Raw genomic sequence first — 52,709 nt, 5'->3', positions numbered from 1 at the left:
AATCAAGGGTATCAATTATTTTCTCGATCCTGGATTTTGGTTGCATTTTCATTGCATCTTCAAAGGAGAAAATGCATCTCTGTCGAATATTCATAAGTGACTTCGCCTCCTTCGGATGATTTGTTTGGTCACTTATTTATTCGACAAAATGGGGGGTGAAGTCCTTTTTCTGTATGAATAAAATCCTAATATTTTCGGGCTTACCTAATATGCAAAAGTCTCAATTAATAAAACTTAAAGAAATTAAGGAGAAATAAAAAATGACCCCAACTACAACATTGCATCAGTCAGGTCAAATCGGACCCATACAGACCAAAAACCGTATTGTTATGCCTGCTATGGGAACCGGCCTGGGATCAATAAACGGAGAAGTCACCCCCCAGATGATTCATTATTATGAGGAAAGAGCCGCGGGTGGTGTCGGGATGATTATTGTGGAATTAGCTTGCGTGGACAGTCCGGGGGGCAAAGCCAATCTGACCCAGTTGGGCATAGATCATCCTCGTTATATCTTTGGGCTAAATGAGTTGACCGAAGCCATCCATGCCCACGATTGCCGGGCTATGATACAGTTGCATCATGCCGGCCGCCAGACTTCCGAACCGGTGACCGAAGGAATACAACCGGTGGCTCCCTCGGCCCAGGCATGTAAATTAATGCGGGTTATGCCGCGGGAACTTAGCCGGGAAGAGATTGTCGAGCTTAAAAATAAATTTGTAAGTGCTGCTTTTTATGCTTACAAAGCCGGTTTTGACGGAGTTGAATTACATGCCGCGCATGGTTACCTGCTCAGTCAGTTTCTGTCGCCATATACCAACCAGCGCAGTGACGAATACGGGGGCAATACCGCCAACCGGGCCAGGCTATTGTTGGAGATTATCAGCACCATTAAGCAAAAAATACCCCAATTGGCCCTGAGTGTACGCCTGAATATCGTTGATTTTGTACCGGGCGGTTTGGAACAGGCAGAGGGACTGGAAATAGCCGCTTTAGTTGAGAAAGCCGGGGCTGACCTGATCAATGTTTCCAATGGAATCTATGAATCAGGACAGACCAATATAGAACCGGTTTCATTCCAGGAAGGCTGGAGAATCCATCTGGCTGAAGCCGTCAAGGCCCGTGTTAAGATACCTGTTCTGGCAGGGGGGGTTATTCGTCATCCTGATTTTGCCAATCAATTGCTAGCAAGCGGCAAAACTGATTTTGTTTGGGTGGGACGGGGAATGTTGGCTGATCCGCACTGGGCCGTTAAGTCATTGCGTGGACAGGCTGATAAAATTAGACCCTGCATTTCTTGTAACCACTGCATCGCCCGAAGTTTTGCCGGGGTTCATATCCGCTGTGCAGTAAATCCTTTCGCAGCTCGCGAATGGCGTCTGCGCGATTTTAATCGTTTGGATGGCCTACGGGTAGTGGTGGTAGGCGGCGGACCAGCCGGTATGCAGGCGGCTATATCATTGGCTCGGGCCGGAGCCAGCGTTGATTTAATGGAACGCAGCTCAAAACTAGGCGGATTATTAAATGTCGCCAGTCAGCCACCCCATAAAGAGAGGTTGGCTGAACTGGTCAATTATTTGATCCGGGAAGTTGAACTATCGGGAGTAAAGGTGCATCTTAACACAACGTTTACCCCGGAAATGCTGACAGACTTTAAGGCAGACGCTCTAGTTATTGCCAGCGGCGCCAAGCCGGTAATGCCGAAAATAAACGGTTTGCCTTCAAATATATCTTCCCTGGAAGATATTTTGTCGGGACAGGTAAAAATCAATGGAGAAAAAGTAGTTATAATCGGCGGTGGCAGCAGTGGTTGCGAGTTGGGAGAATACCTGGCCGACCAGGAGAATAATGTCACTATCGTTGAACAGAGCCCGCAGTTGGCTGTCGGTCTGGAAAACATAAACCGCCTGGATCTGCTGGGACGCATTAAAAAGAAAGGAGTAAAAGTTAAAACGGCCTGCAACGTTGAAGAAATCTTAAAAGATGGTGTAGTGGTATACAGTCTCAAAGAAGAAAAGCAAGAAGTCCTGACCGCCGACCGGATAGTAATTTCGTGCGGATACAGGGCGGATCATGAACTCTATGGGGCCGTTCAGGATAAGGTGAAAACTGTTTTTCTAATCGGTGATGCCTATGCTGCCCGCGGCGTTCAGGAATCCCTGGAGGAGGCCGCGCTGGTAGCCTACCGTTTAAGAAAGTCCCGGGAACAATTCCCCGGTCTGGAAATCAACTAAAAAAAGCTGAAGGAGGCTCTATATGGCTATTAAAGTGATAACTGATAGTACATCCTATATAGACCCTGAAACCCAAAATGAATTGGGAATTGACTTAATACCGCTCAGTGTCAATTTCCCCGATGAATCCTTTTTGGAAACAGAAGTAGATTATGATTATTTCTATAAAAAGATTGAGAAAACCGGTATTATACCTACCTCCTCCCAACCCTCGTTAGGGGTAATAATGGAAAAGTTTCGGGAAATAGTGTCCCGCGGCGATGAGGTGCTGGCCATTTTCATATCTTCAACCATGAGCGGAACTTTTGCCACTGCGATGCAAGCCAAGGAAAAGATTTTGCAGGAATTTCCCAAGGCCAGAATTGAAGTCATGGATTCCTATACTAATTGCATGGCATTAGGTATGCAGGTTGTAGCGGCAGCGCGGGAAGCAAAAGTCGGTGCCAGCTTAAACAAGGCTTTACAAGCGGCTCAATTCGTCCGGGATAGGGTGAGGTTCTATTTTGTGCCGGAAACCCTTGAATATTTAAAAAAGGGAGGCCGGATAGGGACTGCTTCAGCTTTATTGGGAACGATATTAAAAATAAGACCTATATTAACGGTGGATATGAAAACCGGCATGACTCATCTACTGGAAAAGACCCGGGGAACGACAACCGCAATAAACCGGATGCTGGAAATGATGGAAGCGGATCGTAATAAATATGGCTTAAAGGAAATACTGATTCATCATATCAATGCTCCTGAAAAGGCCCAGAATCTAAAAAAATTACTAATGGAACGCTATGGTTTGCCGGTTGACATTTGTTCCATCGGACCGGTAATTGGCCTGCATACCGGCCTGGGTACCGTTGGCTTCGTCTATTATACAGAAAACTAACGCCACAAAAAAAACCAAGACACAAGGGTACGGTTCTTTCGTGTCTGGCTTAAACAAACTCAAGAACAGCCATAAGTTTTCTTCTGGCTGGTAAAACAGATTAGTCTTAAAAAAATGACAAAGAAACGCCGCAACCTTATATTAAAATGGCTGCGGCGTTTCTTGCTGGTGTCTTTTAAAAGCGGATGAAATATCTTCGTAAAATGTTTAGCATCATGAATTCTTTTTAATATAATCGTATATAAACCGGTATGATTCAAAATACGAAAAACGTCAATCCAGGGTTAATTTTCCAAACCCGCCGAAATCTCTGGCCATCTCTGCATAAATCGGCTTTCCTACCAGATAAGTATATATCTCATCCGCTTTCTTAACCGGATCTACATCTTTAAAATGTTTTGGGTAGAGGATCTTGCCAATATAGTAAGTATCGGCTAATGCCGTATCAATGTTGCTGGTATAGAAATTAAAAGGCATTTGCCCATAGACTTCTCCATTTTTAATAGCCGTTAAACTCTTATATACTACCGGGTTCTTCTTAAAATCTTGCTGAACCAAATCATATCCAGCTTCATCAATAAATATCTTGTCCGGATTCCATTGGATCAGCTTTTCTAGATCAATATTGACAGAGCCAGTTTTGCCGGTCTCATCCACTACATTTTTAGCCCGTAGTAGCACAAACGGCGGATATTTGGCCTGGGTGCTTTGAATTCCGTGACTGCCTTTCATCCCCATAGCCCCTACATAGACGGTGGGTTTTTCTTCCTCAGCAACATCTTTGACTCGGTCGCGTAGATCTTGCTGGCAATTCTTTATATAGTCTATGACTTCCTGGGCCCGCTTCTCTTCTCCCATTACCTGACCGATAATTGCAAGGGAATCAAAAATAGTATTATCAAATGTACCCAAACTGCCGTAGCTCAATACGATTACCGGTATCCCGGTCTTGGATTGAAGGGAATCGGCCGCGGCCTTATCTAATGAACTATCACAGAAAATAACACCGGGCTTTACCTCTACTAATTTTTCGGCATCGGGACTGGAATTAGGCCCGCCGGTACCAATAACAGGCAGGTTTTTAAGATCCGGATTGGCCAATGCGTAGGGTCTGCCGGTAGGATTGTTTTTTTCAAAATTCTCAACCCCAACAATCTTTTCAATTCCGTTAACGTAACAATACAGCCTTAAAGAACCAGGGCCTATGGCTACAGCCTGGTTAACCGGAGTAGGTATTACTACCTGTCTCCCCGCCATATCGGTTACGGTTACCGTTTTAGATTCAGGGGCTTGAGTTTTATTTGGGCTACAACCGGCCAGGCAAAAAACAAATATCAATAATAGGCTTAAGAAGCCAGCTGCCGTTTTTTTATTCATATTTAACCCTCCTCTTTTTATCTAGTATTTGTTATAGTGGCAATACCACCGGTACATTCCCGAAATGCTCGACACAAACGGGAATTGAGTAAACGCTTTCCACATTCCTGGCCGTAATAACCTCCATACCCCCAGCCGTAAAAATCTCCCCTTGCTTAAGGAAGAGGAATTTATCAGCAAAACGGATGGCCAGGTTAATATCGTGCATGGTAATAACAGCAGCAATCTGTTTGCTTTGTACCACGTCTTTGATAATTCTTAATACCTCGTATTGGTTTTTCAAATCCAGATTACTGGTGGGTTCATCCAGCAAGAGGACATCGGCCTCCTGGGCCAGTGCTCGGGCAATAATTACCTTTTGCAATTCTCCGCCACTAAGTTCATCCAAAAATCTTAAAGAGAAATCTGTAAGATCCATTAGTGCCAAAACCTGATTGACAACTTCCAGATCACGGCTGGAGATATCCCATTTAATATACGGCTTCCTGCCCAATAATACAGTATCAAATACTGTATACCTGGGATTTCCTTGCCTTTGGGAAACATATCCTATACGTTTGGCCAGCTCAGGACGGCTAAGTTTGAAAACTTCCTCTTTTTCCACCAGCACTACACCGTGTTGGGGTTTTAATATACGGTTTATACATTTTAGCAGGGTGGTTTTGCCTACCCCATTCGTACCTAAAATGGCCAAACATTCACCTTTTTGTACTTCAAAACTGATATTTTGGATTACAGGACGGCTGGGATACTTAAATGCAAGTCCCTGAATGTCTAAAATCATTTTTTTTGATACCCCCTTGCCAACAGATAAAGGAAAAGCGGAGCACCCATAAAGGCAGTAATAGCACCTACCGGGAGCACTACAGGCGCCATAATCGTTCGAGCCAGGGTGTCAGAGATCAGCAGCAGGAGTGATCCGGCCAAAACCGATGCCGGAATCAAATAGCGATGGTCACCGCCGATAATCCTGCGCATCATGTGCGGCCCCACCAGCCCAATAAAACCTATGATGCCCAGGAAGGATACGAGTACAGCCGTAATCAAAGAAGCAATAAACATTCCTCCCAGACGTATTCTGTCCACGTTGACTCCTAATCCCAGGGCTGATTCTTCACCGCTATCTAAGGCATTGTAATCCCAACGCCGCATTAGGAAGTAGGCAATAGACAGACTGACTACTACCGTCATAATTATTACTTCATTCCAGGAGGCCCTGCCTAAATCGCCGAAAGTCCAAAAAACAACTGCAGCTACTTGGACATCCGGGGCAAAATACTGCACAATGGTGGTGCCTGCTCCGAACAAGGAACCGAGAGCCACCCCGGCCAGTACCATGGCTTCGGGAGTAATACCCCTAAATTTAGCTAGTAAAAGTATAACTAAGGTAGCGATCATGGCCCAGGCAAAGGCAGAAGTAGTAACCAAATAAGGATTGTTTATCAGGACGGCATCGGCGATAGAGTTTTGTACCTTGCCTGCGCCTAGGGTTACAATGGCCAGGGCAGCTCCAAAGGCTGCCGCTTGGGATATTCCCAGGGTGAAAGGTGATGCCAGGGGATTCCGCAGGGTGTTTTGCATCACACAGCCTGCTACAGATAAGCCGGCCCCTGCCAGGAGACCCGCTAAGATTCGGGGCAGGCGAATATTTAAGATAACGGCTTTTGCAGCCGGATCTCCTTGTCCCAGCAGAGTGGAAACGACTTTTCCCATGGTTAATCCCGAAGACCCGGTCGAAATTGCGTAAACCCCCATAATCAGCGTAGTCCCAAATAGTAACAGTATAATGAGTTTCTTTTTTGCCGTATAACCAGCATAATCGTTTACCATGGCACTTCCTTTCTTAATGCGACCGTTTGAGTAAGTATATTTGCTGGTACTCTCAGATACGTGCAGGATAATAATCACTACAGGGGATGCAAACCGGTTTACCGTCCCGCATACGTGCGCGCGGTTCCATTACTTGTTCACCACATACGCTGCATGTAAGCGAGGGAAAAATCCTGGCCTGGCTTGGAAAATCCAGGTCAACAGCTTCGATTGTAAACAGTTCCTCTTCAGTCAAGGTTAAAATTCTCCTGGTTTCTTCAGCCATCAGTTTTTGGAAGGCGTTAAGTTCCTGCTCGCTGGCAGTACCGTTAAAAACCCGGGTTCTCAAGGGGCCAAACTCATCATCCAGGATATGGTCAAGGGATTTGGCAGCAATGCGAACTGCCCGTCCTGTATCCCGACGGCCAATAGTAAAGACGTTTTTTCCATAATCACGGAAAAAAATGTTTCCTTTGCCCATTGAGCACCCTAAAAGTACCTGCAAAGAATCCAAGGCGCAGTTGTCAGTCTCAACAATAGCAATTAATTCCTCATCCGGTGCCCGCGATGAATTGAGCCGCTCAAGTGCTATTTGGCCGGCGCGAAAACCAATAGCCAGGCCGACACAGGAATGTCCATGAAAATCAACTGCCTTTTCCCAGTCATTTTTAACGCTCATTATCATACCTCCCTGAATATAATGTTGAATAATCGTTGTGCCTGCACAAAAAAACATGACCATAAGCCTTCTGCAAGCACAGAAAAGACCTTCATGGTCATGTAAATTTTGCAACCAAATTAATTACGCATGCTGACTTCTACCAGCGATTATTATAGTTATTCTATACTAATTCTACAAAATCCTGCCATAGCACAAGAACACAAGGGGACGGCAGACTGTACGAAAAGTCCACTTCGCTGTAATGTTATACCCATTATTGAATATATGCATCTAAATAAGCTATCTACCGGGTGAGCTGCATATATATACGGTCTATAAACATTTTTCACACAGCCTGACGGCTCTTTTGTGTCTAGTTTTGATTTTTGTATCTTTCTTCATAGAACTACCCTGACCCATCCAAAAGCTAACGGCACTGCTTGAACGGGAATTGCTGGTAAAGATTAAACATAGTAGAACCATCTCCGGCCAAAAAACCGTCCCCTTGGTAGTTGTGTACTTGAAATATGAGTATGATTGATGAAAAAAATGCTTTATGTTACTCATAATTAACAAAATGTTAACATTTATGTTACCAACTAATATACTATAATAGATAATTATATTTGAATAATGTATTTTTCTAAGCATATTTTTCTCTCTGTATTGAAGTTTAGGCTGAATTTTCGTATTATTATAGATGAGTTACGATTTTTCGACAAAATTCGAGTAAGGCTTAGAAATCTAGGAAAGACTGTCTATTAAGACGTTTTTAATTTTATAGGATAAAAGAAAGGGGCGAAAACAGTGGATTTGGCTGTTAAACTTACTCCGGCTACAGAAAAGCAGAGAGCTTTGATATCCAAAGTGGAAAAAGAAGCCGGCACCGATATTAAGCTTTGTTATCAGTGCGGTAAATGTACGGCGGGATGCCCGGCCGCTTTTGCCATGGACTACCCCCCCCGACAGATCATCCGTATGCTGCAGCTTGATATGGTGGATCAAGCCCTCAGCTCTGAAAGCATCTGGATTTGTGCTTCCTGTGAAACCTGTTCGGCCAGATGTCCCCGTGGGGTTGATATTGCCTCCTTAATGGATGCCATGCGCAGAGAGGCACTGCAGCAAGGGAAAACTGATAAACGTGTAGTTGCTTTTAACAAGGCTTTTTTATCTAACGTTAAGAATTTTGGCAGGACTTATGAGGCCGGTTTGCTGCTGAGATATAATTTAACCACCGGTCAGTTGTTTAAAGATATGGAATTGGGTTTTCCTATGATGAAACGCGGAAAAGTAGGGGTATTTCCCGAGACTATAAAAGGCCGCAGCGAAGTTAAAAAGATCTTCGAACGAGCAGAAAAATTGGGGGGTGTAGAGTAATGAAATTTGCTTATTACCCGGGTTGTTCTGCAGATGGCAGCGCGGTAGAATACGGCATGTCGATGGAAAGAACCGCTAAAATCCTGGGCTTTGAAATGCAGGAACTTCAGGACTGGAACTGCTGTGGGGCTACATCCGCTCATAATACTGACAAGCTGCTTTCCCTGGCGCTGCCTGCCCGCAACCTGGCAATTGCTGAAAAAACCGGCTTGAACAATATGCTGGCCCCCTGTGCTGCCTGTTACAGCCGCCACCGCATTGCGGAACACGTGGTAAAGCATGACCCGGAAATGAAAAAGAAGCTTGAACAGGTCTTGGATATGGAACTGGAGGGAACCAGCGAGACCGTTTCCATCCTGGATGTTTTAGCCAATATGATAGGTACTGAAGCCATTAAGGCCAAGGTGACCAATCCCCTGACGGGGATGAAGGCGGCCAGTTATTATGGATGTCTTTTGGTTAGGCCGGTAGAGCACACCGGTTTTGATGACCCTGAGGATCCTCAAAGTATGGATCAGGTAATGCAAGCCCTAGGGGCTGAGACGGTTGACTGGTCCCATAAAACTGAATGCTGTGGTGCGGCTATGGTAACATCACGGCCGGATGTAGGCAATCAAATGCTATATAAGGTATTAAAAGATGCCAAAGACTCTGGGGCTGAGTGCATTGTAACCGCTTGTCCACTTTGTATGTTAAATTTGGATATGCGCCAGGCGGGTGTCGAAAAAAAGTTTAAGGAAAAAATTGCCCTCCCGGTTTATTACGTTACTGAGTTGCTGGCCATTGCCTGCGGCGATGCTCCTTCCATGGTAGGGATCGAAAAACACTTTGTAGAGGCCGGACGATATCTTGATACCGTAAAAGTGCGGGCGGCTGAAGCTAAAGCGGCTGCTGAGAAAGCCGCTCAGGAAGCTGCAGCCAAGGCCAAGGAAAAAACGGCGAAGTCTGGTGACACGGCGAAAAGCGCGCCTACGCCAGAAGCCGAACAGAAAAAGATAGATGCTTTTATAACTGCTTTTGGCAAAAATCCGGATAAAATGGCCGCTCGGTTGATTGAAGATCCGGCTCGGGCTGAAACCTTGACGGTAGTCCTGGATGACAAAAAAATTGCCAAATTAGCACAATTGATGGCTTCCGATATGGAAAAAGCCAAAAAGGCAGCAGATGCCTTTGTTACTGCAGAACTGAATAAGCGGGGCAATGCTTAGATACTAAGCAATAGATAGTATTTTAGCTGAGGCATTACTTCCACCAAGAAGGGAGACGGGAGAGATGAAGAAACGAGTAGGCGTATTTGTCTGCGAATGTGGAACCAACATCGCTGCTACCGTTGATACCCAACAGGTAGCTGAATACGCGAAAACCTTACCGGGCGTTGTTTATGCCACCAATTATAAATATATGTGTTCTGATCCTGGTCAGGAACTGATCCGTACTGCCATAAAGGAACAAAACCTGGAGCAGGTAGTGGTTGCTTCCTGTTCGCCGCGTATGCATGAGAAAACCTTCCGCAATGCAGTAGAAGGCGGCGGTATAAACGGTTATATGTTTGAGATGGTTAATATCCGGGAACAAAATTCCTGGGTGCATCATGATCGTCAGGAAGCTACTAAGAAGGCGGAAGATCTGGTCAGGATGGGTGTAGCTAAAGTCCTGCGCAACCAACCGCTTAAAATTTCCACCATTCCGGTTACGAAAAGGGCTATGGTTATTGGCGGGGGAATCGCCGGCATGCAGGCTGCACTTGATATTGCTGAAGCCGGTCACCGGGTTATTCTAGTGGAGAAGGAAGCCAGCATTGGCGGCAAGATGACCCAGCTGGACAAGACCTTCCCCACCATGGACTGCGCCGCCTGAATAGGCACCCCCAAGATGGTTGCTGTGGCGCAGCATCCTAACATTGAACTGATTACCCTAGCGGAAGTCGTTAAAGTTACTGGTTATATAGGCAATTTTAATGTAACCATAAAAAAGAAAGCTAAATATGTGGACTGGGATCTTTGTAATGGCTGCGGAACCTGTATTGATAAATGTCCTACCAAGAAGATAAAGGACGAGTTTGATTTTGGCATGGGCTTAAGGCCGGCTATCCACAAGCTGTTCCCCCAGGCTGTGCCAGGCAAGCCATACATTGATCCTCTTAACTGTACCAAGCTGACTAAAGATAAATGCGGAATCTGTGAAAAAGTCTGCCCGACCGGTGCTATTCGCTATAATGATGTAGATCAGTTGGTTACCGAGGAAGTTGGAGCCATCGTGATGGCTACAGGTTACGATTCGTTTAACTGGCAGGATGCTTACGGGGAGTATGGCTACGGTAAGTACCCGGATGTTATCAGTGGTTTGGAATTTGAGAGATTGGTCAGCGCAGGCGGGCCTACTCAAGGTAAAATTTTGCGACCCTCAGACGGTAAAGAGCCTAAGCATATTGCCTTTATCAAATGTGTTGGTTCGCGCGATGACACCAAGGGCAAGAGCTACTGTTCACGGGCTTGCTGTATGTATACTGCCAAGCATGCCTATCAGGTGAAAACCAAGATCGAGGACAGCGAAGCCTATGTGTTTTATATGGATGTGCGTACGGCCGGCAAAAATTACGAGGAATTCTATCAGCGGGCACTTAACGCCGGGGCAAAATATATCCGCGGACGGGTCAGCAAGATCTACCCGCGCGGTGACAAGTTGATCCTTAAAACTGAGGATACCCTTATGGGAATGGCCCTGGAAGTTGAAGCCGATATGGTAGTATTGGCAACAGCTATGGTTCCTGCGGCCGGAGCGGTTCAATTGGCGAAGACTATTGGTTTCTCAGTTGATAAAGATGGTTTTTTCCAGGAGGCCCATCCCAAATTGCAACCGGTGGAAACATTTACTGCCGGGGTGTACCTGGCGGGTACCTGCCAAGGACCGAAGGATATCCCGGATACAGTTGCCCAGGCCAGCGGAGCCGCAGTTAAAGTCTGCGGGATGTTCTCCAAAAATGAGCTGGTTACCGAGGCTATGGTATCTGAGGTAGATATATCAAAATGTTCCGGCTGTGGCCTGTGTGTGCCGATCTGTCCGTATGGAGCAATTTCCTTGCAGGAAATCAACGAACGGGGCGGTCACGGCCATGGGCCCTTTACACGTCAGATAGCAGAAATCAACAGCAGTCTCTGTCAGGGCTGTGGTGCATGTCTACCGGCGTGCAGAACGACTGCCTTGAATCTTAAAGGTTTTACCAATGACCAATTAGTATCGGAGGTGGACGCATTATGTCTATAGATACACAGACGACCTTTAAACCTAAGATCATTGTATTTGCATGTAACTGGTGTTCTTATGCAGCCGCTGATCTGGCCGGTTTAAATCATTATGAGTATCCGGCAGATGTTCGGATAATCAGAACTCCTTGTTCCGGGCGCATGGATCCTATGCTGGTATTAAGGGCTTTTAACCGTGGGGCTGACGGAGTGCTCCTCTCCGGCTGACATCCGGGCGACTGCCACTATGGTAGTGGCAATTATTATCAGCGCCGCCGTCAGACGGTGATGAAAAACCTTATGGAATATATGGGTATGGAACCGGAAAGATATCAGTTAGCCTGGATATCAGGAGCTGAGGGCAACAAGTTCCAGGAAACCATGGAAAAGCTGGTTGCCGATATTAATAAAATCGGGCCCAACAGAAAGCTGAGGGATGCGCGATGAAAGAAATTACAAATAAAATTCAAGAGATTGCGACCCGGCTATTCAATGAGGATCAGGTAGACGTTTTCTTGGCCTGGGAGCAAACCGGGGAAGAATACCGGGTTAAGCCTTACTTTGCTCGCTCAGCTGCAGATGTAAGTAATATAGTATTTAATGAATACTGCATTCATAATCTTTCTACTAGCCTGCTCAAATTTAGAGACGGGTCGGATAGAATCGGACTGGTTGTTAAGGGCTGCGATTCGCGCGGAATCGTTAGACTTCTGGAGGATTTACAGATTAAAAGGGAGCGCTTGTATATAGTAGGGGTTCCCTGCACCGGTATGAAAGATCCCTTGGCAGCCGCCCGCAACCAGTCTGGCTTTAATAATAAAATGCAAACTATTGATATCGCCAGGAAATGCCTGGATTGTATTCAGCCTAATCCGGTTATCTACGATGAATTGATAGGGCCAGAAAATCCTCCGCTTTTACAGGGAGAACGTTTCGCCAAGGTTAAAGAAATAGAAAATATGAGCGCAGACGAACGCTATCAGTATTTTGAAGACGTGCTCTCTACCTGCATCCGCTGTTACGCCTGCCGTCAGGTGTGCGTTGCCTGCGATTGCCGTACCTGCATCTTTGATGAAATGAAACCACAGTGGGTGGGGCGGGAGACAAATGTTACCGACAATATGATGTATCATATCGTCCGAGCGTCTCATATGGCAGGGCGTTGTATCGAATGCGGCGAATGTGAGCGGGTATGCCCGGTAAACATCCCCTTAATGCTCATTAACCAGAAGCTTATTAAAGACGTAAACGATCTTTTCGGTCCTTACGAAGCCGGTATGCAATATGTTGAAGGAGCCAAACCGGCCTTAAGCAGGTACGATGAAAAAGATCCCGATGATTTTTTATAGGGGGTGAGAGCTGTGAAGGTATTAAGCAAGCAACGGCTGGAGACAGCCTTGAATAAACTAAGCGAAGCCGCAGAGGTGTTTGTTCCTATGCAAAAAGGCGGGCAGAGCGGATTCTTTAGCTGGCAGAGCTTTAAAAATGAACAGGACGAACTGATGCTGGACAACTTAAACGTTTACCAGTCCCCTAAGGGAGTAGTGTTGCCCCAAACTGAAAAAATGTACGGCATCAAGACCCAGGGCGTGGAAATAAATATCGACCAGGTTTATGAGGACGACCATCCCACTTTGATCTTCGGTGCGCGGGCCTGTGACGTCAAAGGAATACTGGCTATGGATGAAGTTTTTTTGACTCGCGGTTATGAGGATAATTTCTATAAAGCTCGCCGCAGCAACAATGTAATTATTGCCCATGCCTGTTATACGCCGGGAGATAACTGTTTCTGCTATGCCATGGAAGTTAACCCGGTCGATCCGGCCGGGGCAGATGTAATTATTCGTGATAGCGGCGATGTGTATGTTTGGGAGACTCAAAGCGAAAAAGGCGAAGCGGTAACGGCTCAAATCTCAGACCTTCTGGAGGACAAGGATGTCAAATTGCCAGAACTTGGCTCCTTTAAAATAGATGTTGATTACACTGGAGTAGCGGAGAAGTTGAAAACTATGTTTGATCATCCCCTCTGGGATAAGATTTCGGAACCGTGTTCCAACTGTGGTATATGCACCTATGTTTGCCCTTCCTGTTACTGTTTTGATATTCAGGTAAAAATGTGGGGTGATGAAGGCTATCGCTTCCGGGCCTGGGATTCCTGTATGTATGAGGAATATTCGCGAGAGGCTGGCGGAGGCAACCCCCGGGGAGCTGCCAAGGAGCGTTTCCGGCAGCGCTTCCTGCACAAGCTGGAATTCTTCCAAGAAAGGTACGGCACCCCATTATGTACCGGCTGCGGAAGATGCATGGTCGTCTGCCCGAATGATATCAACATCGTGAGAATAATCGATGCAGTAAAGGAGGCAGAAGTCAATGACTGATAAGGATCACAAATGCACCTGCGATGAACAGCCTCTGGTGCCTACTATAGTGGAAGTTATAGATATTATTGACCGTACCCCGGATATAAAGAGTTTTTTTGTGCGTAATGCTGATGGTAGCGGGCTGCCCTTTCAGGTAGCTCCCGGTCAATGTTCCATGGTATCTCTTTTGCCGGTGGGCGAATCCATGATTTCCTGCACTTGGCAGGAAGGACAGGAATACCAGGAATATGCCATAAAACGGGTGGGTCTGATGACCGATGAATTGCACCGCATTGAAGTAGGGCAGAAGATTGGCTTAAGGGGTCCGTATGGCAACGGTTTTCCGGTGGACGAATGCAAAGGCAAGGATATGGTCTTTATTGCCGGAGGCATCGGTCTGGCTCCCTTGCGTTCGTTTATAAAGTATTGTTTTAAAAACCGGGAAGACTTCGGCAAAATTACCATCCTTTACGGCAGCCGCAGCCAGGCGGATCTTTGTTTCAAAGAGGAACTCTTTGATCTCTGGCCAAAGGAACCCAACACTGAAGTTTTCGTGACGATTGATAATGCCGAACCCGAATGGGATGGTCATGTGGGCTTTGTACCGGCATATCTGGAGGAATTAAACCCCAGTTCCAACAACGCCGTTGCCGTGGTTTGCGGACCCCCCATCATGATTAAATTTGTACTGCAGTCTTTGGAAAAAATGGGTTATAGTGATGACCAGGTTATTACTACCTTGGAAATGCGTATGAAATGTGGCATCGGCAAATGCGGCCGCTGCAACATCGGCAATGAATTTATCTGCCTGGACGGTCCGGTCTATTATTTGAGACAACTGCGTGATTTGCCCGCGGAGTGGTAGAAGAATTAATCGCTTTAAAGCTCAAGGTATCCTGCTTATACCTTGAGCTTTTCTTATGGTTATTTGCACATTTGCCGGAATTTTAATAATCTGCTCTTAATCCAATTTCACCACATAGCAGGAAAAACTTGCCAAACGGAGAATGTAGTGAGTGAGTTTTTTAAAGCAAATTAGACGAGGAGTGAAACTGGTGAAGGTGCTGGACAAGGACAAAATCGAATCATTTTTAAACCGGCTGGCAGAAGATGCGGATGTTTTCGTTCCTATGCAGCGCGGGCCGCAGACCGGATTTTATTCCTGGGGGACGTATGACGAGGATCATGATGATCTTATGTTGGATATATTAAACGTGTATATCCCTCCCAAAAACATTATGATCCCGCCCCATGCCAGAATGGGTGAGAATAGTAACGAACCCGGTGACAGGATTATCTTTGGCATCCGCAGCTGCGATGTCCGGGCTATTGATTTACTGGATGAGGTCTTCCTTACCCAAGAAAATGAAGGCCGTTATTATAAGGAGCAACGCAATAAAACCATCCTTGTTGCCAGTGCTTGTTATTACCCTGCCCCCAGCTGCTTTTGTGATTCGATGGGTGCAAATCCCGTTGAGCCGGCCTCAGCCGATGTGGTTATTCACGATGTGGGACGGGAGGGCTATGTGTGGGAGAGCCGGTCGCCTAAAGGGGCGGCGCTAACCGATACAATCGCTGACTGGCTGGGGGAAAAAGAAATTATTATGCCGCAGATTCCCCATCTGAGTCGCGGAGTTGATTTTGAGGGAGTGTTTGCAAGGCTCCTGGATTACTCAGATCTTCCTCTCTGGGAGAATTATTCTGAACCCTGCCAGACGTGTGCCGTTTGTATCTACACTTGCCCAACCTGCAATTGTTTTGATCTGCAGGCGCAAACCTGGAGAGATCAGGGTTATAATTTCAACTGTTATGAAACCTGTATGTACCGCCCCCAAAGCTTAATGAAGGGATTGAGCAATCCCCGCATTGCAGCCCGGGAAAGATTTCGCAATCGGTTTTTACATAAATTGCAGTTCTTCTCGGAAAGATACGGCCAACCATTATGTACCGGCTGCGGCAGGTGTACGGTTTTGTGCCCGGCCGGGATCGATATCGTTAAAGTGATAACGGAAATCAAGGAGCATCAACAGCCGAAATAGTCTGGGAGGATGCTTTAGCTTCCGCGCGGAAATTACCCAATTTGATACTAACCCAGCAATTTGCATAAATTATTGTTGGCGGCACTCAGCTTGAGTGTCGCTTATGGCTTAATAAAATCACTCGCGAATTAATAATCATTTTCGCATTTGACAAAGCTGAATAGTTATATACAATTTATGTAGCCCTTATTATTGCACAAATATGTGCACAAAGGAGGAACGTATGACTGTTTTTCGCGATGATTTATTAAACCCTACATTAAGGGACGTATTTGCAACCTTTAAACTCGATAAAGACTATGTGTGGGGTGAAGGGAGTTATCTTGAGGATGCCCAGGGCAATCGGTACTTGGATTTTATTGCCCAGTATGGAGCAGTTCCGTTTGGATATAACCCTGAGTTTGTTTGGGAAGCATTGGCAGGGGTAAGAAAAAGGGGTCTGCCCAGTCTGGTGCAGCCATCATTGCCGGGAGAAGCCCTGCGTTTGGCCAATGTTCTGGCCGAATGTGCCCCTGGCGATCTTTGTTATGCAACGTTTTGCCAAAGCGGTACCGAGGCGGTAGAAGCGGCCATAAAATTGGCCCGTTCTGCAACCGGGAGGGAAATAATTATTTCTACCCATAACAGTTTTCACGGCAAGACCCTGGGATCTCTGTCGGCGACCGGCAAAGATTCTTATCAGATGCCTTTTAGGGCTCCAGCACCTGGTTTTATGAGAATTCCCTTCAATGATATTTTGGCTTTGCAGACTGCCCTGGAGGAAAATCGGGGCAATGTCGCCGCTTTTATAGTGGAACCGGTGCAGGGAGAAGGCGGTATTATCGTAGCTGATTCCGGGTATCTTGCGGAGGTACAGGCACTTTGCCAACGGCACGAAGTAGTTTTTATCGTGGATGAGGTGCAGACAGGATTAGGACGGACGGGGAAATTATTTGCCTGTGAACATGAAGGTATCGAACCGGATGTAATGCTTTTGGCCAAGGCTCTAGGCGGCGGACTATTGCCGATAGGCGTATGCCTAAGTTCTCCCCGGGTTTGGAACGATGATTTTGGAATGCTGCACAGCTCAACCTTTGCCAACAACAGTGTGGTTTGTGCGGTGGGGCTGGCTGTTTTAGATAAACTGCGCCAGGACGATCAGAAAATGATTAAAGAAATAAAATTAAAAGGTGATTATCTGCTTAAACAGGTACAGGATTTGCAAGCCCGTTATCCAGATGTGATCAAAGAGGCGCGAGGGCAGGGGTTGATGGTAGGGGTTGAATTTCACGCCTTGAACGATTGCGGTTCCTATGATATGGCCTTTCTGACCGATCAGGGCGGATTTACCGCCTTGTTAAGCGGCTTTCTACTGAACGTTTATGGGATTCGCCTGGCCCCATTTTTAAACAGTTCCATGACCTTACGGCTGGAACCGGCCTTGACCATAGAGTATGATGAGATTGATAGAGTGGTTGAGGCGCTGGAAATGATTTGCCGGATTATGGACAACAGGGATTATGTTTTGCTTTACCGCTATCTGCTGGGGGATAACAGCCGGCCGCATGAAATCAGAGATTATCGCCCCCAGAGCCGGAAAATCAAGCACTCCACCTTGACGGAGGGTGAGACTGTCGATCATAGATTTGCATTTATTATCCATTATCCCGGTCCAGAAGATGTAGTATTGAATAATCCTTCCTTTGCTTCGCTGAGCCGGGAAGAGCTTTATGCTTTTCTAGCTTGGGAAAGCCGTACCAAAGATCCGGGGATCGTCTGTCATATGCCGGCCATCCGCTCGCAAAACGGACAGACCGTTGAAGGCTGGATGATCGGCGTGCCTTATGGCGGTCGAGAGATAATGCAGCTGCCGCATGAGCAGACCGTGGATATGATTGGCCGGGCTGTAGATATGAGCCGGGACTTGGGGGCGGAAATCGTTGGCCTGGGAGCTTTGACTTCAGTCGTGACTAGGGGAGGACGTTCTGTAACCGGGCGTAACGTAGCAATAACCAGCGGCAATAGTTTTACGACCCTGATGGGCATGGAGGCACTTTTCCTGGGCGCGGAAAAAATGCATATCGAGCCTATCGCTGCCCATGGCGGTGTAATAGGAGCTACCGGATCTATTGGTCGGGCCTGTGCTTTAATCATGTCTGAAAAATTATGTCGAATGACCTTGTTTGGCAACCCTAAACACGCCAACAGCAGTAAAATTCGTTTGAACTCCCTGACTCGTGATATCCTGAATTATGCCCTGGAACGTCTGCACGCAGGAAAATCGCAGGGAATGAGCCTATGGCTGTCTAGGGTTATAAACCTTCTGGAAGGTAAAAAGGATGCTTTGGCCGCTGATTTTTTAGCTAAAGTGAAGCGGGCAGAGTTTTCCCTGACCATGATAAATGAAATCTGCAGCTATCTGAATATCGATGAGCCAATTAAAACCAGTATTGACATATCCAGGGATCTGCCTGATTGCAACCTGATTATTGCTACCAGTAACTCGCCGGAATATCTAATCTTCGCGGATGATCTTAAGTCGGGAGCAGTTGTATGTGACGTAGCCCGGCCCGCTGATGTAGCCCCGGCGGCATATCAACGCAACGATGTATTGATACTGGAAGGCGGCCTGGTTAAATATCCCGATACTATTTGTTTCGGCGCTAATCTGGGGTACCAGGACGGGGTAAGCCTGGCCTGCCTGTCCGAGACGGTTCTGCTGGCTCTGGAAGGGGAAAGACGGGATTACAGTATCGGCAGCAAGCTTTCCCTGGAGACGGTGCAATATCTGCGCAGTATAGCTAAAAAGCATGGTTTTGGACTGGCAGGTTTGAAGATGGGCAACCAGCCAATAAATGATAAGGATATTGAAGAAATCTACCGCAATTCCTTGCATCTTAAAATGGCCGAAAACCTGTAATTAATAAGGAAGTTTTTTAAAAACGCAGGGTCAAAGCAGTTTTCTGTTTTGCATAGGATTTCAGGTGCTATAAAAACCAAGGTAGGGACTCTACAGCCTCCCCTACCTTGGATACAACTATTATGAGTGCAGGGAAGATTTGGCAGTACCCGCGGGGTTTTTCTCCCCTTGCACGTCTCCCTCTTAGCCTTACTTTCAAGAAAACTGCAATAACGTCAAGCTGTTTACTGCGTTTCCTGAAACCTTAACGGTGGTACTATATATATTTCCTCGCCGCGGAAATCAAAGTAATCACTGAGCTTCCAGTATACACCGCGACTCAGCCGGGTATCGGCTTCCCAGCGGAAACTTATATAAGGCACGTCTCCCCGCAAGTAAAGCTTCAGTTCATGATCCAAGACCATTTCCTGCAGGTCATGAAAAACCAGTTTCAGAGGTTGATTTTCTTTTTCTACCAATCCTGTAGCCAGGAAGGGGACATCTTCGACTATAAGCGGATTAGTTTCCTGCCCCATTTGAATAAAGTAATTGCCATCTTCATCCTGATTAATGTTTCGGGCCAGTATCTGCAGTATGTTGCGGCGGAACATCTCAGCTTCGCCAAAATACCATTTACCATCCCGGCCGATTTTTATCTCCTGGTAGTCCATAGATTCATCTCCCTTTAACGAATAATTGTCAAGCTTTATCGTTCAAATAAATGGAATTGCAGCATTACTATCCACACCAGCCCACGGCGACTCCGGCGTGGATGACTGGGTGTAACGTATCTACTAGGATTACAGGCGGCTGATGTTGGCGGGACGGAAATTTTTTTCCGGTACGGTTAGAGCCCGTTTAATTTCGGTCAGCATTTCCTCTTGGTCATCTGGTATGCGCCCATTTATATTCCAATAATTAGATACGTGATCACTTAAGACCATGCTGCCTTCACAATTTAGGTTGGCAATAAAAAGGCCAACTTCTTTCAGAGCCTCGTGCGGTGACAAAAGCTGAAAGCTGCCTTGCTGGTAATCCTCATACAACGGAGTGTTGGGAATGGGGACAAAGGTTCGCAAACGGATAAAATCCGGCGAAAAAGCAGATAGAACTTTGGCACTTTCCAGGGCATGTTCCCGCCATCTTTCCTTGCCCCCAATGCCTACCAGATAGTATTCACTGGTGTCGATACCTACCTGCTTAAGTTTAAGCCCTGCTTCGATGATTTCAGCCGCATTGGTGCCTTTGTTAATCCTTTCCAAGGTAACATCGTCACCGCTCTCCATTCCGGTATGAATACGGGTTAAACCAGCTTCTTTTAATCTTTGCAGATCTTCTATTTTCTTTTTGTTTACGAAACGAGCCGAACCATAGACAGTAATACGCTTTAAAGGAGGAAATACTTCCTTGGCATAGCTAAAGATCTCTACCAGTTGATCTGTTTTCATGATTATAGTGTTGCCATCAGGGAAAAACAGTGACTCAATATAAGGTCCGTAGTAATCGCGTGCTGCCAGAAGATCCTCTTTAATATCCTCAACGCTTCTTATTTTGAACTTGCTCCCTTTATACATGGAACAAAAACTGCACTTGTTGTGAGGGCACCCAATGGTTGCCTGTATTAGTAGGCTGTTGGCTTCACTGGGAGGACGGTAAACAGTTCCTTCATAGCGCATATCATCCACTCCTTTACTGATAAGAGCTTCCCGGTTTAATTAACAGGTTAACAGATCTGACCGGTTCTGAAAAGTGATAGAATCATTAGATCCGGGACAAATTAATAGATCTATAAAATGTTGAATAAACGTCTCCAAATGCAAAAATATATTGTTATATGAACAGAAAATAGGTATATTAGAATAAAGAGAAAAGAAAGAAAATATATTATCTGCAAAATCTAATAGTGTTCTCGGGGGGGAATGAGCATGTCTGTGCGTGCCCTTATTGTGGAGGATGATGAAAGGGAGAGAATTGTCTTACGGTATGTCCTTGAAAACATCAAGGATGTCATCATTGTTGGCGAAGCCGTCAATGGCCTTGAAGCTTTGCTTTTCTGTCAGGAAAAAAAGGTTGATCTGGTGTTTTTGGATATCAGCATGTCGGAGATGGACGGATTTGAAACAGCCCGTAAACTTATACACCTTAAACCTCCCCCTCTATTTGCTTTCGTAACAGTAAAAAAGGAAATGGCCGTAGAAGCGTTTGAATTAGGCGCGCTGGATTATATTGTAAAACCAATTGAACAGCAGCGTATCGAAAAAACCATTCAGAGAGCTAAAATGCAGATTGCCCATGTTAATTATATAAATGAAATAGTTATGAACAGACTTAAGGAGCGTATTGATTTTATAATAGATCGATATCGCAATCAGGAATTATACGCTAACAAACTGCCAGTACGCGAAAAAGGGAAGATCGTCTTGCTTAACCCGGAAGATATTATTTATTGTGAGAGTCAGGGCAAAAAGGTCTATATTTGTACGACCGAGTTCGGTTATTTAAGTAATTATACCCTTAACGAACTGGAACATCGTTTGGATAATACTTATTTTTTCAGAGCCCACCAGGCATTTATTGTAAATCTGAATTATGTAAAGGAAATAATAAATTTCGGCGAAGGCTCCTATCTTTTAAATCTGGATGATATAAAGAAAAATATTATTTTAAGCCGTTCCCGAGCCAAAGGATTGCGGGAAAAACTGGGGATTGTTTAGTATAAAACCGGATTGTATCGTAAATGAACATCGGCCAACTATCTATAAAAAAGAATAAAGCGGTTTAAAAACCCTTATTAAGGAAGCATAAATAGATGCTTCCTTATATTTTTGCGAAAATTAGTTGTACCTTTAAATAGATGCTTTTTGAATATACTTCGGCAAGTTATCCCCATTTATCTACAAAATACTCAAGACATAGAGAAATGAATCACAAGATAAGCTATAGTAAAAAGGGAAGGAAGTTCGTCAAAAAAAAACGGAGGTGAAAAAAATATATAAAAGGCTGTTTCAATTGGGACTTAATGAAAAAATGAACTGATATTGAGCGGAATGAGTCCATCATAATATTGAAACAGGAAAAATGAAAGTATACTTTTTAGCTGTATTTAATATAGCAGTATACCAACCGGGTTGCTGCAAAAACCCGGTTCTCAGAAGATAGGAGGAATGCTCATGATCCCATTCTCAAAACTCGAACGCTACGAAGGCAACGAAGCCCTATTTGATTTGGTCATGATGTCCATAGTCTCCTCATATGCGGGTGAACCATTGCATATTCATGCCGAAGGATTAAGGGGAACGGGAAAAACCACCATAATGAGAGCGGCCAGAGGAATACTTCCCAATATAAAAAGAATCAGGTCATGTGTCTACAATTGCGACCCCGCCCGTCCGCATTGTCCAATCCACCGGGACATGAGCCCGGACGAAATTGCTCAGCTAGGGGAAGAAGAAATCCCCATGCCATTCCTGGAAATATCACATTCGGCCAAGATAGGCACGATTGCCGGCAGTATTGATCTGGCGCGCCTGACTGACTGTGCCCATCCTGAGGCCCAATTACTACCGGGTACTATTCCCCAAGCTCACCGGGGGATTATTTTTATAGATGAAATAAACCGTTTAGCGGATACGTCTCCTGAGATTACTGATATCCTGCTGGATGTTATGGGCAACAAACCAGGTCATTTGCAGATAGAAGAGGCCGGTTTGCCGGTAGTTGATATCCAGGTTAACGTATCTGTCTGGGCGGCTTCCAATCCGGACGAAGATCCCGGTTCCCTGGAGGAAATAAGAAGGCAGTTATCAGACCGTTTTGACATGGTCTGCTACATGGGTCGGCCTACTTCAGTTGATATTCTGGCCCAAATGTTAAAGGAAAATTCCCATACCCATAAAATCAACCGCTCCAAAGAAATGAATGATCAAGCTGATCTAAGTAAAAATGAAACGTATCGTCAAAACATAATAAAGTGGGCTCAGAATTACCAAAAAGCCGATCTGCCGGATTTCTTAAGAAATTACATAGCCCGTCTATATGTGAAACACAATCTGGAAAGTATCAGAGCAATAGAGGCGATGCAACAAGGCGCTGTTTTATACAGTACCATAAAGAACCGGGATCAGGCAATAATAAGTGATATTACCCATATGATTCCCCAGGTATTAAAACATCGGGTGGACGGAGATACCCTGATTAAAATAGTAAACGACACAGATGCCCGGGGCAGTCGGGATGGTATCTTAAGTTTTAAAAACAAGAAAAACAACCCCAAGAAAACTGAAGAAGATAACGAGTATTTCACCATGACTGGTCGGCCTCTGAAAGATTTGGGCCGTAATGAATTGATTAATACTGAGAAAACTCTGGCACCGAAAGAGGTCTAGCAAAAAGGGTGTGGTGATATGCAAAGTGGTCAGTCCAACATTAGCAATGCCACCACCGTTGGGAATTATCTAAGTCTTTATTTGGGCCAGGATCAGGGTGTGCGCTTAGGTGAAAGCACTGTGGTCAGCCGCAAAGCCCATACCCGTATGCCGGAAAAGCGGATCAAAGGCCAAATCAAGATTTTAACTAATCGAGATGCCGGGAAAACCTATCTGGATTTTGTCGATCTGGATCAGGTGATACATATCGATGTATATCACAAGCCTGGCGATATCGACCCCTGCGATGTAGCCAAATCCATTTTTTGGTCGCTGGATCAGCACCTGCTAACGGAAGATCCTCAGTTAAAGTATGCTGAGGATGAACGTTTCCGGCTGGTGGTTGCCTGCGCCAATAAAATATTTGTTACAACCAACGGTGGCAAGGGTGTTCTCTACGATTTGTTTCAGGAAAAAATCAAGCCTTATTCCGAAGGTGAAGAAGGCTGGGATCATGTGCATATTCTGGCTCGCTTCAACCGTGATGATTACCCCTTGATTTATGTAATCAGTGAAGCCGTAGAAGCGGCAATTTTAGGATCAGATGTGACCCTGGCTAAAGTCCGCAACATATCGCATGGCAAGCAAAAAAAGACCGAGGAGAATTTTGCCGGCTATATGAAGCTGCCTTGGAAAAAATTCAAGGGTCAGAATGCGTCTCAGTTGCCTTCCAAGGAGAACGTCAATCAGCTGGTACTTAAGCTGGCTGAGAAATTCGGCGGGGTTGAAGAGATTGAAGAATGGATGGAATGCTATTCTACCAATATTTTCAAACGTAAAGGGGCTGAATACCAAAAGAAAAAGTGGGGCGATGTTGAGCATTATGTCGAGCAGTTGGAAGAACTGGGACTGATGAAACAGGGTCCTGCCGGAAGAAAGCTCACCAAGCGGGGTATTAAGCTGCATGAGTATATTATCCAACATCAGTGTGAATTAGAAACCGAAATCAGGCGCAATATGCGCAAGATGCCGGGCGGCGGAGCCAGCCGGTTTCGCAAGTTAGGCAGTACGGAGCATAAAAGCACCCACTTGGAATTTACCAATTATAATCGCACGATCAACAACTCAGATAAAAATTGGTCGGGCAATCTGGCCGTGCCCGAGACTATTATTCAGGCCAAAAAGAACAGCTTTTTGCGGGGAGATCAAATCTTTACCTTGCAAAAAGAAGACCTGCATTTTTATGATAAAAAAAGTTATGTACCGGTGGATATCTGTCTATTGATCGATGCCAGCGGCAGCATGGCTGGTGACAAACGTCAGGCAGCCTGTTTTTTGGCCGAGCACCTGTTGCTGACCGGCAAGGAAAAAGTGGCCGTGGTAACCTTCCAGGAACACTCCAGTAGAGTGGTGGTGCCCTTTACCCGTAACCAGAAACTTCTCACCCGGGGACTGTCGACTATTAATCCGGCGGGCTTGACTCCTCTGGCCAGCGGGATTGTGACCGCATTAGAATTAATGCAAGCCAACCGACTGCGCAACCCGCTCCTGGTTTTAATTACCGATGGGATTCCCAATGTACCTTTATGGACGATGGATGCCAAGGCTGATGCCATAACAGCCGCAGGCCAGTTGGAAGGAACCAAAATTAGTTTCATATGTATAGGGGTGGAATCCAACCGGATCTATCTTGAGAAATTGTGCAACCGGGCGGGAGGGGCACTATATATGGTGGATGATTTAAACAAAGATAATCTCATAAATATTGTCCGCTACGAAAAGAAAAACATGGCCCATAACTTTTAAACGAATTAACCCCCGTGACTGAGGTTGCCTCTGAAAACAGTTGTGTTGATATTGTAGTTCAACCTTGGCAGCGCAAATGTTAGTTTTCGCTGGGAAAACTAACGTAACCCCAACGGCGTTTGATTATTTAATTAGTTATTACGGCCTGATATGAATCAAGTCATACCCGATATGAAAAAAAGCAGGTGCTATACCTGCTTTTTTGCAATATATTGCATAAATTATAGATTTAGCTAGTAATCTTATAGCAGTAATAGTTGGGGGAGGTTATAAGATGCGTAATACATTTATGGTAATCCTGGCTTTAATTCTTTTGAGTATTTGCCTATTAAGCGGCGGATGCGCTCAGCCGGATCAGAGCAAAATAAAGGATTGGCAGGATCTGCTTAAAATTCCCGCGCAAGAGGAAAAGGCAGCCCCAGGGGATAAAACCCCGCGGCCTCAAAAAAATAAAAACAGCTTAAAAGCGGACGGTAAAAAACTACAGATAAGTCTTTACTTTGGAGATGCCCGCAGTCAAAAATTGGTTGCCGAAGAAAGGGATATTGCCAAGGTTGAAGGAATCGCCCGGGAAACCATGGAAGAATTGTTAAAAGGCCCGGCCAATGTTGAGGCGGTGCAGTTATTTCCGGATGGTACCCGGCTGCTGGATATCAATGTGAAGCCGGATGGCCTTTGTGTAGTTGATTTAAGTTCGGAAGTACGGGGGGTAAACAGTAGAGAACAAGAAAAACTCATGATCTACGCAGTTGCCAATACACTAGGTCAGTTTCCCACTATCAAATCAATAAGCTTTATGGTTGACGGAAAAAACGCAACCAGCATCGGCGGATATATGAATCTTGATAATCCCATAGAACCTAATTATAGTATTTAGGTGGGGACTGTCCCCCAGGGTTAAAAAGTGATAGAGTATTTAGTGGATTGTTAATTAAATATCTGGGAACTGGTCACACTTATGAACAGAAAATTGGGGTGTTTTTTTTGAGCGATACTAGGCCTATTGGCATATTTGATTCCGGGGTAGGGGGCTTGACGGTTGTAAAATCTCTGGTAGAACAATTGCCCAGGGAGAGCTTTATATATTTTGGTGATACGGCCCATCTTCCCTATGGGAATAAAAGTCGGGAGCAGCTATGCCAGTATGCTCGGAATATTATTGCCTTTTTACTGGATAATGATGTCAAAGCCATTGTGGTAGCTTGCGGTACGCATTCATCCATAACGCTTCCTGAGATAGAAGATGACTACCCGGTTCCCCTGCTGGGGGTTGTAAAACCTGGAGCAAGGGCGGCGGTAAGGACAAGCCGCAACAAAAAGATAGGTATAATTGCTACCCAGGCCAGCGTAAACAGCGGTTCTTACAGTAAATCCATCTCCGCCATTGATGGTGATTGCCAGGTTTTTGCCAATGCCTGTCCGCGCTTTGTGCCTTTGGTAGAATCAGGACAATTGGCAGGGGCAGAGGTAGAGGAGGCCGTGCAGGAATATATTGATCCCTTGCTGGAGAAGGGTATTGACACATTGGTGCTGGGTTGTACACATTATCCGTTTTTGCTCCCGATTTTAAAAAAACATGCCGGTACTTCAGTCCGGTTGGTAGATCCGGCATCGGAGACGGTTGAAGAATTAAAAACCCTTTTAACCCAGGAACAGATTTTAAACGGGTCAGGTAAAGGCGCAGGCCGTTTCCTGGTCAGCGGTAATGATCAATCATTTTATAAAGTGGGTTCATTGTTGCTGGGGAATCTGATCCACAATGCCGAAAAAGTAAACTTAGCAAAATGATGAGGGATATATATGGGCAAGATTGGTTTTACCACCAGTATTCCGGTTGAGATCATACTGGCAGCCGGCAAAACCCCGCTGGATTTAAACAATATTTTTATTGGTTCCCCTAAGGCCAAACAATGGGTGGATATAGCTGAGGAAGCCGGATATCCCCGTAACACCTGCGGATGGATCAAAGGGCTTTACGCGGTGGCCCTTGACACCGACCTGGAAGCAATGATTGCTGTAATGCAGGGAGATTGCAGCAATACCCAGGCCCTGATGGAGACCCTGCAATTAAAAGATATCCCCATACTGCCATTTGCTTATCCTTATGACCAGGATAAGGACATGCTTAAAAATCAGATGGAAAAACTTATGCAGGTGTTTAAGGTGAATTGGGATGAGGTGGAAAAAGTCCGTACCGATTTGCTGCCGGTACGCCGCTTGTGCCAGGATTTGGATACCATGACCTGGCAGGATAATCTGGTCAGCAGTTGGGAAAACCATTACTATTTGGTGTCTTCCAGTGACTTTAATGGTGATCCCGGGCAGTATAAGCAGGAATTGCAGATATTTATTGACGGTCTTAGAGAACGCCAGCCATTTAAAGATCAGGTGCGGTTAGCCTATATAGGGGTTCCCCCTATATTTACAGATTTATACGAGGTATTAGAAAATATGGGGGCTCGAGTAGTATATAATGAGGTTCAACGTCAGTTTTCCATGCCTTTTGCCTGTAATAACATAATCGAGCAATATAGTTGTTACACTTACCCGTACGGAGCCTTTGTGCGCTTGCGGGATATCCAGCAACAACTATCTCTGCGCCAGGTAGACGGTATCATCCATTATGCCCAGACCTTCTGTTTTCGCCAGATCGAAGATTTAATCTATCGTCAACAGATCAAATTACCATTTTTAACCCTGGAGGGGGACAAGCCGGGGCGGGTTGATGCCAGATCACGTATGCGGCTGGAAGCCTTCATAAATATGTTGAAATAATAGGGTTAAGTGTTGGATTTACTGTCCCATTTATGCTTTATCAGGTGCTCTTTAACTAGTTTTTTTCCCGGGTTAGCCCTATAAATCTGGGTAATCCGGGTTAAGTTGTTTACTAATACTGGATTGGGTGAAGATATGATAGGATTGGATTTAGGTTCACGATTTATTAAAATTGTACAAATGAATGACAGCACTATAACCGATTTTCGGATTTTTGATACTATAGACTTTTACCGGCGTTACAGTGATCCGGGTGAGAAAAGCTTAAAAATCAACCTTAACCAACTGGGTTTTGGGCGCAACGAAAACGTAGTTGCTACCGGTTATGGTAAAGTTACCGTACAACTGGAGGGGGTCGTGCACCTGCCGGAAATACAAGCGCATGTCCGGGGAGCGGTTTTCCAGACTGGTTTAGCTGATTTTACTCTTATCGATATCGGCGGTCAGGATACGAAAATTATTCAAGTCAGGGGAAGCCGGGCGGTTGATTTTATGACGAATGATCGCTGTGCGGCCAGTTCCGGACGATATCTGGAGAACATGGCAGCTGTGCTGGGGTTAAGCTTGGAGGAATTGTCTTTGTACAGCCTGGATCCGGTTGAGCTTAATTCCACTTGTGCTATTTTCGGCGAAACCGAGATAATTGCCAAAATCGTAGAAGGCTATTCCGTTAATGAGCTGGCCGCCGGTATAAATTATTCGCTTTATCGGCGCTTTGCCGCCATGCTGGATCGGCTTGGCAGTGACATTATTGTCCTGGCGGGAGGCGTAGCCCATAATCAAGCCATAGGAAATATTATCAGCAAAGAGACTGCCAGTCAGGTCGTAAGCCTGAAGGAACCACAATTAAACGGCGCCATAGGATGCTGTACCTATGGTGAGGAACTGTTTGCAAATCTGTTAAGCAGTGATTAGTAAATTGAAGCTGAAAATTCGGGTTTTATTTTGGACATTACAAGCTATGATTTACATTGTTATTTTATTTATTAAGGACGCAAGCTATTGATAGAAACGAAAAAAGACAAGAAGTAATCAGGGAGTTAACCGGCTATGGGCAGCGGGCGATTAATGCTTAAACCACCGCTACTGTATTTTTGCCTTATTCTGTGGGCAGAGCTCCCGCGCGGATATTAAATTTCCTGATCCGAAGTACTTGCTATTTTCAGGGTTGGTTGTGTTTTAGCTATTGATTCTCGGGGAAATAGTATATACGATAGAAAAAGGCAAAGGAGATACTAAATGAGCAGACCGAATGACCGCCTTAATAATGAAATGCGTCAGCTAAAGATGCAGGCTGGATTTGTCAAAAACCCGGAAGGTTCTGTACTTGTACAGACTGGGAATACGATTGTTTTGTGCTCTGCCATGGTAGAGGAGAAGGTGCCGCCTTTTTTGAAAGGCACCGGATCCGGCTGGGTTACAGCCGAGTATTCCATGTTGCCGGCGGCAACTGAAGCCAGAACCCCCCGGGAGGCCAGCCGAGGCAAAATTACCGGGCGCACCTCGGAGATACAGCGCCTGATTGGAAGATCCCTGCGGGCAGTAGTAGATTTAACCTCCCTAGGCGAGCGAACCATCTGGTTGGATTGCGATGTTCTTCAGGCTGACGGCGGTACCCGTACTGCCTCCATCAGTGGAAGTTTTGTAGCCCTGTATCTGGCTCTCTACCGGATCAAAGAAAAAGGCATACTGGCCGAAATTCCACTTATTGACTATGTAGCCGCTACCAGTGTAGGTATCGTGAACAATGTGCCTCTGCTGGATTTGGAGTATACTGAGGATTCTCAGGCCGAAGTAGATATGAATGTGGTTATGACCGGACGAGGCGATTTTGTGGAGATTCAGGGAACCGCTGAAGGCAAACCTTTTAGCCGGCAGGAAATGGATAATTTACTGGGGCTGGCCGAAAAAGGAATTAGCGAAATCATAGCGCTGCAGGCGCAAACCATTGCAAAGGAAGTAGGTTATGTCCCGCAATTTACTTATAGCCACGAGGAATAATAAAAAGAAATTAGAGCTGTTGGAGATTTTAAAGGATTTGGATTTTAATCTCTTAAGCCTTAATGATATTCCGCCCGTACCTGACGTAGAGGAAGACGGATTGACTTTCTCCGAAAACGCAGTAAAAAAAGCCGTGCTGACAGCTAAAGCAAGCAATATACTTACCTTGGCCGATGATTCCGGATTGGTTGTGAATGCATTGGATGGCGCTCCAGGTGTATTTTCAGCTCGTTTTGCAGGGCCGCAGGCCGATGATGAACAGAATAATCAAAAATTACTCCAGGCCCTGCAAAATATAGCCGATCATGAACGAACCGCTCGGTTTGTATGCGTAATCGCTCTTGCTGATCCGGCTGGAACAGTCCAAACCGTCTCCGGCAGTTGTACAGGCATGATAGCCAAAACCCGGCAAGGTGAAGCGGGGTTTGGCTACGATCCTTTGTTTGTGCCGGATGGTTTTGACAAAAGTTTTGCCGAGTTGGATCCGAGCGTCAAAAATAAAATCAGCCATCGAGGTCAGGCTTTGCTGAAAATTAAGCCGATTTTAGAGGAAATATTGGCGATGGAGGCGAAAACTTGATTATTGGTGTGTTAGCAGATACCCATGGACATACTGAGGGAGTTTTGCGGCAACTGAGGCAACAAAAAATTGACTGTCTTTTGTTTGCCGGGGATTTTTATAATGACGGGCAAAAAATATCCGGATCTTTAAAAATAAAGCACCATAGTGTACTGGGCAACTGTGACCGAAACTTTAAAGGCGCTAAAACCGAAGAATTTATTGAGATATTGGGTCACAAGTTTTATTTAACCCACGGACACCAATGGGGGGTTAAAAAGGGTGTTAATCGCCTATACTATCGGGCCTTAGAATTGGGGGCTGACGCAGTTGTCTATGGACATACTCATGTGCCGCATTTAAAGCAGGAGGGGGATATTTGGATGATCAATCCCGGTAGCCCGACCCGTCCCCGTTTTGGCAGTCCAGGAACCTATGGCTTGATTGAAGTGGAACAGGGCGTTTTAAAACCGCGTCTGATTGGGATTTAGTTAATTAAAAAATAGATTTTAATGAGACGCGGATCAGGCAGATAAATTAGACGCAGATTGGTTACGATTAACACTGGTTTTAGACATTATTCAACATTTGGTTGAACAAGGGGGGAAAAAGGTATCTCCCCTGATTGTTGTGATTATTTATCGATTTTCGGCCGCAGCCCTGGCACTGCATATAATAGGTGAGGCAGGAGAGAATAAAATTACCTGTTCAGAATTGTCGTCATAAGTATTAAAATTCTTGTAAATAAACTATTAGCTGTGATATACAAAACATATGACCGAGGAGGAGAGGCCATGGAATTAAAGAAAACTCCATTGTATGCCATGCACCAGAAATATAAAGGCAAACTAATTGATTTTGGGGGTTGGGAACTTCCTGTTCAGTATGAGGGAATCATAAAAGAACATAAGATGGTGCGCGAAAAGGCCGGCCTTTTTGATGTTTCCCATATGGGCGAGATTGAGGTCAAAGGAAAAGCAGCCCAGGAATATGTGCAGTACCTGACTACCAACAATATTAAAAAACTAGCGGAAAACCAGGTAATGTACGCATTAATGTGTTATCCCCACGGCGGAGTAGTAGATGATCTGATTATCTATAAGTATTCTGAAGAACACTATTTCCTGGTTGTAAATGCCTCCAATACCGACAAGGATTTTGCCTGGATCAAGGAAAACTGTCCGCCGGACGTTATGGTAACTAATGTGTCTGAGCAATATGCCCAGCTTGCCATACAAGGCCCCAAGGCCCAGGAGATATTGCAAAAGATAAGTGACACTGATTTAAATACCATCAAATTCTTTTATTTTAATCCGGAAGTAAAGATTGCCGGAGTGCCATGTATTGTATCCCGAACCGGTTACACTGGGGAGGATGGTTTTGAGGTTTATCTTAAACCGGGACAAGCCGGTTTTATCTGGGAAGAGATTATAAAGGCCGGGGGTCAGGATATTGCGCCTATCGGACTGGGAGCCCGTGATAGCCTGCGCTTTGAAGCTAAGCTGCCGCTGTACGGACAAGAAATTAATCAGGATATTACTCCCCTGGAAGCCAAACTGGGATTTTTCGTGAAACTGGATAATGATGATTTTATCGGTCGCAAGGCTCTTTTAAAACAAAAGGAAGACCAACCGGCACGTACGCTGGTGGAGTTTTATATGCTGGGCAGGGGAATACCACGTTCCCACTATGATGTGGAAAAGGATGGGCAGAAAATTGGCTGGGTGACCAGCGGCGGCTACTCACCAACCCTGGATAAAAATATTGGCCTGGCGCTTATTGCCCAGCCCTATGGTAACGTTGGTGAAACCATCGATATTGTAATCAGGGATAAACCGGTTCCGGCTCAGATAGACCAGGGAATTTTTTACAAAAAGAAGAGTCAGGCCAGAACGACTCCATAATAGATTGTAAAAACAAAGGAGGAAAAAACAGTATGAACATTCCCCAGGATTTGCTGTATACCAATGATCATGAATGGGTAAGGGTTGATGGTGAGCAGGCTTATGTCGGTATTACCGATTTTGCCCAGGACAACATGGGAGATATCGTATACGTGGAGATGCCGGAAATTGATGATGAGATTGCAGCCGGTGATCAGATCGCCGTAATCGAATCAGTAAAGGCCGTATCATCCATTTTTTGCCCGGTAGGCGGGACTATAATCGAAATCAATGATGCCCTGGAAAGTGCTCCGGAATTGTTAAATGAAGATCCCTACGAAAACTATGTGGCTATTGTTAAAATGGATAATCAGGATGATCTGGATCAGCTTTTATCACCCGCAGCTTACGAAAAACTGTGTGCGGAAACCAATTAGGGGGTAAGAAGATGACCTATACTCCCAATCCACCTTCTGTCAGCCAGGCAATGTTGCGCAGCATAGGCCTTGCCTCGATGGAGGAATTATTTGCGGATGTTCCTGCGGATGTAATCCTGAACCAACCGCTTAATATTGGTGAAGCCCACAGTGAAATTGCTCTGCGCCGACATTTGCAGGAAATGGCCAATAAGAACATAAATGTTGACCAATTTCCTTGTTTCCTGGGTGCAGGTGCCTATGACCATTACATTCCGGCCGTGGTTGAGCAAATGCTTTGGCGTTCAGAATTCTACACTGCCTATACCCCTTACCAGCCGGAATTAAGTCAGGGAATTTTGCAGGCTATTTTTGAGTATCAGACCCTTATCTGCAACCTTACCGGCATGGATGTATCCAATGCCTCCTTGTATGATGCCGGAACGGCTTTGGCTGAAGCCTGTCATGTGGCTTGCGAAGCCAGCCGGAGAAGCAAGATAGTTGTAGCTGGAACGGTAAATCCACAGTATACTCATGTCTTAACCAGTTATAGTATTTCCGGCAACACCGAGATTGTGACGGTAGCTGCCCCGGACGGCACAGCCGACCTGGATAGGATGCTAAAGGAGATTGACAAGCAAACTGCGGCTGTAATTATTCAGCAACCGAATTTTTACGGACACCTGGAAGATAATATAAAAATCCTGGAGCAAGCCGTCCATAAACAGAAAGGCTTGTTAATCATGTGTGTTGATCCTATTTCTCTGGCTGTTTTGAAGTCCCCGGCTGAATGGGGGGCAGATATAGTGGTTGGTGAAGGTCAGTCTCTAGGCAACAACCTGAGTTTTGGAGGGCCCTACCTGGGATTTATGGCCAGCACCAAAAAATATATACGTAAACTGCCGGGGCGTATAGTCGGTGAGACTGTGGATCTGGAGGGCCGCCGGGCTTTTGTATTAACACTGCAGGCACGGGAACAGCACATCCGCAGGGAACAGGCCCTTTCCAACATTTGTTCCAATCAGGCCTTAAATGCGCTGACCGCCAGTATCTATCTTTGTTCCATCGGTGCGCGGGGGCTGCGAGCCATTGCCAACCGCTGTCACCAACTGGCCGTATATGCGCGGGATGAATTCCTTAATAAAGGCCTGTCCATGAAGTATGAGTTGCCCTTTTTCCGGGAATTTGCGGTTAAAGTCGATAACCCAGCTCAAATGAATAAAATGCTGCTGGAAAACGGCATAATTGGCGGATATGAACTTGAAGACTCATTATTGCTGGCTTTTACCGAGAAAAGAACCCGGGCCGAAATCGATAAACTGGCTGCGCTTTTAGGAGGATACAATCATGACTAAGCTTATTTTCGAAAAGAGTGTTCCCGGGAGTAATGCCTTTTTTCTGCCTCCGGTTGATATACCATCCGTAGATTTGTCTGCCACTATCCCGCAGGATTTTCTCAGACAGGATGAGCTAACCCTCCCAGATGTAAGTGAGGTTGAAGTCGTTCGGCATTTTACCGAATTATCTCACCGGTCTTTCGGAGTCGATGATGGCCTTTATCCGCTGGGTTCCTGCACCATGAAATACAATCCGAAAATTAATGAGTGGGCAGCCCGTTTACCGGGTTTTGCCTCCCTGCACCCCTACCAGCCGGAATCAACCGTCCAGGGAGCCTTGGAACTCATGTATAATACCGATAAAATGTTGTGTGAAATTACCGGCATGGATCGTTATACCCTGCAGCCGGCAGCCGGCGCCCATGGGGAAATGACCGGGGTAATGATTATTAAAGCCTATCATCAGGATCGACAGGATAGCAAACGCACTAAAATGCTGGTGCCGGACTCGGCACACGGCACCAATCCGGCTACCGCAAATGTGGTGGGTTTCGAAGTAGTTGAGATAAAATCCGATGAAGAGGGTCTGGTTGATCTTGGTGACCTGCGCAGCAAGATGAATGACGAGGTAGCCGGTCTAATGCTGACTAATCCAAATACATTAGGGCTTTTTGAAACTAATATAATGGAGATAGCCGCGATCGTTCATGAAGGCGGTGGTCTGCTGTATTATGATGGTGCCAATTTAAATGGCATGATAGGGGTCGCTCGCCCAGGGGATATGGGTTTTGATGTGGTACACCTCAACCTGCATAAAACCTTCGGAACCCCTCATGGCGGCGGCGGCCCGGGATCAGGTCCAGTCGGGGTAAAATCATTTCTGGCTCCGTTTCTGCCAGTGCCGCTGGTCGAGAAAAAGGAGGAAGCCTATTATTTCGATTATGACCGCCCTCAATCTTTGGGTCGGGTCAAAGATTTTTACGGTAATTTTGGAGTAATCCTTAAAGCATATGCCTATATATTGGCCTTAGGTGGGGAGGGGCTGCGTTCCGCTTGTGAACATGCGGTTTTAAATGCCAACTATATTCGCCACCATTTGCGGGGCGTTTATCATATTCCGTTTGATCGTATCTGTAAACACGAGTTTATAGCCAGCAGTCAATATCAGATGGAAGAATCGCATATATCAACTCTGGATGTTGCCAAACGTTTGATCGATTATGGATACCATCCTCCCACCATCTATTTTCCGTTAATTGTCAAAGAAGCAATGATGATTGAGCCAACCGAAACGGAAAGCCAAGCCCGGCTTGATGACTTTATTAAGGCCCTAAAGGATATTGCCCGGGAGGCGCAAGAGAATAGCGAATTGATCAAAACAGCTCCGCGTACTACGCCTGTCAACCGCCTGGACGAAGTGGGAGCGGCCCGTAAACCCAAGGTCAAATGGGAGGCTGCGCAATGAAAGATCTTCTTATTATCGGCGGTGGCCCGGGAGGTTATGTAGCGGCAATCCGAGCGCGGCAATTGGGTTTGGAAGTTGCGCTGGTGGAAAAGGATCAGTTGGGAGGTACCTGTCTGAATCGAGGTTGCATACCGACCAAAGCCTATTACAAAAATGCCGAAGTCATGCGCACTATGAGTAAACTGGAGGAGTATAACATTCAAAGCTCCGGGGTGCAATTTAATATGGCGGCGGCTCGCCAGCGCAAAGAAACGATTGTCAACAACCTGGTTGCCGGGGTAGCGGGTCTGCTAAAAGCTAACGGAGTTGAGGTGATTAACGGACAGGCGTCTATTCAGGATGCAACTACCGTAATAGTCAAAGATCAGGTTATTAAGTGCCGCCGCATACTAATTGCCAGTGGTTCTGAATCAGCCGATCTGCCCGTTCCAGGCGCAAATCTGCCGGGTGTAATGAAGAGTGAAGATATCCTGGATATAGAGCAAGTACCAGCGGAGCTGATAATCATCGGCGGCGGGGTAGTGGGAATGGAATTTGCGGGTATTTTTAATTCCTTCGGCAGCCGAGTAACGGTTTTAGAATATGCCCCCCAAATTCTAAACACGCTGGATAGTGAGCTAATCAAGCGCTCGAATGTAATTTTTAAACGGCAGGGCATTGAAATACATACCGGCACCAAAGTACAAAGCATACAGGTTGCCGAAGGTGGTTTGCAGGTAACAGCCGTAAACCCAAAAGGCACGTTGATAAAAGAAGCCGCCCTGGTTCTGGTCGCTGCCGGACGGAAACCCGTTACCGATGGCCTAAATCTCGCCAAGCTGGGCATAACAACCGGGCATGGATTTATCCAGGTCGATGAGAACTTTGAGACTAATGTTAAGGGTATTTATGCTATCGGAGATGTTATCGGCGCTCCTATGCTGGCGCACGTAGCATCCGAAGAGGCTATGGTGGCAGTCGAACGTATGGCAGGCTTGGACAGCCGGGTTTCTTATCACGCAGTACCGGGGTGCATATTCACGTTCCCGGAAATAGCAACAGTCGGCATCAGTGAAGATCAGGCCAAACAGCAGGGAATCGATTATCAAACAGGCAAATTCCAGTTTGGCGCCAACGGCAAAGCTATGACCCTGGGCGAGACGGACGGTCTGGTAAAAGTGATAGCTGATCAGGAGGATACCATAATCGGGGTGCATATTATGGGGCCGCATGCTTCGGATTTAATCCTGGAGGCCACCCTGATGGTTAAGAACCGCATGAAAATTAATGACGTCAAAGGGGTAATTCATCCTCACCCTACCTTAGGGGAAACCCTTGCCGAAGCCATCGCCGCAGTAAAAGGCACAGCCATCCACCTGCAACCCCCCAGGGGCCGCTAAGGAACGAAAAGAAATAAGAAAACAGACACAGATTTATAGGATTTACACAGCTTATTTTATTCCGTCCAGGTTCTCCCCTGTAGTATTAAAACCGAGGAGGCTTGTATGATTCATCTTATTAATCCATCGACTGACCCCTACTTTAATCTGGCCTTGGAGGAGTATCTCTTAATGAATGAGTTTGACTTAAACGATTATTTCCTGCTCTGGCAGGATCGGCCGGTCGTGGTGGTGGGACGTAATCAGAACACCCTGGAAGAAATAAATCTGGAAGCGATCCGAAGCCAAGGGGTTGAAGTGGTGCGGCGTCTATCCGGGGGCGGAGCCGTATACCACGATGAAGGAAATCTGAATTTTACCTTTATCGTTAATGATGAAAACCGGTCTGCCTTTGATTTTGCCAGATTTACTGAGCCAGTTATCGAGACCCTGGACAAGATGGGGATAAAAGCTGAAAACAGCGGGCGCAACGACATCACCATTGCCGGCAAAAAATTCTCCGGTAATGCCCAGTGCCGCTTTAAACATCGTCTGCTTCACCATGGCACATTGATGTTTGATTGTCGGATTGAAGATATGGTTAAGGTATTAAACGTCAGCCCGGATAAGATTGTATCCAAAGGGGTAAAATCAGTAAGGAGCCGGGTTACTAACATCAGTGAACATATTAAGCAGCCGGTATCCTTGGAGCAATTTAAAGACCTGCTTGTGCAGACGGTAAGAGATGGAGGTTATCTGCAGGGAGATCGTCAGCTTTCTAAATCGGAACTGCTGGAAATAAATAAATTGCGGCAGAAAAAATACATAAGCTGGGATTGGGTGTATGGCAATTCTCCACCTTTTAATATTCAGCGCAAAAAAACCTTCCCCTGGGGAACGGTCGATCTGCGGCTGGACATTAAAAATGGTTTAATAGAAAAATGTAAAATATATGGCGATTTTTTCAGTAACCGGGATGTAACTGAATTAGGCAGAGACTTGACAGGCACCCCCTACCGCCAACCTGATATTGACCACAAACTGGCTGTAATGGATCTTAATAGCTATTTTCCCGCCGCCAATCCGGGTGAAATAGAAGGACTTATCGGCGATGGTTTAGTAATTAAATAGACGCGGATCTTGCGTCAGCCTTAATAGCGATGGTTAGGGAGTAGCAGCCGTATTCGAAGGATTTCCGCGCTTTAATAGACCCAGATAACGCAGATAAGACAGATTAACACAGATTTATCTTAATTAATAAAACGCTATTAGCGGTATCAACGTATATGCTTGCAAATCCGCTAATTTGAATGAGTTAAAATAGCCGTAATGGATGTTTAGAAGTATAACGCAACTATTTTCATGGGTAGTTATTAATATTAAAAAAACGCTTAAATCCGCGTCTATCCGCTTGCCAGACCCTGTTCATCTTAACGAGAGGTGGTATATATGCAATTAAATCATATAACCGGCAACAGCTATTACCTGGATGGCGACAGTGCCATAGGGGTCTATGTTTTTGCTGATAACACCTGTCTTTTGGTGGATAGCGGTCCCGGGGAAGGACGAGCGAAAAAGGTACTGGATGTGCTGGAACAGGAAGGCCTGCAGGTGCATGCTATATTTTGCACCCATGCCCATGCGGATCATTGCGGCGGCAATGCCTATATACAGAAACAGACCGGTTGCCGCATAATGGCCTCCCCCATAGCCGCCGCCATAATCGAAAATCCCCTGATAGGGCCGGCTATGCTGTACTCTGCTTATCCACTCCGGATTTTGACCAGTCGAGCCCTGATGATGCATCCCAGTAGAGTTGATCAGATCATACATCCCGGCCCATTATATATAAAGAATGAGGAATTTACCGTCCTGGACTTGCCGGGCCACAGCATCGGCCAAATCGGCATAATAAACCCCGATGAAATAGCATTTTTAGGGGATACGCTCATGCATGAAAAAATGCTGGCAGACTACCCGTTTTTGTATATGGTGGATATCAACAGCCAACTGCAAACCCTGGTCAACATCCAGGAAAAAGGCTGGCCGCAAGTATTTTTGACCCATGGCGGTTTGCTGGATGATTTTAAGGCTAATATAAAAAAGAACCAGGAACGTATCGATCATATTATGACAGTAATCCTGACATTTCTGAAAAACAGTAGTACCCGCGAGCAAGTAACCGCCCATGTGATTAAGGAATTCAATCTTACCATCAACAGTGGCCAATACTTCCTGATTTTCTCCACCGTTTCTGCCTTCCTCAGCTATCTATGTCATCAAAAACAGGCCCAAACCAGGGTGGAGGACGGGATAATGAAGTATATCCGGATAGAAAAATAATACCACACCAAAGTCATTTAAACCGCCTCAATTACCCCATCTAATCGACATTTGGTTATGCTAGACAATCCTACCCTGATGTGTTATCAATATATATATATAACCAAAAGTTATCGTTTGGAAAGGGGGCTCGTTTACATGCCTGAAGAATTTAAACCAGGATGCCAAAGACCGCCCGTAAAGAAGATTGATCCAGAAACAGCTGCAGGTATCAGTAATGAGAGCGTATTAAAGGAGGCGAAACCAAGTATGGTAAAAGTAGGCAAACCGGCGCCGGATTTTACAGCCGCCGCTTATGGGCAGGGGAAGTTTGTTAATACCAGTCTTTCTGAATACAAGGGGAAATGGGTATTGCTTTGTTTCTATCCCGGTGATTTTACATTCGTCTGAGCAACAGAAATCTCAGCAGTTGCTGAAAAATACGCTGATTTTAAAGCCCTGGGCGTAGAAGTGCTTTCCATTAGTGTGGATAGTGTTTTCGTACATAAGATGTGGAACGATCATGAACTTTCCAAGATGATTAACCAGGATATACCGTTTTTGATGCTGTCAGATCAGGATGGCAGTATCGGCAAAATGTACGGTATATATGATGAGGATAGTGGGGTTGAAACCCGAGGCCGGTTTATTATTGATCCGGACGGTAACATACAGGGTTTTGAAGTCCTGACTCCGCCGGTAGGCAGAAATGTAAGCGAAACCATCCGGCAGATAAAAGCTTTCCAACTGGTGCGGGAATCACAGGGAACCGAAGCTACTCCGTCAGGTTGGCAACCGGGCAAGCAAACTTTAAAGCCTGGGCCGGATCTGGTAGGCAATGTGTGGAAGGTCTGGAAGGTCAGCGAAGCATTTAACGATTAGATTGTCGCAAAATATTGCTGTTCCCATCTTCGTAAAGGAAATGGGAGCAGCTTTTTAATTAGTATTGAAACATTATTAACGGTTTGTAATCAAGAAAAAACTGTTTTAAGGGAGTGCAGACATGGAAGATAAATTGACTCCGTCCCAGGAGGATTATTTGGAGGTTATTTTACAGTTATCCCAGGAAGACGGCAAGGCTACAGTTAGTGATATCGCCCGGCAAATGAATATTGCCAAACCCAGCGTAAATCAAGCCATCAGCACTTTGCATCGGGAAGGATTGGTTACCCAGGAGCGGTATGGGCCGGTCTATCTGACCGAAACCGGTCGTATCAAGGCACAGGAGGTCTGGAAACGCCACCAGATTATAAACGATTTCCTGCAAGAAATACTAAACGTTTCGCCGGCAGTAGCAGATCAGGATGCCTGTTTGATGGAACACGTCATAAGCGCGGAAACTTTGGAAAAGATGAACTGTTTTTTAGCCGCCCAACCATCCGCTAACCAAATGCCTGCGCGGTCTTTAACCTTGGCCGATATACATCCTGGTCAAAAAGCCAGGATTATTAAACACTCCGCCGGGAATTCCCACCTTAAAAAACGCCTGTTGGAAATGGGTCTGGTTCCTGATACAGTTGTTATGGTGGAAAGATTCGCCCCCCTGGGTGACCCCATCGAGATCCTTATCAAAAGCTATCATGTTAGTTTGCGCAAAGAGGAGGCAGCTTCGCTGTTGGTTGAGTTAATTCAGGATTAAACCTAGTTTATATTTATCCAACCTCATGCGGTGTTTTTCATAGTTAAAAGCATCTCGATGTTGGAATTATTCCTGCCGACCCGGATAAAAAATCTCAAGCCGAAAAAATTGTTGACAGAAAAGCGAATGGATATTATTATAAGAACAGCAATTTATGATAATGATTATCAATATTGCAAACATTTAAACGGAATCCTGCGGGAGCGATTTTTTTACTAAATAAAGTTAGGTCAAACTAACAAAGAGGGGAGTTGATGATTTTGGAAACCTTGACTTTAGTTGCATTATCATTACTGGCATTGATTATCCTGGCTGTTCGCAGCTGGCGGGCAGTAAAAAGCTTTAGTAGACCAGACGAGGATGATTATTGTTCCTTTTGCGGCAGTTGCACCGATTGCTGCCAAGCAGCTGATGAGAAAGAAAAAGGGGAGATGATAAACAATGACACGTACATTAAAGGATTTAAGTCCGGGGGAGCACGGCAGGATCAAAACGATCACAGGTGATGGTCCCATACGCCGTCGGATTATGGATATGGGGCTGGTGCCGGGTACCGAACTGGTCATGGAGCGCTATGCGCCCCTGGGAGACCCGGTGGAGGTTAAAAACCAGGGCTTTCATATAAGTTTACGTAAAGAAGAAGCCGATACCGTTATCCTGGAATAAGTGTGGGGGAGGATTGAGTTAATGACGGAAAAAAAACTGGTTGTCGCCCTGGCGGGTAACCCCAATTCAGGCAAAACAACAATTTATAACAATCTGACCGGCAGCCGCCAGCATGTAGGAAACTATTCAGGGGTTACGGTAGAGAAAAAGGAAGGTCGGGTAAAACATGCGGGTTATGATATTACTGTTATTGATTTGCCGGGAACGTATGGGCTGTCTGCTTATTCCCCTGATGAACTGGTCAGCCGTAACGTTATTTTGCACGCAAGGCCCGATATTTTGGTAAATATTGTGGATGCCTCTAATCTGGAGCGCAATCTCTATCTTACCAGCCAGTTATTAGAACTGAAAATCCCTATGCTGCTGGTTTTAAATATGGCGGATGTGGTCGAGCAAAGAGGCGATAAAATCGACTCTGATTTGCTTTCCAAGCTGCTGGGAATGTCGGTCGTTAAGGCCGTGGGAAGCAAGAATGAAGGGACGCAGGAAATATTAACTGAGGTTATTAAAATTGCTGAAAATAAGATCGAGTTACCCGAGCGGCAGGTACGTTATCGTCGTGAAGTCGAAGATGAATTACTGGTTTTACAAAGGATTATTAATCAGGAAAAAACAGCAGCACTGGAAATAGCAGCCGGAAGCGACTCAGTCGGGAATTCAAGATTGCCCTATCCCTCCCGCTGGTTGGCTTTAAAATTTTTGGAAAAAGATCGCGAGATCATGAAACATCTGGAAGAATTTGACCAAGAGTTACCGCTGCAAATAGAAAAAAGCCGCAAACGGCTCCAAAGTATGATCGGCGATGATGCGGAAACTTGTTTAGTCGAAGATCGGTATGGCTTTATCCGCGGTGTGTGTCGCGAAGCTTGCCAGACCAATACACTCGAACGACTGACACTAACCGAGAAAATTGATAATATTCTTCTTAACCGGGTTTTGGGGATACCAGTATTCCTAGGCATTATGTGGCTGCTCTTTCAATTGACATTTACCCTGGGAGCACCTCCTATGGAGTGGATAGAAAGCGGGATAGCGGCTTTGGCCGGATGGGTAGAAGTCAATATGGCGGAAAGTTTACTGCGCTCCTTGCTGGTTGATGGGATAATTGGCGGGGTCGGCGGAGTGTTGGTATTCTTGCCCAATATTCTTTTATTGTTCCTGGGAATAGCCCTGTTGGAAGGAACCGGGTACATGGCCCGAGCCGCTTTTGTTATGGACAATATTATGCATCGAGCCGGCCTGCATGGTAAATCATTTGTTCCCATGCTGATTGGATTCGGCTGTACCGTACCGGCCATGATGGCTACCCGGACTCTGGAAAATCCACGGGATCGCTTGGTCACTATGCTGGTTACCCCTTTGATGAGCTGTGGAGCTCGCTTGCCGGTCTATACCCTGCTTATTGCCGCATTTTTTACCCCCCGGGCGGGTGGCAATGTACTGTTTTCGCTTTATCTGATCGGCATTATCCTGGCGATTGCCATGGCGCGTTTATTTAGAACTTACTTGTTGCCTGGTGAAACTGAACCATTTGTAATGGAACTGCCGATTTACAGAATGCCTACCCTGAAAAACATTCTGATTCATATGTGGGAGAGAACCTGGCTTTACTTACGAAAAGCAGGTACTATAATCCTGGCCATGTCTATCCTGATGTGGGGGTTATTTACGTTTCCTAACGTGGATGAACATGGCCGGGCTTTTAACGAACCGGCGATCCAATTAGAAAACAGTTACGCAGGCAGAATGGGAAAGGCTATCGAACCTGTGATCAAACCGCTGGGCTTTGATTGGAAAACCGGGGTGGCTTTGGTTAGCGGTCTAGGAGCCAAGGAAGTCGTTGTAAGCACCATGGGTACGTTATATAGTATCGGGGATAGTGAGGCCCTGGCTGCTGAAGAGGCTGCGGCTGTGAAAAGTTTTGCCGAAAAGGTAAGGGAACAGTCAGGTTTTACTCCTTTAGTTGCTTACGTGCTGATGATATTCACGTTGATCTACGTACCTTGTTTGGCTACCGTTGCCATAATGAAGAGGGAAACCAATGGTTGGAAATGGCCGCTCTTTATGGTTGCCTACACCTTGATATTAGCCTGGCTGGTATCTTTTATAGTATACCGGGGAGGACTTTGGCTGGGAATTGGGGTTTAATAAGGCGTTTCCTGCTAGACAAATAATCCTGAGAAACGTTATCATAACATGGATAGGTTAATTTAAAATACGGAGAATCAGATATGTCAATTGATAACGTAACATTGGCTTTTATTCTAACGGCTCTGGCTGGTTTATCCACTGGAATAGGCAGCCTAATTGCCTTTTTTGCCAAAAGAACTAATACCACCTTTTTGTCAGTCGCTTTGGGATTTTCGGCCGGAGTGATGATATATGTTGCCATGGTGGAATTATTGGCCGAGGCACAGGAAATTGGCGTAAATATCTGGGGGAAACAGGGATTATGGGCGGTTACCGGCGCTTTTTTTGCCGGTATGATATTGATTGCATTGATAGACAAACTTGTACCTGAGTATGAAAATCCGCATGAACCGAAATTAATCGAAGGAACCCATGATCCAGTCGCCCAGGTTAATCCTGACGCGCTTATGCGCCTAGGCATTATGACAGCGATGGCGATAGCCATACACAATTTCCCTGAAGGAATGGCTACATTTGTTTCGGTATTGCATGATCCCTCGGTAGGTATAGTTATTGCTCTAGCTATTGCTATACACAACATACCCGAGGGTATTGCGATATCAGTACCTGTATATTATGCTACCGGAGACAAACGTAAAGCCTTTTTGTATTCCTTTCTTTCGGGACTTTCGGAGCCGCTAGGGGCATTAATCGCCTATTTAATATTGCTTCCGTTTTTAAGCGAGGCCCTGCTGGCTCTTTTATTTGCCGCCATCGCCGGGATAATGGTGTTTATATCTTTGGACGGGCTTCTGCCTGCAGCCAGGGAATATGGCGAAAACCATCATGCTATATACGGAATGATCGCTGGAATGATGGTTATGGCCCTGAGTCTTTTGCTGATGTAGGATATTATACGATAACGCAATGCTAAACGGCAGCATCCTTTCCCTTAAGGTTACCAAAGTCCCTTCACGTTAAGCAGAACATGATACCTAGCGGTCACATATTGCCGAATTTCTAGTTGGTTTTTGCCTGCTTATGATTTACGCTTATATCCAATCCACACGATGTTTCGTCGTCCTTGTCCAGTGTTTGGCGGGCATGCAGATACCTTAAAAATCTTTGCAGCTCCAATAGCGATTCTTCATCCAATCCTGCGATCAACTCCTCGGTATGATGCTTTAATTCGGTTTGAATAATTTGACTTGAATGGTCAACTTGCATAGGGGGCGTTGATTTTTTTAAGTGTTTTGGGTGCTCTGCTGTTGGTTCGGGAGCTGCCGGGTTAACATTATCTTCAAAGGGGCGGGGTATATCAGATATGCCGACCAAGTAATCCAAAGTTACATTAAAAAATGCAGCCAACTTAACCAGGGTGTCCATGGCCGGGAACAATCTCATTTTGAGATTGTTCCCACCTTTTTTATCAAGTGGGCAAATGAGAGGAAAGACATAAAAACGAGTGGTTGAAAACTGGTAAAAAACCGATATTATATTAAATATATTTTTAACCGGAAAAGGACACTAAGTCAATGAGTGAGCATGACTTACATAACCAACTAGCTGATTCATCTTTTTCCCCGCTTGCTGAGCAGCAGGATTTCCTGTTTGCGGTCTTGGAGCTTTTTCCTTTCCCTACCGAGGTGTTTTCTTCGGAGGGAGTCAGCCTGTTTGTGAACAGCGTATTTTTAGAATTCTTTAACCTTCCCGATCCTTTAGAAATTGTAGGTAAGCTCAATATTTTGCAAGACCCCTATATTAATAACCAACTAGGCTTTAGCGACTATTTGCGCCGGGTGTTTTCTGGTGAGATTCTTTCATATTATAATATCAGAATACCTTTTGAAGAAATCAGCTACCGTTATCAGTCTCAGCCAAGTAAATTCACAGAAGAAGATATGTACCAAGATATTACCAGTTTTCCTTTGTGGAATGAGGATGGGGCGCTGGCTTATGTTGTTACATTATTTATGACTAAGCGCGTTTATCAGTCAGGATTAGACGTTATCAAGGCGAGAGAATATATTGACACCCACTGGCTGGATGATTTTGACCTGGACGAAATTGCCCGGCATGTCGGCCTGAGCCGCCATCATCTGGCGCGGCTGTTCAAACGCTTTATCGGCATGACACCTTATAGCTATTATCAGGAAATTAAGGTAGGAAAGATCAAAGAGGCTCTGAGTGATACCAGCCTTAGCATCCGGGAAGCTTTTGCCTCATGTGGTGCGGATTACGGCGGCTGTTTTGCCAAAGCTTTCAAAATAAAGACCGGAGGGTTGACCCCGTCTCAATACCGCAAGACTTTGCCTAATGAACCGGGTGATAAACCGCGAAATATGGGTGTAGGGGAAAAAGCGGCCGGGGTGCCCGGCCCTTTGCGGCTGACTTCTCAGTACTCTGAATATGAAACAGAAAAACGGCTTTTTCAAACTGCCGAGCTTTTCCCTATTCCTATTCAGATATTCAAGCCTAACGGTGATATAGCTTTCGTTAACGATGCGGTGCTCAGAATGTGGAATGTCTTGGATACCTCGCAGATTATGGGAAAATACAATCTGATTAATGACCCCTTTGTCAATGAACAGTTTGGGCTTAGGGACTACATCCAAAGAACCTTTCGGGGAGAAGTTGTTATGATTCCCGATATCCGCATTCCCCTGGAGAATTTTTGGGAATGGTATAAAACCCGCAGTGCTGTTTATGATATAGAGGCAGTCTACAGTGACATTTTAAACTTTCCGATATTAAATGCCGATGGTGAAATGGCCTATGTGATGAGTATTTTTTTTACCAGAAGAATTTATCAGGGCAGAGCTGACATCGCCAAATCCAGGGAATATCTGGAAAACCATTGGCGGGAGGAATTCAATCTGGCTAACCTGGCTGAAGCGGCTGGATTAAGCCCTTCTCACCTGGTACGGCAGTTTAAAAAACATACGGGTATGACCCCGTATAGTTATTATCAGGAAATAAAAATAACTCACCTTAAAGAAGCCTTGCGGAATAAAAACCTCAATATTGCCCAGGCGTTCATCTCCTGTGGTTTCCGATATCCTGGCAATTTTGCCCGGTTTTTTAAAAAACGGGTAGGCATGACCCCCTCTCAATACCGAAAAACTATGAATAAATAAGCTCCTACAAAAGCCCTGGTATCTGGCACCGGATACCAGGGCTTTTGCCGTGTTTTAGAAATATGCGCATAATTGAATGATTTTGAGCACTGATTAACTATTCGGATGCTTTACTTTTTTCCTACAATTAATATGAATCGAATTTCAAAAAAACGGTATTTGTCCAGTTTTCTACCCGGTCACCGTTGGGGAGCAAGCGGTGTGATAAGTAAAGCCAACCGTATGTTTAGAAAGGAAACATATAGAAAGATTAATCAAATTCTGTGAAGGGAAGAGGAGGAATTATCAAAATGTCTTTTAAAAGAAAATTTAAAAGCTGGTCAATTATATTGAACATAGCCATGCTTTTCATGCTATGGCCGGGCGGAGCAGCGGTGGCCGATTCGGATACTATTAGTGTTACGACTGAACAAGGGTTAATAGACACTGTAGCTAATGCAGTTTATGCGGGTTATACGATCAGTATTGATGAGGACATCAGTCTGACTAGCGGAAATTTAAGCATTGGACAAAATATCACCCTTACCTCGTCCGTCGGAAAAACGCTGGATGCGCTGGCAAACAGCATTACCATTCCCGCGGGGCAAACAGTGACCATTAACGGCGATTTGGAGGTTACGGGCAGCGGTACTTCAGTCATTGAAGTAGCAGGAACAGGAAGCTTCACCCTGGACGGAAGTGCTGCGGTGAGGCAAACCGGCTCAAGCAGCTCCGGGGCTATTAAAAATAACGGCGGTACGATCACCATCAATGGCGGTACGGTTGAGAGCAGTCATACCGGAATTAATAACGACAATAGTGCGGGGACAGTAACCGTAACCAGCGGTACGGTTACCGGTACGACAAATGCAATCAATAGCTATGGAACGTTGAATGTCAGCGGTGGGACAATCGGCAGTACAACCAACGTTCAAAATGGCATCCGAGTAATGGATAGGACTACTACCATTAGCAATGGTAATATCAATGCTAACTATTATGCCGTGTCCGTAGGAACGGGCTCAACGGCTAATATCAGTATTTCCGGCGGCATTTTTAATGCCAGCCATGCATTATCCTGTTCAAAGACTACTACCTTGACCGGAGGCACATTTAACGGCAAAGTGACAACGAACGGAAACGGCATTATTCACATTGATCGTAGCAGTGGCGACGATATTACCCTGTCCGCTAGCGGTGTTAGTTATTCGGACAGTGGTCAATTACGAAGTTTCCTCACCTCACTTCCTGCTGTTCCACTAACTGCAACTCAGAATCAGCTGTCCAGTGTACAACTGACGGGTGCCTACGAGGGTGGATCTGAAAAAGTGGCCTTTGCAGTTGACGACAGCACCGATGCTAAGTTAGGAGCGACTGTGAATGGTTCGGGAAGTACGGCAACTGTAAATATGACCCCTACGGAGTCAGGCAGTTACAAGCTGGTGTTGACCGCCGCGGGAACAGGGAGCGCCAGCGGGCAAACCTTTAAGCTGACCCTGCCGGTTACGGTGACGGCAGCCTCGCTTACTCCTCTCGCTGCACCTACCGGCCTCGTCTGGGATACCACGACGCCCGGTAAGGCGAAGTGGAATGCAGTTACAGCAGCGGCAAGCTACAGCGTGCAGCTCTATAAGGGTGGCACAGCGCAGGGCAGTGCGGCCAGCGTTGCGTCCGACACGCTGGAACATGATTTTACTGCGGATATTACCACAACCGGTACCTACACTTTCAAAGTCATAGCGGTAGGAAACGGTACGACTAACAGTGACAGCCCGGAATCGGCGGCCAGCCCTGGGTACAGCTACACCACGGCTCCGGCAGGCACTACCGGCAATCCGGTGTGGAGCTACTCATCTCCTTTGCCGAGCTCCAGCCGGATAATCAATATGAAGGTACTTGATGGCAAATTCTGGGCTGTGGGCGAAAACGGTACTCTGCTGAGGTCTGAGGAAGGCGTCAACTGGGAGAAAATAAATATAGGGAACCCGGCCAACCTGCTTAGACTGGAAGGCATCACCTATGGAGACGGCACCTATATGCTGGTCGGCCGGCTGGACGAATACGCCAGCGCGATTTACACTTCCACGGACGGCACGACCTGGACAGAGAAAGCGGCCATCCCCCACAACCTGCGGGACGTGGCTTTTGGCGACGGCAAATTCGTGGCGGTAGGCAGACCCGGGAAAATCATGGTTTCCAACGACAATGGCGCCAGTTGGCAAACCATTGTGCCGGTTTATCCTGATAAAAAATCCTATTATCTCCAATCCATAACCTATGCGGACGGCAAATTCGTAGCGGTCGGAATGGGTTCCGACACGGGTCAGGATAAGGGCGGAATCATGACCTCTGCGGACGGTGTGAACTGGGAATTCCCTTATACCGATGCCAATAACTATATACGTGATGTAGCTTACGGCGGCGGTAATTTCGTAGCCGTGGGCGGAAAGGACAGCGGGCCCCCGTTTATCTGTACCTCTCCTAACGGAACTATCTGGTCACCGCAGGATGCCTCCGCACTTACGTTTTCAAGCCTTTATGCGGTTAAATATGCGGGAGGCAAATTCGTTGCGGTAGGTCGCACCCATTCCGGATACAGCGCCTATGCCGCCACTTCGACCAACGGCTCCGCCTGGAGCGACAATACGGCGAGCGGACTGCCCGGCTTTAACACCCTGGCCTCCAACGACACCAGCTGGGTGGCTACGAACGGCATGGGCAACATCTATAGATCCAGTGACGGACCAACAAGTTGGAATTATATGACCAAAGGCTCCACCAATACCTTAAACGACGTGGCCTATAACGGTAGCGACCTCTATGTGGCGGTGGGTGAAGCAGGAACCATCCAGACCTCTGGGGACGGAGTCACCTGGACCATTCAAACCTCCGGAACTACTCAAAACCTGAACAAGGTGGATTTTCTGGGCGGTCAATTTATCGCCGTGGGTAAGAACGGGACTATTCTTACCTCATCCGATGGCGCAAGCTGGACGGCTCAAACCTCGGGAACGAATCTGGAACTCTATGGAATTGCTTTCGATGGCAGCGGCAAGTATGTCGTTGTGGGCGGGGACAATATCTGGGAAAGAGTCATACTTACCTCCGTTGACGCTAAGACGTGGAACATCATTCTCCCTTCTAATATTATCGTATCACTTAGCACGGTCGCTTTTGGAGACGGGGTCTTTATTACCCTGACCAGAAACGGTGCGGCATTTACCTCCGCCGATGGTGCAACCTGGACGGCAGCCGGTTCCTTCAGCGGATATCCCCGCGACCTGATCTACGCCGGCGGTAAGTTCGCGGCGGTGGGCGGTTCCGGGGCAATCTATCTGTCTGATGACCAGGGCAGCAGTTGGACGATTGTCAAGAGCGATTTTGATCAGTACAACAGAAGCATAGCCTACGGTGGCGGCAATTTCATTGCCGTAGGCGATCTGGGCAATATCATTGCCTCGGCAGACGGCGGCACCACCTGGTACCGCCAGCCCTCCGGACTGGAACAAAACCCCCATTCTTACGAGAATGATTTTTATACTGATCTGAAGGGCGTCACCGCGGGCAATAACTGCTTTATGGCGGTAGGAGCAAGCGGGCTGGTGCTCAAATCCGACATGGCCGCCGTGTCCAATGAAGCCGATGCCCATGACGTGGCCATCGCCAAGTCGGTTTTGTACTTTGACAAACTGAAGCACAATGCGGATAATGATGGAGGTCAAATCAGCAGAGGCATGAATCTTATGACCGCCTTAAGCGCTCCAACTGACGTGCCGCCCGGCAGCGGAGCCCTGACCGTGGACATAAGCTGGCACAGCAGCAAACCGACCGTTATATCAAACAATGGTAATGTCACCAGACCTACCTTTGAACAGGGCGATCAGGTCGTCTATCTGACCGCAACCTTCACCAAAGGCGCGGCAGTTGACACCAAGACCTTTATCGTGCGGGTGGTGGCTAATGAATATGTTGCTCCCCTTACGGACGCCCAGCGCGTGGCGGCAGCCAAGGCGGCACTGGGAGACGGTACGGTTACGGTGCCAGCCGGTGCGGATCAGGCCGCTAAAACAGCGGCGGTGCAAAGCTATGTGAACGGCCTGCTGGCAGCTGTCCCCGATGCCGAGGGCGTGGCCGCAATGGTTACCTACAACAGCGGCACCGGCGAGTATGACGTAGCGCTTAGTAAGGGTGTCGCAAGTGACAGCAGAAGCATTGACATATTAATAATCGAGACAGCCGACCCCGACAATATAATCGTGGGTAAAGCCCTGACTGAGGTGGAAAACGCAACCTACGGCAGTATTAGCCAGGGGGCAGCCACCAGTGAGGCGGCCATTAAGGCGGCGATAAGGGCTATTGCCATAGCAGCACTGAGCAATAACAGCGTTACCGTCACTGTCAACACCGTTAGCTATTCTCAACCGGTGGCAGGTACGGCCGCAAATCCCAGCGGTACAAATGGCAGTTACGCCTTCACTGTTACCGTGAGCAAGGGGGCGGTAAGCTTAACTACTGCACAGAAAACCGTCGCCATCAGTGCGACAGCTTATACCAGTCCGGGCAGCTCCGGCGGTGGCAGCAGTAGTTCCACACCGTCGGGTACTCTGGTAACCTCGTCGGGCAGCAATGTTTCCCATAGCGGTGTAGCCTTATCCTTCCCGGCCGGGGCTGTGGAAAGCGATGTCTGGGTCCAGGTGCGGGAAGCGGCTCTGACTTCCGGGATGAGCCTACCTGGCGACAGTCAACTAATCAGCAAGGTCTTGGACATTGTAAAGGATAAGTCCGGTAATTTTGCAAAGCCGGTCACTGTTACTATGTCTTTTAATAGGTCACAAATCGACCCGGATAAATATGATATAAAAATCTGCTACTTTGACGAGGAGAAAGGCCAGTGGGTGGAACTGGACAATATTGAAGTAGATATGGGCAATGGCAAAGTTAGCGGGCAGGTGAAGCATTTTACTAAATTCGCAGTTTTTGCTACTCCTAAAGCTGTTGAAAAGGAAGAGGTGCCCACACCGGAACCACAGCTGGAATTTAAGCTGCCTGGCGATATTGCCGGACACTGGGCCCAAGACAGTATAGTCAAACTTATACAAAACGGAGTAATCAATGGCTATACCAATGGCAGCTTCCAGCCCGAAAAAGAGGTTAGCCGGGCCGAATTTACCGTTATGCTAGTCAAAGCTTTAAAATTAGAGTCTAAACAAGGAACGGTGTTTAAAGATACTGCTGGCCACTGGGCTAAAGACAGTATTGCTACTGCGTCTGCCCATGGAATTATCAGTGGTTATGACCAGAATAGCTTCGGTCCCGATAACAGAATGACCCGGGAACAAGCTGCAGTCATCATTGCCCGGGCCGCAAAACTGAAAGCCGGAGGCCAAGTGCTCAGCTTCAATGATGCTAAGCAGGTTTCCCCTTGGGCCTTATCTGGCGTAACCGCCGTAGTAGGCAACTCCTACATGAGCGGTTATCCTGATAACAGCTTCCGCCCGCAGGGATTTACCAGCCGGGCTGAAGCAGCAGTAATTATTGCCCAGCTGCTTAAAATGTAAGGCGTGAGGGGGAAGGTGTAAGGGATTAAAAGTAAGGTGTAAAAAAGATACTGATTAACAATACTGAGTACTCATATGATTTTTATATTCTGAAATCAAAAAGGATTAATCAGGATTTCACCGGGGATGATTCCCGGTGAAATTCAATTTTTATAGTGTTATAATTTTATTTGCAAAGGCCGTATTTCATAATTTGGAATATGGCCTTTCTGTAATAATTAAGCAGAACATGATACCTAGCGGTCACATATTGCCGAATTTCTAGTTGGTTTTTGCCTGCTTATGATTTACGCTTATATCCAATCCACACGATGTTTCGTCGTCCTTGTCCAGTGTTTGGCGGGCATGCAGATACCTTAAAAATCTTTGCAGCTCCAATAGCGATTCTTCATCCAATCCTGCGATCAACTCCTCGGTATGATGCTTTAATTCGGTTTGAATAATTTGACTTGAATGGTCA

Annotated in this window: 43 protein-coding genes; 35 read left to right on the top strand and 8 right to left on the bottom strand. The window is 46.1% G+C overall.

Annotated elements, in window-relative coordinates:
• The first annotated feature begins 260 nt into the window (after positions 1-260).
• Positions 261-2,231: an NAD(P)/FAD-dependent oxidoreductase gene (locus AAV90_RS03690; RefSeq protein ID WP_046495963.1), complete on the top strand. Its 1,971-nt coding sequence runs from the start codon at positions 261-263 to the stop codon at positions 2,229-2,231.
• Positions 2,232-2,253: 22 nt separating this feature from the next.
• Complete coding sequence (locus AAV90_RS03685; protein WP_046495960.1) at positions 2,254-3,111, top strand: DegV family protein; 858 nt, start codon at positions 2,254-2,256, stop codon at positions 3,109-3,111.
• 273 nt (positions 3,112-3,384) lie between these two features.
• Here AAV90_RS03685 and AAV90_RS03680 read toward each other — a convergent pair whose 3' ends face one another.
• From AAV90_RS03680 to AAV90_RS03665, 4 genes are read right to left on the bottom strand one after another with little or no spacing between them, the layout of a single operon-like run.
• Positions 3,385-4,488: an iron ABC transporter substrate-binding protein gene (locus AAV90_RS03680; RefSeq protein WP_046495958.1), complete on the bottom strand. Its 1,104-nt coding sequence runs from the start codon at positions 4,486-4,488 to the stop codon at positions 3,385-3,387.
• Positions 4,489-4,519: 31 nt separating this feature from the next.
• On the bottom strand, positions 4,520-5,272 hold the full coding sequence (locus AAV90_RS03675; RefSeq protein WP_046495956.1) for an ABC transporter ATP-binding protein: 753 nt from the start codon (positions 5,270-5,272) through the stop codon (positions 4,520-4,522).
• On the bottom strand, positions 5,269-6,318 hold the full coding sequence (locus AAV90_RS03670) for a FecCD family ABC transporter permease (RefSeq protein ID WP_046495954.1): 1,050 nt from the start codon (positions 6,316-6,318) through the stop codon (positions 5,269-5,271). Before AAV90_RS03670 ends, AAV90_RS03675 begins: the two co-directional genes overlap by 4 nt.
• A gap of 52 nt (positions 6,319-6,370) precedes the next feature.
• Positions 6,371-6,976, bottom strand: a complete 606-nt coding sequence (locus AAV90_RS03665) for an FmdE family protein (protein ID WP_046495952.1) — start codon at positions 6,974-6,976, stop codon at positions 6,371-6,373.
• 789 nt (positions 6,977-7,765) lie between these two features.
• On the opposite strand from AAV90_RS03665, the gene AAV90_RS03660 reads away from it, so the two are divergent.
• From AAV90_RS03660 to AAV90_RS03615, 9 genes are all read left to right on the top strand, one after another.
• Positions 7,766-8,335: a 4Fe-4S dicluster domain-containing protein gene (locus AAV90_RS03660; protein WP_046495950.1), complete on the top strand. Its 570-nt coding sequence runs from the start codon at positions 7,766-7,768 to the stop codon at positions 8,333-8,335.
• Positions 8,335-9,543 carry a CoB--CoM heterodisulfide reductase iron-sulfur subunit B family protein gene (locus tag AAV90_RS03655; protein WP_046495948.1) on the top strand — a complete coding sequence of 403 codons (1,209 nt, stop codon included), beginning with the start codon at positions 8,335-8,337 and terminating at the stop codon, positions 9,541-9,543. The genes AAV90_RS03660 and AAV90_RS03655 overlap by 1 nt, the downstream gene beginning before the upstream one ends.
• Positions 9,544-9,607: 64 nt before the next feature.
• Positions 9,608-11,599, top strand: a complete 1,992-nt coding sequence (locus AAV90_RS03645) for a CoB--CoM heterodisulfide reductase iron-sulfur subunit A family protein (protein ID WP_084691465.1) — start codon at positions 9,608-9,610, stop codon at positions 11,597-11,599.
• Positions 11,590-12,024 carry a hydrogenase iron-sulfur subunit gene (locus tag AAV90_RS03640; RefSeq protein WP_157609490.1) on the top strand — a complete coding sequence of 145 codons (435 nt, stop codon included), beginning with the start codon at positions 11,590-11,592 and terminating at the stop codon, positions 12,022-12,024. The genes AAV90_RS03645 and AAV90_RS03640 overlap by 10 nt, the downstream gene beginning before the upstream one ends.
• A complete protein-coding gene (locus AAV90_RS03635; RefSeq protein ID WP_046495942.1) occupies positions 12,021-12,926 on the top strand; it encodes a 4Fe-4S dicluster domain-containing protein in 906 nt (301 codons plus the stop codon). Before AAV90_RS03640 ends, AAV90_RS03635 begins: the two co-directional genes overlap by 4 nt.
• Positions 12,927-12,938: 12 nt before the next feature.
• On the top strand, positions 12,939-13,955 hold the full coding sequence (locus tag AAV90_RS03630; protein WP_046495940.1) for a 4Fe-4S dicluster domain-containing protein: 1,017 nt from the start codon (positions 12,939-12,941) through the stop codon (positions 13,953-13,955).
• Positions 13,948-14,802, top strand: a complete 855-nt coding sequence (locus tag AAV90_RS03625; protein WP_046495938.1) for an FAD/NAD(P)-binding protein — start codon at positions 13,948-13,950, stop codon at positions 14,800-14,802. Before AAV90_RS03630 ends, AAV90_RS03625 begins: the two co-directional genes overlap by 8 nt.
• Positions 14,803-14,953: 151 nt before the next feature.
• Entirely contained in the window at positions 14,954-15,976 is a 1,023-nt protein-coding gene (locus tag AAV90_RS03620; RefSeq protein WP_242847473.1) for a 4Fe-4S dicluster domain-containing protein, read from the top strand.
• 223 nt (positions 15,977-16,199) lie between these two features.
• Positions 16,200-18,875, top strand: coding sequence for an aminotransferase class III-fold pyridoxal phosphate-dependent enzyme (locus AAV90_RS03615; protein ID WP_046495935.1), 2,676 nt, complete (start codon positions 16,200-16,202; stop codon positions 18,873-18,875).
• A gap of 224 nt (positions 18,876-19,099) precedes the next feature.
• Here the strand turns inward: AAV90_RS03615 and AAV90_RS03610 are convergent, their stop codons facing one another.
• The gene (locus AAV90_RS03610) at positions 19,100-19,525 is read right to left on the bottom strand and encodes a DUF1285 domain-containing protein (RefSeq protein ID WP_084691464.1); all 426 of its coding nucleotides are present in this window, start codon (positions 19,523-19,525) and stop codon (positions 19,100-19,102) included.
• Positions 19,526-19,654: 129 nt separating this feature from the next.
• Positions 19,655-20,530 (bottom strand): radical SAM protein, encoded by an 876-nt coding sequence (locus tag AAV90_RS03605; RefSeq protein ID WP_046495932.1) that lies wholly within the window; start codon positions 20,528-20,530, stop codon positions 19,655-19,657.
• A 249-nt stretch (positions 20,531-20,779) separates the two neighbouring features.
• Between AAV90_RS03605 and AAV90_RS03600 the strand changes: the two genes are divergently transcribed.
• The 22 genes from AAV90_RS03600 (at position 20,780) to zupT (ending at position 44,483) form a co-directional block, all read left to right on the top strand.
• Positions 20,780-21,568, top strand: a complete 789-nt coding sequence (locus AAV90_RS03600) for a LytR/AlgR family response regulator transcription factor (protein ID WP_046495930.1) — start codon at positions 20,780-20,782, stop codon at positions 21,566-21,568.
• A 456-nt stretch (positions 21,569-22,024) separates the two neighbouring features.
• A complete protein-coding gene (locus AAV90_RS03595; RefSeq protein ID WP_046495928.1) occupies positions 22,025-23,239 on the top strand; it encodes a magnesium chelatase ATPase subunit I in 1,215 nt (404 codons plus the stop codon).
• 18 nt (positions 23,240-23,257) lie between these two features.
• Positions 23,258-25,024, top strand: coding sequence for a vWA domain-containing protein (locus AAV90_RS03590; RefSeq protein ID WP_046495926.1), 1,767 nt, complete (start codon positions 23,258-23,260; stop codon positions 25,022-25,024).
• Positions 25,025-25,298: 274 nt separating this feature from the next.
• Positions 25,299-25,901 carry a GerMN domain-containing protein gene (locus tag AAV90_RS03585; protein ID WP_052729581.1) on the top strand — a complete coding sequence of 201 codons (603 nt, stop codon included), beginning with the start codon at positions 25,299-25,301 and terminating at the stop codon, positions 25,899-25,901.
• A 107-nt stretch (positions 25,902-26,008) separates the two neighbouring features.
• Entirely contained in the window at positions 26,009-26,812 is an 804-nt protein-coding gene (murI, locus tag AAV90_RS03580) for a glutamate racemase (RefSeq protein WP_046496030.1), read from the top strand.
• A gap of 12 nt (positions 26,813-26,824) precedes the next feature.
• Complete coding sequence (locus AAV90_RS03575) at positions 26,825-27,799, top strand: 2-hydroxyacyl-CoA dehydratase family protein (protein WP_046495925.1); 975 nt, start codon at positions 26,825-26,827, stop codon at positions 27,797-27,799.
• A gap of 135 nt (positions 27,800-27,934) precedes the next feature.
• The gene (locus AAV90_RS03570) at positions 27,935-28,714 is read left to right on the top strand and encodes an acyl-CoA dehydratase activase (protein ID WP_046495924.1); all 780 of its coding nucleotides are present in this window, start codon (positions 27,935-27,937) and stop codon (positions 28,712-28,714) included.
• A gap of 324 nt (positions 28,715-29,038) precedes the next feature.
• Positions 29,039-29,800 carry a ribonuclease PH gene (gene rph, locus AAV90_RS03565; RefSeq protein WP_046495923.1) on the top strand — a complete coding sequence of 254 codons (762 nt, stop codon included), beginning with the start codon at positions 29,039-29,041 and terminating at the stop codon, positions 29,798-29,800.
• Positions 29,766-30,380 (top strand): XTP/dITP diphosphatase, encoded by a 615-nt coding sequence (locus AAV90_RS03560; protein ID WP_046495921.1) that lies wholly within the window; start codon positions 29,766-29,768, stop codon positions 30,378-30,380. Before rph ends, AAV90_RS03560 begins: the two co-directional genes overlap by 35 nt.
• On the top strand, positions 30,377-30,850 hold the full coding sequence (locus tag AAV90_RS03555; protein WP_046495919.1) for a metallophosphoesterase family protein: 474 nt from the start codon (positions 30,377-30,379) through the stop codon (positions 30,848-30,850). Before AAV90_RS03560 ends, AAV90_RS03555 begins: the two co-directional genes overlap by 4 nt.
• A 303-nt stretch (positions 30,851-31,153) precedes the next feature.
• Complete coding sequence (gene gcvT / locus AAV90_RS03550; RefSeq protein WP_046495917.1) at positions 31,154-32,263, top strand: glycine cleavage system aminomethyltransferase GcvT; 1,110 nt, start codon at positions 31,154-31,156, stop codon at positions 32,261-32,263.
• Positions 32,264-32,295: 32 nt separating this feature from the next.
• The gene (gene gcvH, locus AAV90_RS03545) at positions 32,296-32,679 is read left to right on the top strand and encodes a glycine cleavage system protein GcvH (protein WP_046495915.1); all 384 of its coding nucleotides are present in this window, start codon (positions 32,296-32,298) and stop codon (positions 32,677-32,679) included.
• Between the two features lie 11 nt (positions 32,680-32,690).
• Positions 32,691-34,013 carry an aminomethyl-transferring glycine dehydrogenase subunit GcvPA gene (gene gcvPA, locus AAV90_RS03540; RefSeq protein ID WP_046495912.1) on the top strand — a complete coding sequence of 441 codons (1,323 nt, stop codon included), beginning with the start codon at positions 32,691-32,693 and terminating at the stop codon, positions 34,011-34,013.
• The gene (gene gcvPB / locus AAV90_RS03535) at positions 34,006-35,460 is read left to right on the top strand and encodes an aminomethyl-transferring glycine dehydrogenase subunit GcvPB (protein WP_046495909.1); all 1,455 of its coding nucleotides are present in this window, start codon (positions 34,006-34,008) and stop codon (positions 35,458-35,460) included. Before gcvPA ends, gcvPB begins: the two co-directional genes overlap by 8 nt.
• A complete protein-coding gene (gene lpdA, locus AAV90_RS03530) occupies positions 35,457-36,839 on the top strand; it encodes a dihydrolipoyl dehydrogenase (RefSeq protein WP_046495907.1) in 1,383 nt (460 codons plus the stop codon). The genes gcvPB and lpdA overlap by 4 nt, the downstream gene beginning before the upstream one ends.
• A gap of 105 nt (positions 36,840-36,944) precedes the next feature.
• Positions 36,945-37,949, top strand: coding sequence for a lipoate--protein ligase (gene lplA, locus AAV90_RS03525; RefSeq protein ID WP_046495906.1), 1,005 nt, complete (start codon positions 36,945-36,947; stop codon positions 37,947-37,949).
• 318 nt (positions 37,950-38,267) lie between these two features.
• Positions 38,268-39,161: an MBL fold metallo-hydrolase gene (locus AAV90_RS03520; protein WP_046495903.1), complete on the top strand. Its 894-nt coding sequence runs from the start codon at positions 38,268-38,270 to the stop codon at positions 39,159-39,161.
• A gap of 138 nt (positions 39,162-39,299) precedes the next feature.
• Positions 39,300-40,022, top strand: coding sequence for a thioredoxin-dependent peroxiredoxin (prxU, locus tag AAV90_RS14400; protein ID WP_084691462.1), 723 nt, complete (start codon positions 39,300-39,302; stop codon positions 40,020-40,022).
• Positions 40,023-40,143: 121 nt separating this feature from the next.
• Entirely contained in the window at positions 40,144-40,779 is a 636-nt protein-coding gene (locus AAV90_RS14395) for a metal-dependent transcriptional regulator (RefSeq protein WP_046495898.1), read from the top strand.
• A 441-nt stretch (positions 40,780-41,220) separates the two neighbouring features.
• Positions 41,221-41,445 carry a FeoA family protein gene (locus AAV90_RS14635; protein WP_046495897.1) on the top strand — a complete coding sequence of 75 codons (225 nt, stop codon included), beginning with the start codon at positions 41,221-41,223 and terminating at the stop codon, positions 41,443-41,445.
• Between the two features lie 21 nt (positions 41,446-41,466).
• Positions 41,467-43,593, top strand: coding sequence for a ferrous iron transport protein B (gene feoB / locus AAV90_RS03495; protein ID WP_046495894.1), 2,127 nt, complete (start codon positions 41,467-41,469; stop codon positions 43,591-43,593).
• A gap of 89 nt (positions 43,594-43,682) precedes the next feature.
• Positions 43,683-44,483 carry a zinc transporter ZupT gene (zupT, locus tag AAV90_RS03490; RefSeq protein WP_278279293.1) on the top strand — a complete coding sequence of 267 codons (801 nt, stop codon included), beginning with the start codon at positions 43,683-43,685 and terminating at the stop codon, positions 44,481-44,483.
• 112 nt (positions 44,484-44,595) lie between these two features.
• Here the strand turns inward: zupT and AAV90_RS03485 are convergent, their stop codons facing one another.
• Positions 44,596-44,979 carry a hypothetical protein gene (locus AAV90_RS03485; protein ID WP_046495890.1) on the bottom strand — a complete coding sequence of 128 codons (384 nt, stop codon included), beginning with the start codon at positions 44,977-44,979 and terminating at the stop codon, positions 44,596-44,598.
• Positions 44,980-45,110: 131 nt separating this feature from the next.
• Between AAV90_RS03485 and AAV90_RS14630 the strand changes: the two genes are divergently transcribed.
• Positions 45,111-46,712, top strand: coding sequence for a helix-turn-helix domain-containing protein (locus AAV90_RS14630; RefSeq protein ID WP_052729579.1), 1,602 nt, complete (start codon positions 45,111-45,113; stop codon positions 46,710-46,712).
• 290 nt (positions 46,713-47,002) lie between these two features.
• A complete protein-coding gene (locus AAV90_RS03475; RefSeq protein ID WP_046495888.1) occupies positions 47,003-52,249 on the top strand; it encodes an S-layer homology domain-containing protein in 5,247 nt (1,748 codons plus the stop codon).
• A gap of 261 nt (positions 52,250-52,510) precedes the next feature.
• Here AAV90_RS03475 and AAV90_RS15090 read toward each other — a convergent pair.
• Positions 52,511-52,709: hypothetical protein (locus AAV90_RS15090; protein ID WP_198142807.1), on the bottom strand; the 199-nt coding region annotated here is incomplete at its 5' end.

It is taken from the genome of Syntrophomonas zehnderi OL-4 (assembly GCF_000983115.1).
Taxonomy (GTDB): domain Bacteria; phylum Bacillota; class Syntrophomonadia; order Syntrophomonadales; family Syntrophomonadaceae; genus Syntrophomonas_B; species Syntrophomonas_B zehnderi.
The sequence above is the reverse complement of the archived record's forward strand: the minus strand, read 5'-3'. Positions and strand labels throughout refer to the sequence as shown.

What these genes read in the sequence shown, in the direction of transcription:
- AAV90_RS03690 (WP_046495963.1), top strand. Translation starts at nt 261, where the DNA reads ATGACCCCAACTACAACATTGCATCAGTCAGGTCAAATCGGACCCATA.
- AAV90_RS03685 (WP_046495960.1), top strand. Translation starts at nt 2,254, where the DNA reads ATGGCTATTAAAGTGATAACTGATAGTACATCCTATATAGACCCTGAA.
- AAV90_RS03680 (WP_046495958.1), bottom strand. Translation starts at nt 4,488, where the DNA reads ATGAATAAAAAAACGGCAGCTGGCTTCTTAAGCCTATTATTGATATTT.
- AAV90_RS03675 (WP_046495956.1), bottom strand. Translation starts at nt 5,272, where the DNA reads ATGATTTTAGACATTCAGGGACTTGCATTTAAGTATCCCAGCCGTCCT.
- AAV90_RS03670 (WP_046495954.1), bottom strand. Translation starts at nt 6,318, where the DNA reads ATGGTAAACGATTATGCTGGTTATACGGCAAAAAAGAAACTCATTATA.
- AAV90_RS03665 (WP_046495952.1), bottom strand. Translation starts at nt 6,976, where the DNA reads ATGAGCGTTAAAAATGACTGGGAAAAGGCAGTTGATTTTCATGGACAT.
- AAV90_RS03655 (WP_046495948.1), top strand. Translation starts at nt 8,335, where the DNA reads ATGAAATTTGCTTATTACCCGGGTTGTTCTGCAGATGGCAGCGCGGTA.
- AAV90_RS03635 (WP_046495942.1), top strand. Translation starts at nt 12,021, where the DNA reads ATGAAAGAAATTACAAATAAAATTCAAGAGATTGCGACCCGGCTATTC.
- AAV90_RS03625 (WP_046495938.1), top strand. Translation starts at nt 13,948, where the DNA reads ATGACTGATAAGGATCACAAATGCACCTGCGATGAACAGCCTCTGGTG.
- AAV90_RS03615 (WP_046495935.1), top strand. Translation starts at nt 16,200, where the DNA reads ATGACTGTTTTTCGCGATGATTTATTAAACCCTACATTAAGGGACGTA.
- AAV90_RS03610 (WP_084691464.1), bottom strand. Translation starts at nt 19,525, where the DNA reads ATGGACTACCAGGAGATAAAAATCGGCCGGGATGGTAAATGGTATTTT.
- AAV90_RS03605 (WP_046495932.1), bottom strand. Translation starts at nt 20,530, where the DNA reads ATGCGCTATGAAGGAACTGTTTACCGTCCTCCCAGTGAAGCCAACAGC.
- AAV90_RS03600 (WP_046495930.1), top strand. Translation starts at nt 20,780, where the DNA reads ATGTCTGTGCGTGCCCTTATTGTGGAGGATGATGAAAGGGAGAGAATT.
- AAV90_RS03595 (WP_046495928.1), top strand. Translation starts at nt 22,025, where the DNA reads ATGATCCCATTCTCAAAACTCGAACGCTACGAAGGCAACGAAGCCCTA.
- AAV90_RS03590 (WP_046495926.1), top strand. Translation starts at nt 23,258, where the DNA reads ATGCAAAGTGGTCAGTCCAACATTAGCAATGCCACCACCGTTGGGAAT.
- AAV90_RS03585 (WP_052729581.1), top strand. Translation starts at nt 25,299, where the DNA reads ATGCGTAATACATTTATGGTAATCCTGGCTTTAATTCTTTTGAGTATT.
- AAV90_RS03575 (WP_046495925.1), top strand. Translation starts at nt 26,825, where the DNA reads ATGGGCAAGATTGGTTTTACCACCAGTATTCCGGTTGAGATCATACTG.
- AAV90_RS03570 (WP_046495924.1), top strand. Translation starts at nt 27,935, where the DNA reads ATGATAGGATTGGATTTAGGTTCACGATTTATTAAAATTGTACAAATG.
- rph (WP_046495923.1), top strand. Translation starts at nt 29,039, where the DNA reads ATGAGCAGACCGAATGACCGCCTTAATAATGAAATGCGTCAGCTAAAG.
- AAV90_RS03560 (WP_046495921.1), top strand. Translation starts at nt 29,766, where the DNA reads ATGTCCCGCAATTTACTTATAGCCACGAGGAATAATAAAAAGAAATTA.
- gcvT (WP_046495917.1), top strand. Translation starts at nt 31,154, where the DNA reads ATGGAATTAAAGAAAACTCCATTGTATGCCATGCACCAGAAATATAAA.
- gcvH (WP_046495915.1), top strand. Translation starts at nt 32,296, where the DNA reads ATGAACATTCCCCAGGATTTGCTGTATACCAATGATCATGAATGGGTA.
- gcvPA (WP_046495912.1), top strand. Translation starts at nt 32,691, where the DNA reads ATGACCTATACTCCCAATCCACCTTCTGTCAGCCAGGCAATGTTGCGC.
- gcvPB (WP_046495909.1), top strand. Translation starts at nt 34,006, where the DNA reads ATGACTAAGCTTATTTTCGAAAAGAGTGTTCCCGGGAGTAATGCCTTT.
- lpdA (WP_046495907.1), top strand. Translation starts at nt 35,457, where the DNA reads ATGAAAGATCTTCTTATTATCGGCGGTGGCCCGGGAGGTTATGTAGCG.
- lplA (WP_046495906.1), top strand. Translation starts at nt 36,945, where the DNA reads ATGATTCATCTTATTAATCCATCGACTGACCCCTACTTTAATCTGGCC.
- AAV90_RS03520 (WP_046495903.1), top strand. Translation starts at nt 38,268, where the DNA reads ATGCAATTAAATCATATAACCGGCAACAGCTATTACCTGGATGGCGAC.
- AAV90_RS14395 (WP_046495898.1), top strand. Translation starts at nt 40,144, where the DNA reads ATGGAAGATAAATTGACTCCGTCCCAGGAGGATTATTTGGAGGTTATT.
- AAV90_RS14635 (WP_046495897.1), top strand. Translation starts at nt 41,221, where the DNA reads ATGACACGTACATTAAAGGATTTAAGTCCGGGGGAGCACGGCAGGATC.
- feoB (WP_046495894.1), top strand. Translation starts at nt 41,467, where the DNA reads ATGACGGAAAAAAAACTGGTTGTCGCCCTGGCGGGTAACCCCAATTCA.
- AAV90_RS03485 (WP_046495890.1), bottom strand. Translation starts at nt 44,979, where the DNA reads ATGAGATTGTTCCCGGCCATGGACACCCTGGTTAAGTTGGCTGCATTT.
- AAV90_RS14630 (WP_052729579.1), top strand. Translation starts at nt 45,111, where the DNA reads ATGAGTGAGCATGACTTACATAACCAACTAGCTGATTCATCTTTTTCC.
- AAV90_RS03475 (WP_046495888.1), top strand. Translation starts at nt 47,003, where the DNA reads ATGTCTTTTAAAAGAAAATTTAAAAGCTGGTCAATTATATTGAACATA.